Raw genomic sequence first — 57,671 nt, 5'->3', positions numbered from 1 at the left:
GATCGTGGAAAGTCACTGCAATCCGGACTGTGCGTGGAGCGACGCTTCTCAACAGGTAACGCCCGATGTACTCGACTACATCCTCAACTTATTGGTGATCCGTACCGAAACCCAGACGACAGAAAGCCTGAGCCAACTGCGTAAGCAAATCGACGAATGCGACGATAACATCATCCAGGAACTGGCTAAGAGAATGCGCGTAGCACGTGAGATCGGTACTTACAAAAAAGAACACGGAATCACCGTTCTTCAAGCAGGGCGCTACAATGAAATCCTGGAAAAGCGCGGTGCGCAAGGAGAACAATGCGGTATGAGCGCAGACTTTATGAAGCTGATCTTCGAAGCAATCCACGAAGAGTCTGTCCGCCAGCAGATAGAGATTATTAATAAATAAAAAGCCCAAAAGAACTCAAAAATCAAATGGAAACTAACAAATAAGTCGGCAGTAACACAACTGAGGCCGACTAGAAAGTCGGTAGTATCTTAACTCTCCTCCTTCTGGAAGGAGGAGAATAAAGATAGAATCGACTTGTTAGTCACCCCAATGTGAGATACTATTAACTTTTAGAGATACTATTGACTTTTGAAGAGACTATTGACTTTTGAGAAACTCCCCAATAATAATAGATATGAGAATATTAATCCTCGGAGCCGGTAAAATGGGTTCCTTCTTTACGGATATACTGAGTTTTCAGCACGAGACGGCCGTGTTTGACGTCAACCCGCACCAGTTGCGTTTCGTGTATAACACGTATCGTTTCACCACACTGGAGGAAATCAAAGAATTCGAACCCGAACTGGTCATCAATGCCGTCACCGTAAAATACACGCTGGATGCTTTCCGCAAGGTATTGCCTGTGCTGCCCAAAGACTGTATCATCAGTGACATCGCTTCCGTAAAGACAGGACTGAAGAAGTTCTACGAAGAAAGCGGATTCCGCTACGTTTCCAGTCACCCTATGTTCGGACCGACGTTTGCCAGTCTCAGCAATCTGAGCAGCGAGAATGCGATTATCATCAGCGAAGGAGATCATTTGGGAAAGATTTTCTTCAAAGACCTTTACCAGACGCTGCGCCTGAACATCTTCGAATATACGTTCGACGAACATGATGAAACGGTGGCATACTCGCTCTCCATCCCATTCGTTTCGACTTTCGTATTTGCTGCCGTGATGAAGCATCAGGAAGCTCCGGGAACAACTTTCAAGAAGCACATGGCTATCGCAAAGGGGCTGCTGAGCGAAGATGACTACCTGCTGCAGGAAATCCTGTTCAACCCACGCACCCCGGGACAAGTGGCCAATATCCGTACAGAGCTGAAGAATCTTCTCGAAATCATCGAAAAGAAAGATGCGGAAGGTATGAAAGCCTACCTCACCAAGATTCGGGAAAAGATCAAGTAAATCATCCTCTCCTTCGATAAGATTTAACCATCCCCTGCAAGAAAGTTCTTTGCAGGGGATTTTTTTATATGTACCTTTGTATCCGCAAAAACGGAATCACAGGAGAAAAGAAGAATGATAGATCAAGTTACCATAGACCGAATTTTAGATGCCGCACAGATTGTAGATGTAGTGTCTGAGTTTGTCACCCTGCGCAAACGCGGAGTGAACTATGTAGGTCTGTGCCCGTTCCACAACGAAAAGACTCCGTCATTCAGCGTCTCCCCTGCCAAAGGACTTTGCAAGTGTTTCAGCTGCGGTAAGGGCGGAAACTCGGTCCACTTCATCATGGAGCACGAACAGATGTCGTATTACGAGGCACTGAAATATCTCGCCAAGAAATACAACATCGAAATCAAAGAACGGGAGCTGACCAATGAAGAGAAACAGGCGCAGACAACGCGCGAAAGTATGTTCATTGTCAACAACTTCGCCCGCGATTACTTTCAGAATATCTTAAAGAATCATGTGGACGGGCGCAGCATCGGTCTGGCTTATTTCCGTCAGCGTGGATTTCGTGATGACATCATTGAGAAATTCCAGTTGGGTTACTGTACGGAAAGCCATGATGCCATGTCACAAGAAGCATTGCGCAAAGGCTACAAGAAAGAATTCCTGGTGAAAACGGGAATCTGCTACGAAACGGATGACCACCGTCTTCGTGACCGCTTCTGGGGACGTGTGATTTTCCCCGTCCATACCCTTTCCGGAAAGGTGGTCGCCTTCGGCGGACGTGTGCTCAGCACCGCCACCAAAGGGGTAAAGGTGAAATATGTCAACTCTCCCGAGTCGGAAATTTACCACAAGAGTAACGAGCTATACGGAATCTATTTTGCCAAACAGGCGATTGTCAGGCAGGACAGATGTTTCCTTGTGGAAGGATACACGGACGTTATCTCCATGCATCAGTCGGGCATAGAAAACGTAGTCGCTTCATCGGGCACCGCATTGACGCCTGGACAGATTCGTCTGATCCACCGTTTCACCAATAACATTACCGTACTCTATGACGGTGACGTAGCCGGTATCAAAGCCTCTATCCGCGGAATCGATATGCTGCTGGAAGAAGGCATGAACATCAAAGTATGCCTGCTTCCGGACGGAGACGACCCGGACTCCTTCGCCCGCAAACATAATTCGGAAGAATTCCAGGCATTCATCCATGAGCACGAGAAAGATTTCATCCGCTTCAAGACCGACCTTCTGATGGAAGACGCGGGAAGAGATCCGATCAAACGCGCGGAACTGATTTCGAATATCGTACGAAGCATTTCCGTCATACCGGAAGCCATTATACGGGATGTCTACATCAAAGAATGCAGCCAACATCTGCGCATCGAAGAAAAACTGCTGGTAGCGGAAGTCGCCAAATTAAGAGAGGCGCAGGCTGAAAAAGCCAATCGTCCCAGCTATAATCATTCATCTTCAACAACCGGAGATACTTCCGGTACAGCTGCCGCTTCCGGCACACCGGCTTATTCCGGTGCTCCGACTTATTCTAGTCCATCGAGCCCCTACGGCAATGCAGGAATGCCACCGGAACCCGAATATGATGACGATGGCAATATCGTATCTTTCGCAGATCCGATGTCCGCTGCTACAGGAGGTACGGCAGGATTTCCTCCCGGCAATGCACCTGCCTCCACTACGGATACCACTGTTCCCGGAGATTCTTATACCTCCTTTATTCCACAGGAAGGGAAAGAAGGTCAGGAGTTCTATAAGTTTGAGCGATTGATCCTGCAGGCAGTAGTCCGTTATGGTGAAAAAGTGATGTGCAACCTTACCGACGAAGAAGGAAATGAAATTCCGGTAACCGTTATCGAATATGTGGTGAATGATCTGAAGGAAGACGACCTGGCTTTCCATAATCCGTTGCACCGACAGATTCTGACAGAAGCCGCCACGCATATACACGATGCCGGTTTTATCGCGGAACGCTATTTCCTGGCACATCCCGACCAGACCATCAGCCGGTTGAGCGTGGACTTGATCAATGTACGTTATCAGCTAAGTAAGTATCACTCGAAATCACAGAAGATCGTGACAGATGAAGAACGGCTGTACGAACTCGTCCCGATGTTGATGATCAACTTCAAGTATGCGATTGTCACGGAAGAACTGAAACATATGCTTTATGCCCTGCAAGATCCGGCACTCGCTCATGACAATGAGAAATGTAATTCGCTGATGCAGCGTTACAATGAGATGCGGGAAGTGCAAAGTCTGATGGCGAAGCGCCTGGGCGACCGCGTTGTATTACGCTAAATTTCTCATCGGTGCCGAGACACCCCTTCATCGGTACCGGAGGCAATCCTCATTGACGGGGAACTACATCGTCCACATTTTGTAAAGCGTATTACACCCTGCCGTGCTGAATCAGATTCATAAACTCTTCGCGAGTCTTGGCTTGATTGAAAGCTCCTGTAAAGTCTGAAGTAGTAGTAATAGAATTTTGTTTTTCTACGCCGCGCATCTGCATACACATATGCTTTGCCTCCACTACCACCATCACTCCCAATGGGTTCAGTGTCTCCTGGATACAATCTTTGATTTGCAGCGTCATGCGTTCCTGCACTTGCAGGCGATGGGAAAAGATATCGACTACCCGGGCAATCTTGCTCAATCCCGTGATATAGCCGTTAGGGATATATGCCACATGTGCTTTTCCGTAGAACGGCAACATATGGTGTTCGCAGAGAGAGAAGAAATCAATGTCTTTCACTATCACCATCTGACTGTATTCTTCCTGAAACTTAGCCGAACGCAACACTTCATGAGGGTCCATGTGATAACCTTTTGTCAGACTCAGCATAGCCTTCGCAACACGTTCGGGGGTCTTCAGCAAACCTTCCCTTCCGGCATCTTCACCCAACAAAGTAATAATACTGTGATAATGACTTTTCAACTCCTCCAGATTCGGAGAGACAATTTCTTCTTTTTCTAACATGATACAATTATAAAGGAATATTGATCTGGTCTTTGACGATAGAGACCTCTTTGAATACACCGGTTGCCTTGAGTTTACGCATCATCGCGTCCGCCTCTTCAATGCTCCGGAAATCACCCACACGACAAAGCCAGCGGGGAGGATTGAACGAAGTGTAAATCGTCAGTTCGGGGAAATACTCTTTGATGCGGGAAGCTACACGATAAGCATCATTCTTTGCCTCACGGGTATTATTACCGGCATACGCCTGTATTCTGAATCCGGCTGCCTTCAACACTTTCTGTTCGCCCATAGAAGGACGTTCCACGCCTATCAATGCCTCTATCTTAGGGTCTTGATGAATCGTCACCTTTCCCTGTCCCGGCACTGTACGTTCCAGACTCTTGATGATGTTCTGCGCCTGTGCACCAACAGCGGTAAAAGCCAGCATCCATAAAAGTAAACCTAGTTTTCTCATTCGATAAAAGTTTAATTCGGGCACGGACAAACACATCCATGCCCGAAAGATATTCTAATTATGCATTGAACGCATCGATGATACCCTTGAAGTCAGAAACTTTCAGAGCAGCACCACCAATCAGTCCACCGTCTACGTCGGGGTTAGAGAACAGTTCTTTAGCGTTAGAAGGCTTGCAGCTACCACCGTAAAGGATAGAAGTGTTGTCAGCGATTTCCTTGCCATACTTGTCAGCTACGATTGAACGGATGAAAGCGTGGATTTCCTGAGCTTGCTCGGGAGAAGCTGTTTTACCTGTACCGATAGCCCAAACCGGTTCGTAAGCAAGGATGATCTTAGAGAAGTCTTCAGCAGACAGAGAGAATACAGATTCCATCTGAGCAGCTACTACTTCGTTCTGCTTGTTAGCTTCGCGTTCTTCCAGCACTTCACCGATACAGAAGATCGGAGTCAGACCGTTAGCCAGAGCCAATTTTACTTTTTCTTCGAGGATAGCAACAGTTTCACCGTAGTAAGCACGACGTTCTGAGTGACCCAGGATTACATATTTTGCACCTGTAGAAGCTACCATTTCAGCAGAAACTTCACCTGTATATGCACCGGATGCCTTGTCTGCACAGTTTTCAGCACCTACACCGATCTTAGCAGCGTCTACCAACGGAGTTACAGATGCCAGGTGAATAAACGGAGTACAGATGATTACATCACAGTTAGGCTTTTCGTTAGCCAATGCTTCGTTCAGTTCTTTTGCCAAAGCGATACCCTCTTGAAGGGTTTTGTTCATTTTCCAGTTTCCTGCAACAATGTTCTTTCTCATTTTGTTCTTTATTTAAAGGGTTAATAAATTTATTATTCTTTTACTTCCTGTTGCTGCTTCCGCTTTTCGTTCTTCCGTTCACGTCGGCGGACAATCAGAATGTCCACTCCCAACACCAGCAACAGCGGAATGACAAACCACAAGAAAACATATCCAATCGTATGTACGTCACTCCGGACCTTCTGCTGACCGAGTTCCAGATTCTCCAGTTTGTCAGTCAGCACATATTCATCCGGAATGTCTTCATCACTCCATTTGTTCAGAATCGTACCGTTTTTTATCAGCATCAGTCCCGGATTAGAGCGAATCATCGTCTTCAGCGTAATGTCATCCATCTGGCAGAAAGGATATTCCGCACCGGTCTTGTCCTTCCACAATTCTATCTGCTCTTCCGGTGAGGAAGTGAGGCAGTAGAATCTGTAACCATGCTCTACCGAGTAGTCATATATCTCATTAATCAAATCAATGTTACTGTCGTCCGCCTCTTCGATACGATGTGCCACCAGCAGGAAGGTATATCCCATATCCGTCAGCACGTCTTCCGTGATATCATCACCCGTGCTCATATCCATCATGGAGAAGTCGTGGATCGAAGGCTCGTATCCTTTTTCTTTCAGAATGGTACGCGTATCGACAAAGGTCCATGTGCTGTCCGGATAATTGTCCAGTGTAAACTCTTTCTTTTCCCCGTTCTTTTCCAGGATAAAGACACTCTCATATACACTCGGTTTCGCTCCTTCGGGAATACTCATGCCTTTCATGATATTCTGTCCGATCTTGTAAGGACGGAAGTCCAGCACAGGCAGACGGTCCAGACAGTAAAACGACAGTGTAAATACAAAGAATATCGTGTACAGAGAAATCAGCCATTCCATCTTTCGGGTAACGAATCTGATCAGCATTTTCCTCCACTGGAATGTAGCAATCGCGGCAAGCAGCAGTACGATGTTCTTTGCAAATGTCTCCCAGTTAGTCAACACCCAGGCATCGCCAAAACAGCCGCAGTCCGACACCGGATCGAAAATCGCCAGATACAGCGTCAGCGGTGTCATGAAAATCATCAGCACCAACGCCAATGTGGTAGAGATTGTTTTCTTGATACCGAAGAACAGGAAGATACCGATTGAAAATTCGATGGCGGATAATATAATGCCTCCCAACAACGGGAAGAAAGAAGGAAACCATGAAATCACCCCGAAGGCGGTCAGATAGTCCTGTATCTTATACTGGAAGCCCAGCGGGTCGACAGCCTTCACAAAACCGGAAAAGATGAACGATGCCGCTAAAAGGAAACGGCAGACATTCGCTCCTGTCTTCTGGATGATATGTAAGTTCTTATCCTTCAAATTCTATCTTGATCAATCCGAATACTGAATAATTAATCATATCCATATAGTTAGCATCGATACCTTCCGACACCAACGTGTTCCCTGCCAGACTTTCAATCTGCTTGGTACGGTATATCTTCATCAGAATCAAGTCTGTGTAGGAACTCACACGCATACTGCGCCAAGCCTCATCATAGTCATGATTTTTGGCAAGCATCAGCTCCAGCGCTTCCTTTGCATGCTTGTCATATAAAGCCAAAGCCTCCTCATTGCTGATGTCGGCAGATTCGGCATAGCCCAGTTCCAGCTGAATCAGACCGATAATGCCATAATTGACTATCGCAATAAATTCCGAACGGATTCCTTCGTCAACCAGAGTCACCCCTTTGGTTTCGATACTACGAATCCTGTTAGCTTTGATAAAAATCTGGTCAGTAACCGAAGCCGGACGCAGGATACGCCATGCAGGCCCGTAATCGTGCAGCTTCTTGGAGAATAAGTCACGGCACAAGGCGATGACATGTTCAAATTGTTGCTTGGTATCTTTCATCTTCTTCCAAATAGTGCGCAAAGGTAACAATAATTAAGTAAAAACAGAAAGAGGGCACTCTAAATTATATTAAAGTGCCCTCTTCCAAAGCTATTATTGTATTACATCTTTACGAACAACGTAAAACTTGTCCGATACGCAAGGTGGTCGTCGGCTTGATACGGTTCAGCTTACAAAGCGTACTGACCGATACTCCACGCACTTTAGCGATACGTGACAATGTATCTCCGCTTTTCACTTTATGATAACGGATCGTTCCGTCGGCTACCTGAGTGTCGTGAGAACCGGCACTACGCACACCTTTCGTCTTGCGGAAAGTATAAGTATCGGCTACGATATCCTGTTTCGGGAAGTCGAACATATAAATCGGGTTGATGGCGATTCCCAGAAAGCGGGTTTCAAAGTGGAGATGAGAACCGGTAGAACGTCCGGTGTTACCACCCAGACCGATCACTTCACCGGCTTTTACCAATTGATTTTCTTCAACGAGTTGTTTGGACAAGTGTCCGTATATGGTTTCCAATCCATTGTCATGACGAATCACTACATATTTACCATATCCTCTGCGTTCATACTTCACGATACGTACTTTACCGTCAAAGGCAGCTACAATCGTGTCACCGATGTTCACCTTCAGGTCCAGACCATTGTGCATTCTTCTCCAGCGGGGACCGAAAGGCGAAGTAATCTTCGTACTCGGAGTCGGCATACAGAAGCCTGTGAGGTCGATGGTATAAGTGTCGGGAATGATAGCATTGCCGTAAGCATGTGCATACTGGTTGTTCCAGTTTGGATAAAGACTTAAGGCGGGATATTCCGACTGTTCGGCACGGATCTGTTTCTGAAGTGCCAAAGAGTCTACGGTTTTTAATTTCTTGTCTATCGGAGCTTGGCGGGCAATCAGGTCTTGAGAGAAAGAACTCAGGCTGACCATAGCTGCTACAGCTACCAATCCTGTTTTAATAATGCAATTGAAATTCATTCGTTCTTGTCAATTCAATTAATATTCGTCGTTCGCATACAGGTAGTCAAAAGTCGCCTGTTTGTAGTCGAATATCTCTTCAGGTTTAAAAAATCTCGTTAATTCGATAGCCGCAGTTTCCGGAGAATCGGAAGTATGAACGATGTTTTCTTGAAAACTCATACTATAATCCCCACGAATGGTTCCCGGCGCAGCCAGACGTCCATTAGTTGGTCCCGCCAACGTACGGACTGCTTGAATAGCATCCACACCTTCGTAACAACAAACAATGACAGGAGTTGCCATCATCGAATCTTTCACGCGCTGAAAGAAAGGCTTGCTGCTCAGGTGAGCATAATGCTCGCTTAATAATTCATCCGTCAGTTGCATCATTTTCATGCCGGCCAACCGTAGTCCTTTACGTTCAAAGAGATGAGTGATCTCACCAACCAATCCCCGTTGAAGGGTACACGGCTTCAAAATAACCAGCGTTTTTTCGATCATGATGTGTGACTTTCAAAAGATTAAACTATACATTTACTATAAAAAATTCCCCCAAAGATAGTATTTTCCGATGAAAGGGCAAGTAAGTCATTAACTATTTTTCAGAAGTACGGAGATGAAAAGAACAGAAAAAGCAGTGTTAAAGCCCTATAAATAGGAGGAATAGAAACGAAACATGTTTTGCAACACATTCCCGCAAATAAACTGCATGTTTAACCGTTTTTCAACTTATAGCCGCCCAGTTAACATTCGTTTTCCGGAGAGATTTCAGTTGCCGCCACAGAATCTCGTTCTCCGGACTTTGAGCCGACGGGTCGTTATCTACGATATCTTCGGCTATCGAACGGACGTACTGTAACAGCTGACCGTCACGGGCAAGGTTCGCAATCTTCAGATCGAAGGCAATGCCGCTTTGCTGCGTCCCCTCCAAATCACCGGGACCGCGCAGTTTCAAGTCCGCTTCCGCTATTTCAAAGCCGTCGTTGGTGCGCACCATTATTTCCAGCCGTTTCCGCGTGTCTTCGGTCAGTTTGTAGTTCGTCACAAGGATACAATAAGACTGTTCGGCGCCACGTCCCACCCGACCGCGCAACTGATGGAGTTGCGAAAGTCCGAAGCGTTCGGCATTCTCAATGATCATCACAGAAGCATTGGGCACATTCACCCCGACTTCGATCACGGTAGTGGCAACCATAATCTGAGCTTGTCCGGAAATAAAGAGCTGCATCTGCTCATCTTTCTCCGCAGACTTCATCTTGCCGTGAACTTTGGCAACGGTACAGCCGGGAAACTCTTCCAGGATATGCTGGTAACCTTCTTCCAGGTTCTTGAGGTCGATCTTCTCGCTTTCCTTTATTAAAGGATAGACGATGTACACCTGCCGTCCTTCTTCTATCTGCTTGCGTACGGCGCGGTACATACTTTCCCGACGGTTGTCAAACTGATGAATGGTGGTTATCGGTTTCCGTCCCGGCGGCAGCTCGTCAATGACAGAAACATCCAGATCGCCATACAACGTCATCGCCAGTGTACGCGGAATAGGCGTGGCGGTCATCACCAGCACATGGGGCGGCTGTATATTTTTCGTCCAGAGGCGGGCACGCTGCGCCACTCCGAAGCGGTGTTGTTCGTCAATAACGACCAGTCCCAAAGAAGAGAAGTTCACCGTGTCTTCAATGACCGCGTGCGTACCTATCAGGATCTTCACGTCTCCCGTCAGCAGTCCGGTCAGGATCGCTTCCCTCTTCTTTCCTTTGATAGATCCGGTCAGCAGTTCGACACGGATATCCATACCGAAAAGCAGCTCCTTGATTGTCTCGTAATGCTGGTTCGCCAAAATCTCGGTAGGAGCCATCATGCACGCTTGAAAACCGTTGTCCAATGCAAGCAGCATGCTCATCAACGCTACCAGGGTTTTACCGCTACCCACGTCTCCTTGAAGCAGACGGTTCATCTGCCGGCCGCTTCCCACATCATTCCTTATTTCTTTCAGTACCCGTTTCTGTGCACCCGTCAACTGAAAAGGAAGGTTCTGCGAATAGAAAGTATTGAAAACATCCCCTACCCGTTCAAAGATATATCCACGATATCGTCTTTGGCGGTCTTTCGCATAACGGAGGATATTCAGCTGCACGTAGAACAGTTCTTCGAATTTAAGACGATACTGAGCCCTGCGCAGCGAATCGGGATTCGTCGGGAAATGGATATTCCGGAGTGCCTCTGTCAGAGGCATCAGATGATGGTCCGACAGGATTTTAGGAGAAAGCGTTTCCGGCAGCGGTTCCTGTATCTGCTGGATCACCGTAGCCATCATCTTCTCAATCGCGTGCGAATTGAGAAAGCTCCGTTTCATTTTCTCCGTCGTATTATAATAAGGTTGCAGTCCGACGGAAGAAAGTTTCAGATCATCCGGCTTGTCGATGTCGGGATGTGCCACATTGATACGCCCGTTAAACACGGTAGGCTTACCAAAGATGATGTATTCTTCGTGAAGTTTATACTTACCTAATATATATTTGATGCCTTGAAACCACACCAGGTCGACGATTCCCGTTCCGTCGGAGAAATGGGCCGTCAGCCGCCGTTGCCGCCCTTCGCCTATTGTCTCGAAGCCGAGAATCTCTCCTTTCAGCTGGATATACGGCATATTGCCATCTATTTCGTGAATGTAATAGATGCGGCTCCGGTCAACATATTTATAAGGGAAATAATAAATCAGATCGTACAACGAGTAGATTTCCAGCTCCTTGTTCAATACTGCGGCCTTCTGAGGCCCTACACCGGAGATAAATTTGATGTCGCGTGTGGTTAAATCGAACATTTACAAGAGAGCACTCCCGACCTTCAGGTCAAAGGGAGTTGTTATTTTTATATTTTCGCGATTACCTTCTGCCAGATGTACGGGTACGCCCATTGCTTCGACCACCGAAGCATCGTCCGTAAAAAACGGAGTAAACTCCTGTCCATAAGCCTGTTTCAGCAGCTCCACTTCAAAAACCTGAGGAGTCTGCACTAACTTATATTCAGTACGGCTCACCGTTTCGCTTCCGGAATCCGTCAGATGACGCAGCGTTTCGACTACATCCACCACCGGAATCACAGCTTTATGCTGTTCCGCCAGCTCGTAACACCGGCGAATCACTTCAAGGGATACAAACGGACGAACTCCGTCGTGCACTCCTACCAGACCGGGAGCCTCCACAAGCGCCAGCCCGTTCTTCACCGAATGAAAACGGGTCTCGCCGCCATCTGCCACAAGATGTTCCACCGAAAAATGATGTTCTTCGCAAAGCTGTTTCCAGAAGCCCTGCTGTTCACGGGGAAGTACCAGAATAATCTGAAGCATCGCATCGTACTTGCGGAATGCTTCCAGCGTATGCATCAGCACAGGTTTGCCACCGACAGGAAGAAATTGTTTGGGAAGATCGCTTCCCATTCGCAAGCCCTTTCCACCGGCGACAATAATCACAGATTGTTTCATAGACAGCTTAGCGTTTTACGCACATCGCTTCTACCAGTTCGTCTACTTTATCTTTGCCGACCAACAGATCTACAATGGCCAAAGCAAATTCCATAGCAGCGCCCGGTCCCATACCTGTGATGATATTTCCGTCCCGAACTACAGGTTCACTGACACATTCCGCACCTTCCAGGTATTGTTCAAAGCTGGGGTAGCAAGTTGCTTTCCGACCTTTCAGCAAACCTAATTTGCCCAATACCATCGGAGCCGCGCAGATCGCTGCAATGGGTTTTCCTTTGGCAGCAAAGTCAAGAAGCAGTTTTCGCAACCCTTCATGTTTGTCGAGCGTAGCTGCTCCCGGCATTCCTCCCGGCAACAACAGCAGATCGGCATCAAAAAAATCGCAGTTATCAAAGTTTATATCACAAAGTAATGACACATCGTGAGCGCCCATTACAATTTCATCCGGAGTGACAGATACGATTTCTACATTCAGTCCGGCACGTCTCAAAGTGTCGACAGCAGTAAAGGCTTCTATTTCTTCAAAGCCATCTGCAAAAAAAGCATATACAGTTCCCATAATCCTATATTTTTGATTAGTGATACTATCTCAGGTTAAAATAATAAGTGATGGTTCCAGTCTGGTTATTCGGTCCCTCCACGGTGTTGAAGCGAGCCTTCTTCGCCGCGTCTTCCGCTGCCTTCCGCAGGGTGGAATTCACGGTGTTCGTTTGAGGATTGATACTGGTTCCAATGACTACTCCCGCCGGATTCACGGTGATATTGACTACCACACGTCCTTCTTCGGGCACATTATAGGCAGGCTTTGGCAGACTGCCCGTACCTAAAGAACGTCCGCCAAGGTCAAATGTTCCGTAACCTCCGGTTCCGGTCTTCGCTCCGGTGGATGAATTACCGTCCTTGCTGCCTTCTGTTCCCGTGCCGCTGGCGGAAGTACCTTTGCTGCCTCCCATCTGCGCTCCCTTTCCGAAAGCGTTGGCAACCTTTTTCTTCGCAGCTTCTTCGGCGGCTTTCCGTTCACGTTCCGCTTTTTCTTCGGCAAGACGTTTCGCTTCGGCAGCTTTCTCCGCCTCTGTCTTTTCGGGTTTCTTCACCGGTTCTTTGGGCTTCACTACCTCTTTGGGTTTCACGGTCTCCTTTTTAGGTTCCGTTTTCGGTTTCAGCACTACCGTTTCTTCTTCGGTCTGTGTCAGCAGATCCTGTTCCGAGGGCAGTTCCGGCTGCGTTTCCGCAGGTGCAGGTGCTTCCGGTTCTTCGGGCAGTATATCCACGTCCACCAGCGAAGGGTCGTCAAAGCCTCGGGCAGACTCCACATTTCCCAGCATCACAGGTACGCCGCCTGCGTCTTCATCCGGCTGGGGAACCGTAAAGCTCACCAGAATCAAAAGAGCTATCACTGCCACGTGTACCAACAGTGCACCCAGCGCGCCGACGAATTCACCCTTTTTTCTTCTGTCGTCCATAATTGTTTCTTTTTTTTAGTAGTTAAGTAGCAACTACTTACTTTATTTGTTTTCCGGCGGGCGTGTAGCCAGCACCATTTTAAAATGATTCTCATTCGCAATGTTCAGCACCCGCACGATTTCACGGTAAGGCACCGACTCATCTGCATACAATGCCACATACATCTCCGGTTCTTTCTCCGCGCAACCTTGCAGGAACGGAGTCAGTTCGTCCAACGACAGCGGCTTTTCCTTCTCATTGCCGAAAGCAGCGTAGAAGTTCAGGTCTTTATCGATCACGACTCTTGTCAGCGGTTTGGCCGAAGTCTGTTGTTTGCCTTGCGGCAACAACACCTTTATGGCATTGGGCGACACCACCGTAGAGGTAATCATAAAGAATATCAGCAGCAGGAAGATGACGTCCGTCATGGATGCCATACTGAAATTGGGCGATACTCTATTTCTTCTTTTTAATCCCACTTTATTATTGATTAGTGGTTAATGATAGTGATTAACGTCTCAGGGTTACTTTTGGGCAGGCTCGTTCAAGAGATCCATAAATTCCATCGTACGAGCTTCCATTTTGTTCACTACACGGTCTACCAGCATCACCAGGTAGTTGTAAGCAAACATGGCAATGATACCCACGATCAGACCGCCTACGGTGGTGATCATGGCTTCGTAGATACCGCCGGAAAGCAAGGTTATATCGATGTTTCCGCTTCCCGCATTCGCCATTTCGTAGAATGCGCGTACCATACCGGTCACCGTACCGAGGAATCCGAGCATCGGAGCACCACCGGAGATTGTTGCCATGACGGTCAGGCCTTTTTCCAGTTTGGCAACTTCCAGATTACCGACATTCTCGATGGCTACCTGCACATCGTTGATGGGACGTCCCAGACGGCTGATTCCTTTTTCAATCATGCGTGCCGAAGGAGTGTTCATCGTGCGGCAATATTGGATAGCCGCTTTGATTTCACCGCTATGGATATAATCCTTGATCCGTTCCATGAACATCGGGTCTTCTTTTCCCGCTTTACGGATCATATAGTTACGTTCAAATAAGATGTAGAAACAGACTACAGACAGTACACCCAGTACAATCATAATCCAACCACCCTTGATAGCCATATCAAGCATATTCATCTCGGGAGCGCTGACCGGAGTCAGCACCGGGTTGGCAGTTGCCAGCGAGTCGGCCATATTCATGGCACCCTGGGCCAATAACATCAATACATTCATTAGCGTAGACAGTTTTTATATTCCTGAATAGTACGTTCCAGTCCCAGATACAATGCGTCGCTGATCAAGGCATGACCTATGGATACTTCGTCCACCCAAGGAATGTTTTTATAGAAATAGTTTAAATTCACAAGACTCAAGTCGTGTCCGGCGTTCAAGCCGATGCCCAGCTTGCGGGCTGTTTTGGCTGCTTCCACAAATGGGGCAACAGCCGCTTCCGGATTCTTCGGATATGCCGTAGCATAGGGTTCCGTATAAAGTTCCACACGGTCGGCACCTGCTTTTGCCGCATATTCCACCATCTCCGGATCGGCGGCAACAAAGACGGAAGTACGGATGCCTGCGCTGTTGAACTGATCGAGAACTTCCGACAGAAATTCCAGATTTGCTTTTGTATCCCAACCGGAGTTGGAAGTAATCTGCGAAGGATCGTCAGGAACCAGCGTCACCTGATGAGGTTTCACTTTCAATACCAGGTCTATAAACTCCGGCGACGGGTAGCCCTCGATATTGAATTCGGTCCGCAACAACGGACGCAGATCATATACATCTGCCCGGCGGATGTGGCGTTCGTCGGGACGGGGATGAACAGTAATACCGTCAGCCCCGAAAGCTTCACAATCAAGTGCTACCTTCACCACATTGGGGGTATCCCCTCCGCGTGCATTTCTCAATGTAGCAACCTTGTTTATGTTTACACTTAATTTAGTCATAGTTTTACGCAATATTTGCCGCAAAAATACAAATATTATTATTAGTTGCCTAATAATACGAAACGCATTCTCAGTTCTTTTTTGGTTATTTAAAGTAGAAATCCAAGAAAAAATGCCAATTTTGCAACCGAAACTAATGAAACAGCTTATGAAATTTGCCATTTTCGGAAATACGTATCAGCCTAAAAAGTCTTTGCATGCACTCAGACTGTTCGAGCTTCTCAAGAAGCAGGGAGCGGAAATCTGTATGTGCCGGGAGTTTTACCAGTTCCTGACGGCAGATTTAAAAATGGAAGTGCCTGTCGATGCCCTGCTCGAAGGCAACGACTTCACAGCCGATATGGTTATCAGCATCGGAGGTGACGGCACATTTCTGAAAGCTGCCCGCCGGGTGGGTAGAAAACAAATCCCCATTCTCGGCATCAACACAGGGCGACTGGGATTTCTTGCCGATGTTTCACCCGAAGAGATGGAGGTGACTTTCGAAGAGATTCAGGCAGGCAGATACAGTGTGGAGGAACGAAGTGTATTGCAGCTTATCTGCAATGACAGAAATCTCCAGGAATCGCCTTATGCCCTCAACGAAATTGCGGTGCTCAAGCGGGACAGTTCTTCCATGATCAGCATCCGCACTGCGATCAACGGTGCTTATCTGAATACTTATCAGGCAGACGGACTGGTGATTGCCACTCCTACCGGCTCTACTGCGTATTCATTAAGCGTAGGCGGCCCGATCATCGTTCCTCATTCCAATACGATCGCCATTACCCCGGTAGCTCCGCACAGCCTCAACGTCCGTCCTATCGTCATTCGTGACGACTGGGAAATCACGCTGGACGTGGAAAGCCGCAGCCATAACTTCCTCGTTGCCATCGACGGCAGCAGCGAAACGTGCAAGGAGACAACTCAGCTGACCATTCGCCGGGCAGACTACAGTATAAAAGTAGTGAAACGGTTCAATCATATTTTCTTCGATACCCTCCGCAGCAAGATGATGTGGGGAGCGGACGGAAGGCGCTGATCTTCCGACCGAACCTTCGTAACTATCTGATTCCGGACTTTCGGGCATAAAAAAGTACATCCTTCCTCACCAGGACAGAATGTACTTAAACAAAAACAAACAATTATATAAAACGGACATCCAAGAGACTCCGTTTATATAAGCAATAAGCATGTTGTGGGAAACATACACATGCTATAAAGGGTTTATCCCCGTTCGGGTACTTCACAGTAACCTTTTTAGAAAAACATCTCACCCCATATTTTATAATAGTTCATATTTCTTTCGGACACATAATTAAATATGTTCAAGTATTTTTCAGTCAATTATCACCAAGGGTAAATATGCGAAATAACTCCCTGCCGCTGTAACGCTTCCAATATCTGCATGTCTTTGAGCGACCTGCACCTGCCTCCATGTCCTAAATAATACACCCGCCACGGAGTGGAACCATATCGACGGGCTATCCGAACATACACTTTTCTCCTTCTGGAGAACCAGACTTTCCATAAACTTTCCATTTCTTCTTTTACTTTTAAATAAGTAAACTAAAAACCCTTTTTAAGACATTGCCCACATCGAAGCAATGTTCATTCTCTTTATTTTGTCACTGTGTGTGTACCTTTACAAGCATATATCCCAATGGATAAATTCAGAACCAAAGTAAATAGAAGGCATGCAAAATGAGCTTGTTGTTTGAATTGCGTGTCACAATTTACTACTTACATTTATCTATTACTTCTTAGGTAACGGAAGTCCATTACCGGACTTTACACATAGGGGAAAAGAAGCGAAAAAGGCAGCGGCCTTTGCGAGAAGCACTGTATAAAAGGGTTATGAAGGAGATTTTGTCGGATGACAAACAATAAGGGTTCGGAACATGAAGTCAGTGGTATTCGTGTTCTCATAGTGTTATTTTATTTTCTTAAGTCAGAGAAATAAAATAATGTATAATAAGTTTGGGATATGAGATTCTTTTTATATATCTTTGCGTCGTATTTATTTCCGTTACCTAAGAAGTAATAGACATGATAACACACTAATAGCCAGCACTCTGATTATATTCTATTCTAATTATTGCAGTTTTCAACGTAAAAACAATTCAACCGATTTGCTTCTGTTCTCTTTTCCAGTTCAAAACCTTTCAGGTAGATTTGAGTCGTCTTAATAGATTTGTGTCCCAATGATTCACTGATCATTTCAATAGGTATACCCTGGTATTTGGCATTCGTTGCCCAAGAATGGCGGATGGTATATGAGGTGACAGCCGACTTTAAGTGAAGTTCCCTTGAAAGACTTTTCAGCTGATTATTGAACCGACGAAGCGCCGACTGGTATTCTTTATACATGCTTTCACCTTTTGGGCTTTTATTCCCTCTCAGAATACTGAATAAATAATTCGTTCCATCTTCCCGAACAGGGTCATTATTGCGAAGTTTACTGATCGTGGGCAGAGATGACTCCAGCACCTCAAGACTAACAGAAGTGCCTGTCTTGATACGGTTATATCTCAATACCCCTTGTGCCAATGCCGACTTTTCCAAATGCGCAAAATCCGCAAAAGGCATTCCGCAGAACTGGAACATCAGTCGGGCAATCTCCTGAGTACGCCGCAAGTGCTTAGACTGGGGTGTTTTATAAAGAAGTGTATGCAGTTCCTTTACAGGTATTGCCTTTTTCTGCCGGACATCCACACCGGTATATACATCACGAAACAATCGGGGGATAAAACGGGCGATACCAGCTTCCACACCACGATTGTAAATACAGCGCAGCATTCGCATATAGGTAGAGATCGTATTGAGTTTCAGTTTGCAATCGTACAGATATTGTCCGTAACGTCGCAAAGACTCGCGAGTGATCTGCTCGAATGCAATATACGTACTGCCATGAAATCTCGTAAATGAAAGAACCGCATTCTTATACACATGTGCCGTAGAATAGCGCCCTTCTTCCTGCAAACTCCGGATATACGCTTTGGCACATCCGGTAAATCCAATTTTAGCTCTTTTCTGTTTCATAATCTTGTTATTTTTATTTGGTTACTTAGGGAATATAACACAATCAGCCACTTGTTTTGTCGTTAAGGCACCTAAAAAGCTCTTAAACGATTATCAATCTGACAAATCTCATTATAATAGATGTATCAACCGGCTCCTCTCTCTACGTATTGTTTTTCCAATTATTGCTGTCACCCATCACAAAAACAGAAATAACACACTCATAGTCAAGGCTTAACGCTGTGACGGCAACAGGTGACGGCACGGTGATGACAACTATTGCCGTCACACGCCCATCGACTACACTGAACTCGCTACTATTGACTTTTGACATCATACACTCTAGTATAACTAGTTTCCATACGCTGGAACCAATGTTTTCAAGCGTCCGAAACTTTGGTTTCAAGGCTTTGAAACTTTAGTTTCAAGCCGATGAAACTTTAGTTCCAAGCTGAAGAAACAAAAGTTTCAAACGGGAGAAACTAAAAAGCTCTATATAGAACTACAAGCAGATCATAAGGAACCATTGAAAACAAGGCAGTGTGACAGCAAAATTTGCCGTCACACTGCCGTCACCTACTGCCGTCACCTCATTAATCACTCATATTCAAGATATTATACCCAACAAAGTGACAGATGACAGCAATTTATAGTTTTTATTTTTATAGAGAGACTAGCTGACACGTAAGTATATCATAAGAATGTTAATCCAATTGTTGTGAATGGCAGAGTTTTTTCTTTTTCAAACTTTGTATAAAGGCTAAATTCTATTCGCTCATCATTGCAAAGAAATGATTAAATGGCTACTTATTTCCTGGAAACAACCCGTATGTTTTCCGTTTCTGTTCCATCAGCTGCCTGGTTCTTTCTCTATGCGGTGATTTTCTATTAGTCTTTCTTCCCAGATAAAAAGGGAATCCGAATCCGACACTTACATTCAGATCACGGGCGAATGTAGAACTTTTATAGACTCCTCTCTCCACCTTTTCTCCCGTATAAAGGTCTGTTACATATTTACGATAAGCAAATCTCCCCAATGGCTGTATATAATTGACATTCAACAGTAAAAAACAATTTCGACTGAGCTTATAGTTGGCGGTAATACCTGCCGAAAGAATAAAAGCATCGATACACTCACTACCATAGTTACTTTCATCATCCCCTCTATACTCTATCTTATATAATTCATTTCCTCCTTTTTTCTTTAGTTCCGCACAAACACGCTGATAGGAAATGCTATTCACACCAATCCCCAAACGAGGATAAAAAGCCCAATGGGAATTTTCAAAGCGATAAGCAACACCAAAATCCAGACAGGGATTAACGTCCGGTTTTTGCGTTCCCGGTATGAGATTATTCACATAGTAATCCGCTTCGACTGCATGGACTAATTCAGTATAACAATCCCGCCTATATTTCACGGGAATCCCCAAACGGATATTCGTATACCATCCCCATTTACGCGAAAAGAAATGTTGCAAACGAAGGTTGATAGCAGGAAACACAGATTTCCGGTCCGACATTGCAGTGTACATATTTCCCTTCCCCCGATAAGCCAGGTCAAAACAGGTTCCCACATCCAAGTCTAACTGTAGCAACTTATTCTTGGTAGATGGATCTTTAAGAAACAGGCTTTCCTGCGCCTGCGATACAGGCACAACACATGCAGTAAACAATAGCATGGCTAATAAATGTACTTTCTTCATAGACAGCAGATTTAATAGAAAGTAACCGGATCGCTCAGCCGTTCAACCGTTTCACCGCTTTCCATTGTCAGCACTACACGAAAACGGAACTCTCCGCCTGATTGGGGAATGGTCAATAACGCCTTATATATCTTGTTTACTTCATCTATCATGGATATAACCCCTCCATTAACAGTATAATCTGTCTGCTGATCTTTAACAAACGTCTTTGGATAGTCATAAAAGCAGGAAGTGACTTCTGCTCCTGCGGGAAATTCTTCATTAAAAGCTGTTTCCGTAAATATCTGAATCTTTTTGATGCCATCCGATAATACATGGCGAAGATAATGATCGGCGTCATAAGATTCCGGATCTTTTTCCCCCGCATCTGTCAGCAAACGGATCTCCATCATATAAGCCTCTTTGAGAACTTTGTTATCAAGAGCCTCCTTAGGTTTCTCACCTGCATTATCCCAATGATATAACTCCACTTCTTTCAAAGTACAGGAGATGTCTATCGGTTCAGCCAAATCCTGTTCATCGCAAGTCATGGCTGTCACCACCAGAAACAGTAATGATAGCAGTAGCTGAGTCAAGTGCTTTTTCATACGTATTATTCTATTAGTTTTCACAAAGTTAACCTTTTTCTAATAGAAAAATGCGCCAAAAAGCCTTTTACTGCTTATTGGCGCATTTTTTTCTTGAATTTATATCGGTTAGTCCAGCGTAAACTTCTGAGAGCCGATCAGATTTCCGCCCTCGAAGATATCCAAACGATAGTTTCCGGCATACAAAAACTCTTCCACATCCCAGAATACATTCACGTTCTGTTCCTCACCGTTGTATTCGATATACTTTTTGATGGAGTAAGTCAGTGTACGGTTTTCGTAAGAGAAAGTGTTGGATGCACTCTTGGTCAGTGCGTCATTATCCGGTTTGGTGATACGTATATAGATGGTACGTTCGCCATTCTCTGCCGTAATATTCTTCACGACTGTAAAGCTGATAGCCAGCTTCACGATGTCTTTCACTTTCTTTGCAACCTTCCCCCGTTTATTGCGCGGTTCGATACGGATATTGGTCACATCGAGCTGGGCAGCCAGTGTCACCTTCTTATCCAGATTCTCCTTTTCTTTGGAAAGTGTACTGATTTGCTGTGAAGCAGTGTTGTATTTCTGAGTAACGTCTGCAATCACCTGTTGCTGGCGTTTATTGATTCTGTCCAGTGAGTCTATCTGACTGACGTAACTCACCAATATTTTACGGAGAGACGCCAATTCCTTCTTCAGACGACGGATCTCTGTTGCATTCGAACTTTTCACCGTACGAAGTTCTTCAAGCAGTCTCTGAGTTTTCAATTGTTCTTGATCCAACAATTGCGCCAACGAATCATTAGATACTTTAAACTTTAATTCGTCGTATCTTTGCACAAAGCTGCTATACTCATTCTCCAAATCTTCCTTATCCAACTGAAATTCCTGTACCAGCTCGCGATTGGCTTTCTTTTCAGTAAACAACAAATAAGTGATGCCGATAATCGCTATCACCAAAACAGCTACAGCTGCAATAAGAAGGCTTTTTTTGTTCATAGTTCCAATTGTTAATCAATAACGGGCACAAAAGTAATCATTTCGTAACAGAGTAACATAGTCTTGGGCATTTTCTTTAACGAAAATTATTACGGAAAAATTTCTTTAATTAGGATTATCGTTGTAATTTTGTCGCGCTAAAAAGCATGAAATAAATTATCAACTTTTTAAATATATAGTATTATGTCAAAAGTAACCGTAGTAGGCGCAGGTAACGTAGGTGCTACATGTGCAAATGTACTTGCTTTCAATGAAGTAGCAGACGAAGTAGTAATGCTGGACGTTAAAGAAGGCGTTTCAGAAGGTAAAGCAATGGATATGATGCAGACAGCTCAACTGTTGGGTTTCGACACAACTGTAGTAGGCTGCACTAACGACTATGCTCAGACTGCTAACTCTGACGTTGTTGTAATTACTTCAGGTATTCCTCGTAAACCGGGTATGACTCGCGAAGAACTGATCGGTGTAAACGCTGGTATCGTTAAATCAGTGGCAGAAAACATCTTGAAATATTCTCCCAATGCAATCCTTGTTGTTATCTCTAACCCGATGGATACAATGACTTACCTGTCATTGAAAGCTCTGGGCTTGCCGAAGAACCGCATCATCGGTATGGGTGGCGCACTGGACAGCTCTCGTTTCAAATATTTCTTGTCTCAGGCTTTGGGCTGCAACGCCAACGAAGTAGAAGGTATGGTTATCGGTGGTCACGGTGATACTACTATGATTCCTTTGACTCGCTTCGCTACTTACAAAGGTATGCCTGTAACTAACTTCATCTCTGAAGAAAAACTGAACGAAGTGGCTGCTGCTACTATGGTAGGTGGTGCTACTCTGACTAAGTTGCTGGGTACTTCTGCATGGTATGCACCGGGTGCAGCAGGAGCATTCGTAGTTGAATCTATCCTTCACGACCAAAAGAAGATGATCCCTTGTTCAGTATATCTGGAGGGAGAATACGGTGAATCAGACATTTGCATCGGTGTTCCTGTAATCCTTGGCAAGAACGGTATCGAAAAGATCGTTGAACTGGATCTGAACGCTGACGAAAAAGCTAAGTTCGCTGCCAGCGCAAAAGCTGTTCACGGAACAAACGCCGCTTTGAAAGAAGTAGGCGCTCTGTAATTAGCAATCCCCTTACATTTATATAAGCTAAGAAAGGCTGTCCTTCGCTATGAGGGACAGCCTTCTTTCTTTTCTATCCAATAGTTGTCATTCACTCTTTACATTCTGAGAAACCCACATTCCAATGTCCTGTTTACTCAAAGCAGCCGCCATAAGGTCCGGAAACTTATCGGGAGTACAGGCAAATGTCGGCACCCCTATGGAAGCGAGAAACTCAGCATGCCCCTTGTCGTAGGACGGAGCACCGTCATCGTTCAACGCCGGAAGGACAATCAACTGCACACCGCTATTGACCAACGAGACAAATTCTTTCTCATTTCTCTGGAGTCTCCTCCTTCGTAAAGGTCAGTCACCAACACCATCACCGTGTCCTGCGGACGGGTAATGACTCCCTGACAATAAGTCAGCGCACGGGCTATATCGGTTCCTCCCCCGAGCTGTACCCCGAAAAGCAGATCCACGGGATCTTGCAAATCATCCGTCAGATCAACGACTGCCGTATCAAAAACCACCATACGGGTAGATACCGCCGGAATGGATGCCAACACAGAACCGAATATGCCGGAATAAATGACCGACGTCCCCATAGAACCGCTTTGATCCAGACACAGGATAATGTCTTTCATCGCTTTCCGTTTACGCCCGTAGCCAATACGGATTTCGGGAATAATCGTCTTATAGTCCGGTTGGTAGTTTTTCAGGTTCTTGGTAATGGTCGTTTTCCAATCTATCTCATTGTAACGCGGGTTCCTGCGACGGCTGGAACGGTTCAAAGCACCGGTTACCGCCTGTTGCGTAGGAGCCGACAGTTTGCGAAGCAACTCCTCAACCACCTTGCGGACTACCTGGCGTGCCATTTCCTTATTCTTTTCAGGAATCACCCGGCTTAACGACATCAGGGTGGCAACCAGATGAACATCGGGGACGACCGTTTCCAGCATTTCTTTTTCGGTAAGCAGACTGGTCAGATTCAGACGTTTTATAGCATCCCGCTGAATCACTTGTACCACTGTCTGCGGAAAGAACTCACGGATATCTCCAAGCCATCGGCTTACTTTGGGAGCCGAGGAACCCAGCCCCCCCTCTTCTGTCACTATCATATACAGCTTCCAGAGAATGGTCTATCCGCTGTTCTTCCAGATTCAATGTCACGCCTGTACCGTCAGCCTCATCGCCGCCCAGTATCAGACGCCACCTTTTCAGTAATTCTTCTTCCATCTTCTTTCCTTTACTTTGTTTCCAGTCCCAATAATTGACGAATCACGGGGATTACCTTCTTTGCTTCTTCCCGATTCAGACACTCATTCTCCGTTACCGAAGCTCCTACGGCAGATGATGTGCCCGTAGAATCCGTACGACGGGCTTTCTCACCCAGCTTACGGCGTTCGGCAGAGGTAAATTCGCTGAAAGTACGCCTCAATACAGGCAACAATTCCATAAATGTTTCTTTGTCCTGCGAACATACCCAGTTATTCACCAAATTCCAGAGACGGTCGTCCAGCAACAGGATCGAACCGGATGAACGTAAAAAGCCTTCGAACCAGTATACCATATCTGCCGGAGCATTGCCAACAGAAGAATAAAAACTAAGTGTCGTCTCCATCTCCTCTGCGGAGATTTCCCCTTTGTCATTCAGCAGACGGGTAGCATAACCGGACAACAACGGATGCACATTGGCAGAAGAACGTACCTGACCGATGAAATTGCGCCACATCAGGTTCAGTTCTTCCCGATTCAGAATGGAGAGCGCATAGTCCGTGGCAACCAATTTATTCAGAAGATCACCGGCAGCCTCTTCATCGATATTGATACACACCAATACACCACCCGCAAGAATACGGGCAATCATGGCTTCGAGCATATCACCAACCTTCGAGAAATCAAGATCACGCACGTTTCCGTAACGGACGATATTCACCAGATCGGGGACCGCCTCCATCATTTCCAGAATATCGGTAGAAGCAGCCGAAAGACGGTCCAACTGTACGGTCATCGCTTCTACCAGCGCCGGAAGATCGGCGGGGAGGACCGTACTCAACAAAGCTGTCAGTTCCGGGATATGCTGAATCTCCGCCATCTGTTTCAACAGATATTTCTGCGTAGCTTCCATCACCGTGTTTCCCCAGATAGCCCGTTCAATGATTTGGATGATTTGTTCCGGTTTGTGATACAAGGTCCATTTTTCCTTGAAAGTACCTTTCCCGTCTATCCGTCCGAGGATAGTCCAGTCGATGCCCAGCAGTTGCAGGCGATGGAAGAAGATACTTCGCTCCAGATCATTCGGCTTGCGGAGGTCTAATATCAGTTCTTTGATCTCGGCGGTGAACGGAACACGCAGACGTTTCTGTATTTTCTCCACGTCTACCAGCAGAGGTACTTTGGGAACGTCATCAGGTACACTTCCCAAGCGGTTGCTGATGATCAGTTCTTCTTTGATAATCTGCAACAAAATATCATCTCCGAAGCCCATCACCGTAGTGACAGCTTCGTTATATTCATTCAGAGAAGGATAAGGCAGATCTCTCAAAGCAGCCGTCACCTGTGCCAGACGGACGGTTTCAATAACATGGGCTACCGAGATATCCATATTCTTCTGCCGCAACAGAGAGGCGATCCGGCTCACCCAAAGCGTGCCATCATCCTCCGGATGATGCCAGAGATAATGATACCAGCCCGGAGATTCGATTCCCGCACCGTACCCGCTGCGGAAAGCAAGCCGGTCATACGTCCACGGAATCCATGTACATTCTACCTTTACTTTGGGAAGTCCCTTCAGTAGTTCATTATCGTCCTTTACTTTGGGCATATCGTCCAGTGCGGGTACATGCCATGCACCACAGACGACGACAATGCGTTCGAAATTCTCCTTCTGTGCCGCACGTATCATTTTACGCATCCACGCTTCACGTATCAGGTCACGCGGAGAGGTGTGCCCCGGAAGTTCTTCCCGGAGAGCAGTCACAGCTTCTTGTACCGCCTGAAAAATATCGGCAGGTTCTTGCCGGTGTTCAATCATAGTTTCCCACCAGGATTCACCATCAGTAAATCCTGCGGCATGAGCCAGCCAGTCGAACGGGTCGCCGGCTTCTGCGACTTCAGCGGTCGTTTCCGTCTCCTGTTCAGAGGTCTTTTGTGCCCGAAGAGCCAGCGAATAGATCAGAGGCAAGTCGAAAAAGCGGAAAGGTATCCGGTTCTGTACGGCATAACGCATCGCCTGCCACTCGGGCGAGAACTCCGCAAAAGGGTAGAACACTGCATTCTGAGGCTCGTCCGGCTGGTATGCCAGCAAAGCTACCGGAGGCGTCATCTGCGGATTTTCCACACAGGCCAGCAGCGCTTCGGCTTCTGCCGGACCTTCTACCAGAATCAGATCCGGTTGCAGTTCCTGCAAGTAGTTCAGCACATTGCGGCACGAGCCGGGACCGTGATGCCTGATGCCTAGTAAATGAATAGCCATTTCTTCCTTTCTTTTTAAATCATATCCCTTGAAGCACGGTAAATATCTTTCCAGCCGTCCCGATTCTTCACGACCGTTTCCATATATTCCTGCCAAACGACTTTATCCTGTACAGGGTCTTTGACCACTGCACCCAAAATACCGGATACGAGATCTTCGGCATGAATTTCTCCGTCACCGAAATAACCTGCCATCGCCAGTCCATTGTTTACCACCGAAATAGCCTCTGCCGTGCTAAGCGTTCCGCTCGGAGTCTTCAGTTTCGTCTTACCGTCGGCAGTGGCGCCCTGACGAAGTTCACGGAAGATAGTAACGACACGGCGAATCTCCTCCAAAGCAGGCTTTTCAGCCGGGAGCTGCATTACTTTCTCAAAGCTCTCTACCCGTCGGCGCACAATATCTATTTCTTCATCAATAGAATCCGGCAAGGGAAGAATGACCGTATTGAAACGGCGCTTCAAGGCGCTTGACAGATCATTGACTCCCTTATCCCGATTATTAGCAGTAGCGATGATATTGAAACCGCGGATTGCCTGTACTTCTGTATTCAGCTCCGGGATGGGCAATGTCTTTTCAGAAAGAATGGTGATCAGTGTATCCTGCACATCGGAACCGATGCGTGTCAGCTCCTCAATACGGCCTATCTTACCTTCCTGCATAGCTTTCATTACCGGAGTTTGCACCAATGCCCCCACACTCGGACCTTCCGCCAGCAAACGGGCATAGTTCCATCCATAACGGATCGCTTCTTCACCGGTGCCGGCCGTACCCTGCACTATCAAAGTGGAATCACCGGAAATAGCAGCGGCAATATGCTCGCTCACCCAGCTTTTCGCAGTTCCGGGCAGTCCGTAAAGCAGCAGCGCACGGTCGGTGACAAGGGTTGCCACAGCTATTTCCATCAGACGACGGTTACCTATATATTTAGGAGAAACTTCAAACCCGTTTTTCAATTTACCGCCCATCAGGTAGGTAACCACTGACTGCGGAGACATCTCCCAATTCTCCGGAACGGGATTTGTTTCATTCTGTTTCAACTCGTGAAGTTCTTCTGCAAATTGCTGTTCAGCATGTTGTCTTAATAAAGTGCTCATATCTTCTTTCTGTTTTTATTAGTCATTATTTAATAAGGTATCTATTCTCTGCTTCAAATCCATGTATTCCATCATCAACCGGGAAAAACGGGTGGAGGTATTATTCTCTTGTGCGGCCATTGAAAGCGCTGTCTGTTCGATGGGTTTTCTCATCTCGGACGGGAAGTATAATGCCAGTCGTTCGGCTGTCTCCTTAGGGAGATAGTAATTATTCCGAAGCATCCGCTGGAATACACGGGTGGAGAATTTCATTCCCCATCCAGTGCCGTCTTCGTTGAACCAGCTATCCGGAATATAGCCGCCTCTCTCTGACTGAAAAGCTATTTCCTCCCGTTGGGAGGAAGGCAATAACCCCATCAACGCGTCCGCCATTTTTTCATCCGCATTCTCCTTCAAGGTATGATATGCCCAACCGGAGTCGCTGAAATTCAGGATCGGTTTCGACAGGTCGAACAGTCTCTGAAAAGGAGGGTTCTTCGCCAGTTTGCTGGCAGCCTTCTCCGGCGGACAGTCATAAAACTCACTCCAGAAACTTAATGGAACACGTTCCGCCAACTGGCGTAACAAGAAACGATCATCCTTCTCGTTTTTATTGGAACTCACCTCTTCAAGTCCCAGTTTCTTCATTTCAGGGGTAAATTCAATCTTATCATACGACCATCCCAAAAGGAAATTGAAATGTAATTTCCCCCGCAATAATTCTTCGTATATTTTCACCAGTTCGGAGTCCGGCAGGCTACACAATAATCGCCGGGCCGTTTCTTTGACATTACTGCTCCGGTCGGTCGCCACGATCTCTTGCAGGAATGCTTCGTCTGATTTACTCAACCCCCACCGCAAACACTGAATCAGTTCATCCCGATGGGCAGCCGACTCATTCTTCAGTTCGGTCTGCAATAAGGCAAGCCCCTGCTCCGGACTATTTTTCCGCAGATTGGACAACATTCGTTTCCGTTCTTCGTGAGAGGCGGTTTCCCAAGTTTCATTACCGGATTCTCCCCATACGGGAAATCCCATTTGCGGAAGAAGCCAACGTCCTCTTTGCCCTGTCAGCAGAGACAGCCAGTGCTGTTCCTCATACCTGTAGGGATTATTCCGGTCAAAAGCTCTTCGCAATAAAGTTTGCAGATAGGCAGGAGGGATCAATTTTCCTTTGTCGGCAGCTCTCCGGTAAGCATACAGCAAAAGATACTGATTTTTATTGAGATACAGGGAAGTAAACAACTCTCCCACTTCACGGAGGAAGTAAGGTTTGTCTTCTTCCGGAGCTTCTGTCACATTTGTAACTCCTGCAATGGATTGCGCTTCCACTCCGGCACGTGCAAAGGCAAAGCCCAAAGCGGACTGCTGATAGAAGAGAGCTTCCGCATCCTCTGCTTTCGCCTGAATGTCGCGGAGAGTTTCTTGCAACTCTTCCGGAAAATCAGTCGTTATCAGTTCACGGGTGGCAGTGCCAAGCAATGCCACATTGATGATATGATCAGTTAAGTTCATCTTTCCAAAAATAAAATTCAGATTGATACCAGATTGTTTTCAATTCACAGGAAACGGCGTCTGCCAGCAAAAAAGCCGAGAAGGGTTTTCCGCCTGTTATAGCCAGTATGTCAACACGTGCAGTCTCTTCGATATGCACCGGAACGGCCACACCTCCGGCATCCTGCAGATAGTGCGTATTTCCGCTTGTTACCAGTCTGACATTGTCCACCAAGAGAGGAACTTCCTCCGCAAACGGATGAGTCTGTATAACTGCTCTGTAAGATTGCATGGCAACCGGTATATCGGCACACAATGAAGGCAGGAAGGTACTATCCAGCCATTTCATATTTTGGGGTAGGGCACGCAAGGCAGCAACGCCCTGATAAAAATACAACTCTCCTTCATAGACGCCACCGGGAACCAGATTAAATTCCGGCAACGCTCCGGGAGCCAGAAAGTTTAAATAGAGGGCCATACGGTGACTAGACTTCCCGTACAACCAGAAAGTTTCTGTCCGCAGCTCATTTATTTTCCGGCTTCTGGTATGCAAAACGATCCATTGGTCTGTCACCGGTACGCCGGACATCACTTCTTCCTTCGCCTGCGGATATCCAACCTGAGTACGGATTTCCGTTTGCCACTCAGCAGAAAGAGAATCCAGATTCTTATAACTTTCTGTCAGAAGATACAGTTTACTCAATTTGTCGGTAAGCTCATATTTCCAACTGTCTGTATAGTAATTGATTTCCTGTAGCGATCGTAACCTGCCCGCCAATCCGCCGGCCTGTGCATCAATCATCCTGCGGGATATGGGTTCAAATAGTGTATGTGCTCTTTCCGGGATATTCAGCAGCCCGCTGCGGAGCAAGTCTTTCATCCAGATCTGAAGATCATCAATTCCAGCCAATACCTTCTGATGGCGCACGGCCTGCCTCTTGGCCTGTGCCGCTTCATCCACCGGAGTTTCCGATTTCTCTTTCTGCTCTTTCTTCTCCGCCTTCTCTTCACGTTTGGAGAGCCATGCCGTTACCCAGTCCGGTTCCTCCGCTTCCTTGAAAAGATCAGCATGGGAAGCATACATAAATAAAAGCCCCAACCCATGTTTACACGGAAACTTACGACTGGGACAAGAACATTTGAATGCAATATTCTTTGTATCAACTACTGTTTGATAAGGCGTTTTTCCACTTCCTTGGCAGTGTCCCCAGATGGCGCGGTCACTATGCTCCAGAAGTACCCACTTAGTCCGGTTCGCCAGCCCTTTTCCTGCTTTGACAGACGCAGCGTCCGGAGCGAGTTGAGTGATTTGTTCTTCTGTCAGATTTAATAACATTATAGTATGTTTATCATGTTTCAAAATGCAAGTATAGCATATTTTCCAAAGAGAAGCATTTAAAAAAAGCTAATTCATTTTGCGTTTTCACAGAAAGCACATACATTTGCATCGTTGTTTATGCAATTATTGTTTAAGTCAACAAGTACAAAAAAATGAACTATTTCAATAAACAATTTATATGATAACGGGGTTATTTAAAAAAGAAGTATCACCTTATTAATATGTAAGATGCGATGAAAAAACTATTTCTTCTGACAATTCTGTTGAGCCTGACTTTTATAGTAAAAGCGCAAAGCTTCCTAAGCCTAGATAGTTGCCGCGCATTAGCTCTTGCCAACAACAAAGATCTGTTGATAAGCAATGAAAAAAATAAATGCCGCTCATTATCAGCACAAAGCTGCATTTACCAACTACCTGCCCAGTTTCTCGGCTACGGGAACTTACATGAGAAATCAAAAAGAATTTTCATTATTGAACAATGACCAGAAAGCGGCGCTTTCGGGATTGGGGACCAATTTGGCCGGTCCGATACAACAGACGGCTACAGAGATTGCTACCGCACACCCGGAGTTGAGACCGCTTATCGCTTCTTTAAGTGAAAAGTTAGGAGCTGCCTTGCCCGCCCTCGACCAGGCAGGAAACTCACTGGTGGATGCGCTCCGCACAGATACAAGAAATGTATATGCAGGTGCCATCACGCTGACACAGCCATTATACATGGGCGGCAAAATCCGTGCATATAATAAAATCACAAAGTATGCCGAAGAATTAGCGCAACAGCAACATCAAGGAGGCATGCAGGAGGTTATCATGAGCACTGACCAGGCTTACTGGCAAGTCATATCCTTAGTGAACAAGAAGAAACTGGCCGAAGGCTATCTCAAACTTTTGCAGCAGCTGGACAGCGATGTGGAAAAGATGATTGCCGAAGGAGTTGCCACAAAAGCCGACGGTTTGTCCGTACGTGTGAAAGTCAACGAAGCGGAAATGACACTGACTAAAGTGGAAGACGGATTAAGCCTGGCCCGAATGTTGTTGTGTCAACTATGTGGCATTGATCTCAGCTCTCCTATCACGTTGGCAGACGAAAATATGGAGGACATTCCACTGCTCACACCGGAGACCCACTTCGACATGTCCACCGCTTACGCCAACCGTCCGGAGATACGCAGTCTTGAACTGGCTACTCAGATTTATAAACAGAAAATAAATGTTACCCGCGCCGAACATCTTCCGTCCATTGCGTTGATGGGAAATTATATGGTGACCAATCCTTCCGTATTCAACAGCTTTGAGAATAAATTCAAAGGAATGTGGAATGTGGGCGTTATGGTACAGATACCTATCTGGCATTGGGGGGAAGGCATTTACAAGACCAAAGCCGCCAAGGCAGAAGCACGAATCGCACAATATCAGCTTCAGGATGCGAGAGAAAAGATCGAATTGCAAGTTAACCAATCCGCTTTTAAAGTAAAGGAAGCCAGCAAAAAACTGGTAATGGCAACCAAGAATATGGAAAAGGCTGACGAAAATCTCCGTTATGCCACCTTAGGCTTCAAAGAAGGGGTCATTGCCACCAGCAATGTCCTGGAAGCACAAACGGCATGGCTGTCCGCCCAATCGGAAAAGATTGACGCACAAATCGACGTGAAGCTGACGGAGATTTATCTGAAGAAGTCTTTGGGAACGCTGAAATAATGGACAGTTGACTATTGACAATTAAAGACTGAGGTATTCAATCAATTTATTATTCGTAATTTATAATTCATCAATAATATGGCACCTATAAAATCACAAAACAGCAATATGCTGCTTGCATTTCTTACTTTACTGGGAGTTATTGCAATCGTTGCAGTCGTTGGCTTTTTCATGCTCCGCAAAGGTCCTGAAATTATTCAGGGGCAGGCTGAAGTTACCGAATACCGCGTTTCAAGCAAAGTTCCGGGACGTATACTGGAATTTCGTGTGAAAGAAGGACAAAGCGTAAATGCCGGAGATACACTGGCTATTCTGGAAGCCCCCGATGTAGTGGCTAAAATGGAGCAGGCACGTGCCGCCGAAGCTGCCGCTCAGGCACAAAACGAAAAAGCAATCAAAGGTGCACGTGAGGAACAGATTCAGGCAGCCTATGAAATGTGGCAGAAAGCTCAGGCCGGTGTTACGATTGCCGAAAAATCATATAAGAGAGTCAAGAACCTGTATGAACAAGGAGTAATGCCCGCACAAAAGCTGGACGAGGTTACCGCACAACGTGACGCTGCCATCGCTACCGAGAAAGCTGCCAAAGCACAATATACTATGGCAAAGAACGGTGCGGAACGTGAAGACAAGATGGCTGCCGAAGCGTTGGTGAACCGTGCCAAAGGAGCTGTTGCCGAAGTAGAATCTTACATTAAGGAAACCTATCTGATTGCTCCGGCTGCCGGAGAAGTTTCCGAGATTTTCCCGAAAGTAGGCGAATTGGTAGGCACAGGTGCTCCTATCATGAACATAGCCGAACTCAATGATATGTGGGTGACTTTCAACGTACGCGAAGACTTGCTCAAAAACCTGCCTATGGGAGCAGAATTTGAAGCTGTTGTTCCCGCGCTGGATAATAAAACAGTCAGACTCAAAGTATACTATCTGAAAGACTTAGGTACTTACGCCGCCTGGAAAGCAACCAAAACTACCGGTCAGTTCGACCTGAAGACATTTGAAGTCAAAGCTTCTCCGATGGAAAAAGTGGAAAATCTTCGTCCGGGTATGTCCGTTATCATTAACAAATAATCATGAAAGAGAGAAAGAAGAAATATGTAGCCTTATGGCAAGTCATGCAGAGGGAGTGCAGGCGGTTAGTATCACGCCCGCTCTATCTCTTTTGCATGGTCATCGCTCCATTGTTCTGCTACCTATTTTTCACGACCCTGATGGATTCGGGACTTCCGCAGAATCTTCCGGCGGGCGTGGTAGACATGGATGATTCGTCTACTTCACGCAACATTGTCCGCAATCTGGATGCTTTCTCGCAAACAGGTGTCGTAGCTCATTACAGCAATGTGACGGATGCGCGTATCGCTGTGCAGGAAGGCAAGATCTACGGTTTCTTCTATATCCCGAAAGGCTTGTCGGCAGAGGCACAAAGCCAACGGCAGCCCAAAATCTCTTTCTACACCAATTACTCCTATCTGATTGCGGGTTCTTTACTATTCAGAGACATGAAAATGATGGGAGAACTCACCGCCGGCTCTGCGGCAAGGAGCGTACTATATGCCAAAGGAGCTACGGAAGATCAGGCAATGGGCTTCCTGCAACCGATCGTGATTGACACGCATCCACTGAACAACCCGTGGCTGAACTATTCGGTATACCTCTGCAATACACTGATACCGGGAGTACTCATGCTGCTCATCTTCATGGTCACCGTTTATTCTATCGGTGTAGAAATCAAAGACCGCACTGCCCGTGAGTGGTTGCGAATGAGTAACAATTCCATTTACATTGCTTTGGCAGGCAAACTGCTTCCGCATACGGTGGTCTTTTTCATAATGGGGATATTCTATAATGTATACCTGTATGGTTTTCTGCATTTCCCCTGCAACAGTGGCATCTTCCCGATGATATTCGCCACGCTCTGCCTTGTATTGGCATCCCAGTGTTGCGGCATCGTCATGATAGGTACACTGCCTACACTCCGCCTCGGATTAAGTTTTGCCTCCTTGTGGGGAGTGATTTCATTCTCCATCTCCGGTTTTTCTTTTCCGGTGATGGCAATGAATCCTGTTTTGCAGGCCTTGAGCAACCTGTTTCCGTTACGTCATTATTTCCTGATTTATGTAGATCAGGCGCTCAACGGATACAGCATGGCTTACTCATGGTCCAACTATATGGCATTATTAATATTCATGATGCTTCCCTTCTTTGTGGTTCACCGCTTGAAAGAAGCATTGGTTTACTATAAATACATACCCTGATGAAAGATATAAAATTTAAAGACAAGATAGCCCAAGGCATCAACGACCTGTTTTATATCTGGAAGCGCGAGTTTCAGACAACTTTCCGCGACCAGGGGGTACTGATTTTCTTTATCCTCGTCCCACTGGGCTATCCGTTACTGTACAGCTTTATCTATGACAATGAAGTGGTACGAGAAGTTCCGGCCGTTGTAGTCGATGACTCTCATTCATCCCTGAGCCGCGAATATCTCCGGAAGGTGGATGCCACACCGGACATTCAGATTGTTGCCTACTGTGCCGATATGGAAGAAGCCAAACAAATGCTGAAGAACCGGCTTGCATACGGCATCATCTATATCCCATCTGATTTCAGCGACAACATCGCCAAAGGGAAACAGACGCAAGTCAGTATCTATTGCGACATGAGCGGATTGCTGTACTATAAATCCATGCTGATCGCCAATACGGCCGTATCACTGGATATGAATAAAGATATAAAGATCGCGCGTAGCGGGAACACGACCGAGCGACAGGACGAAATCACCAGTTATCCGATAGAATATGAAGAGATTTCCATCTTTAATCCTACAGCGGGTTTTGCCGCTTTCCTGATTCCTGCCGTATTGGTGCTGATCATACAGCAGACGCTATTGCTCGGAATCGGACTGGCAGCAGGAACTGCCCGGGAAAACAACCGGTTTAAAGACCTTGTACCCATCAACCGGCATTATAACGGAACGTTGCGAATTGTACTTGGCAAGGGACTAAGTTACTTCCTTGTGTACGTACTGGTATCATTTTATGTGCTGCATATCGTGCCAAGACTATTCAGCCTCAACCAGATCGGGCAACCCGGTTCACTAGTATTATTCGTCGCCCCCTATCTGGCAGCCTGCATTTTCTTTGCAATGACCACCTCCATCGCCATTCGCAACCGGGAAACCTGTATGCTGATTTTTGTATTCACCTCCGTACCGTTGCTGTTTATTTCCGGTATTTCGTGGCCGGGAGCTGCCATTCCTCCGTTCTGGAAATATGTTTCTTACATTTTCCCGTCCACATTCGGCATCAATGGCTTTGTGAAGATCAATAATATGGGAGCTACCTTAAGCGAAGTCGCCTTTGAATACAAGGCATTGTGGATACAAGCAGGCGTTTATTTCCTCACCACTTGCTGGGTATACCGCTGGCAAATACTGATGAGCCGGAAACACGCCATAGAGAGATATAAAGAACTGAAAGAAAAAGAGAATCTGGCCAAACAGATGACCGATTGAGACAATTAAGAGAGAGAGTTTAGTACGATGTGTGCTTCTTCGGAAGTATACATCGTTTTTCTTTATAAGAAGAGAAATTTCTTTATGGGAGGAAATGAAAAAGTCCTCCGCTCCATCTATTGGGCAGAGGACTTTATGAATGGTATTATAAAGAGAATATAATTCAATTAGAATTTGTAACCTACTCCGATAGAGAAGTTGATGTTCTTAGGAGAGCCGTCACCATCGTACATCTTAACTAATCCGAATTCACCGGATAAGTCAACAAAGAACCGATTGATTTCATAAGCAACACCCATACCTAGACCAAAATCAAATCTTTTCGCTGCATCATCACCAAAGAAATCACTTTTAACGCCAGCTATCTTGTATTTACCGGCAATACCACATGCCAGATACGGACCGGCTTTTACAACTACATTTTGTCCGTCTACCACAGCAAATCTTGCAGCAGCCATTACCGGCAGTTCCAGATACATCGGATTAGCCTTGATATCACCCAGTTTAGCACCTTTCTGAGTAAACATCAATGAAGGCTGAATAGACCACATATCAGTAAACTGATACTCCATTCCCACTCCAACATTAAAACCTACTCTCATGTCCGTATCAGCGTCTCCTGTGAAATTACTCATGTTCATACCTACCTTAGCATTCCAGGAAATCTGAGAATAAGAAACGATAGAAACAAGTGCAAACAGCACAAAAATCAAACCTTTTTTCATATCAGTCATTTTTTAGTTTGCCTCCCTCTTCCCTCCGGGCTGCATAGTTAATAGCTTCATTATCGAGTACGGGGAATCTTTCAAGCTTTGCCTTGTGCTGAAACGCACTCTCCTTTTATTAACATACGTTTTATACTCTACAAAAGTATTTCATTTATTTTATATAAAAAAGCCACGAAAGGCATTTTGTTCACCTAAATGTCCTAAAGATTGCTTATTTGGATGAATATAACGTTTATCCACATTATTTTCATGCTTACGAAAAGGGGCTTTTACCCGCCAATCACCCTATTTCAAACGGGCATTTACAATATTTAACTGACTAGCTATTGCTTAATTACGAAATATTCGTAGCTTTGCGAAAGAATCGTAATTAAACATCATCTCCATGGAAAAGTTAACTATACAAGAAGAAGAAGTAATGATCTACATTTGGGAGTTACAAGACTGTTTCGTAAAGGACATCGTATCTAAGTTTCCGCAACCGGCACCACCTTATACTACCGTTGCGTCCATCGTGAAAAATCTCGAACGGAAAGGATACGTTAAATCGAAACATATAGGAAACACCTATCAGTATACTCCCGCTATTCGTGAAAATGAATACAAACGCCACTTCATGAGTGGAGTTGTCCGCAACTATTTCGAGAACTCTTATAAGGAAATGGTTTCTTTCTTTGCAAAGGACCAGAAGATATCTACGGATGACCTTAAGGACATTATCGACCTGATAGAGAAAGGAAAAGAAAAATAAACTGAAACTTTATCGATATGACTCCGGAACTTGCCTATTTCTTAAAGATAAACGTAGCCATCGCATTGTTCTACGCTTTCTATCGGTTGTTTTTTCATAAAGACACCTTCTTCCACTGGCGACGGACCGCTCTGTTATGCTTCTTTGGCATCTCTCTGCTCTATCCCTTACTGAATATTCAAGAGTGGATAAAGGAGCAGGAGCCGATGGTGGCAATGGCAGATCTTTATGCTACGATCATACTTCCGGAGCAAATCATCGAGGCACCACAGGAAACAACGGCCAACTGGCAGGAGCTAATCCCACAAATTCTGGGATTTATCTACTGGACCGGTGTATTACTTCTTGCCCTACGCTTCCTGATCCAGCTGGGCAGTATCATACGATTGCATTTCCTATGCCCGAAAAGCACGATACAAGGATCACGTGTACACATATTGAAGAAAGGTACAGGACCCTTTTCCTTCTTCCACTGGATATTCATACATCCGGAATCGCATACAGAATCCGAGATCAGCGAAATAATCACGCATGAAGAGACTCATGCCCGCCAATATCACTCAGCAGATGTACTCGTCAGCGAGATCATGTGTACTTTCTGCTGGTTCAATCCCTTCGTCTGGCTGATGAAACGGGAAGTCAGAGGTAATCTGGAATACATGGCAGATCACCGGGTATTAGAGACGGGACATGATAGTAAATCATACCAGTACCACTTGCTGGGACTGGCACATCACAAGGCTGCAGCAAATTTATCTAATAGTTTCAATGTTTTACCACTTAAAAATCGTATCAAAATGATGAATAAACGAAGAACCAAAGAAATAGGAAGGACTAAATATCTGATGTTCCTTCCCTTGGCTGCCCTGTTGATGATTATCAGCAACATCGAAGTAGTAGCTCGTACAACGAAAGAATTTGCCAAAGAAATGATGGCAGCACCGGAAGAACAAGGTGTTTCGCAAACCGAACTCGCCAATGGTCCGGAACTTCCCGATGGAATGACGGGAGTAGCAACATTACGGGATAAAAAAGGAACGCAGAAAACAAAAGAGGTAGCTCCTCCTCCCCCTCCGGCAGCCGTTAAAAGTGCTACTGTAAACGATTCTGTCGTATTTGAAGTTGTAGAAGAAATGCCCGACTTCCCCGGTGGACAATCAGCACTGATGGAATATCTCGCCAAGAATATCAAATATCCGGCAACAGCTCATGAAAATGGAAAGCAAGGACGTGTGATTGTCAGTTTTGTCGTTAAAAAAGACGGAAGTATCAGCGATACTAAAGTAGTTCGAGGCGTAGACCCCTATCTTGACAAGGAAGCTGAACGTGTGATTACCGCCATGCCTAATTGGAAACCCGGCAAGCAAAGAGGACAAGCTGTGAACGTAAGATTTACGGTTCCCGTAACTTTCCGTCTGTCCGGTCCGGAACCTGCAAAACCAGCGGAAACTCCCGAAGCAATAGCGATAGAAAAGTTTGAAGAAGTCATAGTAACCGGCTATGGTCCTAAAGAAGATACGCCCAATAATGAACCAACTTTCAAAGTCGTAGACGAGATGCCTAAATTCCCAGGAGGACAGGAAGGATTAATGCGCTATTTAGCCAAAAATATAAAGTATCCGGTTATGGCCCAGCAGAATAAGGAACAAGGAAAAGTGCTGGTACAAATTATTATAGGAAAAGACGGTAACGTGTCGAATATAAAAATATTAGAAGGTGCGTCGGCATGGTTGGACGCTGAAGCGATTCGTGTAGTGCGGGGTATGCCTAAGTGGGAACCGGGAAAACAGAACGGACAAGCCGTTGCCGTAGAATATACATTCCCTATTACATTCCGACTTCAATAAGCAAAACCGGAAATATCATTATTCCCCTAACAAATAAATAACAGAAAAAAGGAGCAATCGTAAGCGATTCCACTCCTTTTTCTGTTTTTGCATAGATTATTACAATAATATGATTACATTTGTTGGAGATAAAAGCCTAATCGTATGAAAAGATTCGCATTAATGATAAGTTTGCTGGTAAGCATACTTTGTATGGCACAAGCTAAAGACAGAATCGTAGAACGTCCTCCCTTTTTAGCTCAGAGTTCCTCAAGTATAGAGGTAGACAAAATTGTCATGAGTGACACAGTCACCACTGTGTATATCAAAGCTTTCTATCGGCCCAAATACTGGATAAAGATCGCAACCGGCAGTGTACTGAAAGACAATAATGGCAACCTATACCCTGTCCGAAAGGGAATCGGCATTACACTGGACAAAGAGTTCTGGATGCCCGAATCCGGTGAAGCCGAATTCCAATTAACTTTCCCACCCATCCCTCAAAACGTGACTTGCCTGGATTTCTCTGAAGGAGACTTTGAGGGAGCATATAAGATATGGGGCATACAGCTGGACAAGAAAACATTCAGCAAGTTCAGACTGCCTAAAGACGTAACAGTCACCAAAGCAGACCATAAAACGACGCTGCCCGAACCTGTTGTTAAATACGCCAAAGCGGTCCTCAAAGGAAGAATCCTTGACTACCAAAAAGGGATGCCCAACAAAGGCAGTCTTTATTTTCAAGATGTAATAAGAGACGAAGCTCAGGAAGGAAAAATCCGCATTCAGGATGACGGAACGTTTTATCATGAGATGAATGTCTTCATGGTCACCCCATGCATGATCAGGTTTCCTTTTGGAGCTGTCAGCTACTTATTGGCACCGGGGGAAACCACTTCAATCGTTATCAATCTTCGCGAAAATGCCCGCAAGCAGTCACATCTTCGCCAAACAGAAAAACCATACGGAAAAGAAATCTATTACGGAGGATATTTGGCCGGAGTACAGCAAGAACTGGCTGATCATCCTATGAGTTTCAGTTTCATTGAAGGCAATAGCTATGAAGAATACCAACAACAGATTAAAAAGCTGAATGGTAAAACAGCAGAAGAATACAAAGCTCAAATACTTGCCCGACTCCCCGAGTTCAGAAAGCAAATCACACAGTCGAAAGGAAGCCCAGCATATAAGGAGATTATTAATACTGACCTCGAATTGTCTGCCGCACTAAAGATTATCGAAACTGAAAGGAACTTGAAATTAGCCCATATCATGACGAATGGACTGGAAGGAGAAAAAGCAAATAAATACTATGCCGAGACTAAGATTGATATCCCGCAAGGATATTATGAAAGTCTTCAGGACTTCACCTATATCCTTTCACCCAAAGCCTGTTACAACAGCAGATACCCGATACTGTTTGACATCATACGCCGTATAGGCATAGATGATAAGATTCTTAAAAGCCTGAGCAATCATACAGCTACCGGTTATTTAATACAAAATCTGAAGGCACAGATAATTGGAGTCTCCATGAGAGACCTCAATCCACTTAACGATGAGCAGAAGTCAGAACTGGCAACTATGCCCGCAGCATACAATGAGATGGCTCTGGCTATGAACAATGATCTGCTGAAACAAATAGAAATCAACAAGAAGAAAACAGGATTCACCGTTAATGAGACAGGAGAAGTTTCGAATGAAGATTTATTCCCTTCCATTATCTCCAAATTCCGGGGACATACGCTATTAGTTGATTTTTGGGCAACATGGTGTGGTCCATGCCGGTCTGCCAACAAACAGATTCTCCCGATGAAAAAAGAACTGAAAGACAAAGACATCATCTACCTTTACATCACAGGTGAAACGTCTCCGCTGGGAACCTGGAGAAACATGATTCCTGACATTCACGGAGAACATTTCCGTGTGACGGATGAACAATGGAGCTATCTGCGCGAGAAGTTCAGTATCCGGGGCGTTCCTACTTACTTTGTCATTGACAAAGAAGGAAACATCACTTATAAACAAACCGGATTCCCAGGAGTGGACACCATGAAAGAACAATTGATGAAAGCATTGGAAAAGTAGAATCACCAATCGCAAAGTAACAACAAGCTATACCAATATACGATAAGATAAAACAACCTCCCAATGACAGACAAAAGTACATCATCGGGAGGTTTTATATTTAAAGTAAATAAGAGCACTTATTTGTGCATCTCTACAATCTTAGTCGGTGCCATCTCCACATTCCGGCGATCTACCTGACGAACTACGCTGGCAGCCAATGACAAGAAAGCGCGACCAGTTACCGTATCTTCATCCAGCGCCACCGGAGTACCATTGTCCCCACCTTCGCAGATACTTTGCACAATAGGAATCTGACCGAGCAGAGGTACATTCATTTCTTCTGCCAATTTCTTGGCTCCTTCCTTACCAAAGATATAGTACTTATTCTCCGGCAGTTCGGCAGGTGTAAACCAAGCCATATTCTCAACCAGTCCTAAAATAGGTACATTCACTTTATCATTCGTAAACATATTGATTCCCTTGCGGGCATCCGCCAGCGCTACCGCCTGCGGAGTACTAACAACAATTGCCCCCGTCATTGCCAACGTCTGGACAACGGTCAGATGAATGTCACTTGTGCCGGGAGGAAGGTCAATCAGGAAATAATCAAGATCACCCCAATCGGCATCGCCAATCAACTGCTTCAATGCGTTGCTCGCCATACCGCCACGCCAGAGTGTAGCCTGATCCGGATCAACGAAGAAACCGATAGAAAGCAGTTTCACACCGTATTTCTCTACCGGAATTATCAAGTCACGTCCATCGATCTTTTCCGCATACGGACGGGCATCTTCCACTTGAAACATCTTCGGCATGGAAGGACCGAAAATGTCAGCATCAAGCAAACCGACCTTATAGCCCAACTTAGCCAAAGCCACCGCCAAATTTGCAGATACGGTAGATTTGCCTACCCCTCCCTTACCGGAAGAGATACCAATTATATTCTTTACTTGCGGAAGCAGTTTGCCCACTTCCGGACGGGCTGCCTGCCTGCTTTCCGTTGTTATAGTTACCTGTACATCCGGTGACACATATGTATGGATAGCTGTTTCAGCAGCCTTCAACATTGATTTCATGAACGGATCGGTCGGCTTTTCAAATATCAACGAAAAGCTGACTGCCATGCCATCAATGCGGAGATTGTCGGCGACCATCTCCGCTTCCACCAGATTCTTTCCCGTACCGGGATAACGCACCGTTGCCAGCGCATCCAATATTAATTTCGGATAAAGAGCCATAATTAGTTCAGAATTGAGAGTGGAAAGTTAAGAACTCCACTCAATTACTATTTATTACTTATTACTTGTCACTTATTACTTATCATTTGCTCGTTTGCAGTCCGCTCCGCTTGCTACGGTTGTAGCTACGATACGGATCAAGTTCTATTTCCACATCCGGTTCCTGCAAAACTCCCTCTTGCGGAAGGCGGAACTTGATATATTTGATATTTAAACCACGATCAAGCCATTGTTGTTCATAGTAAGTCTTAATACTCAGGATATCGTCTACCAAATCCGAATGATACAAATCTTCGGTGATAAACTCGACAGGAAACTGATTGGCTTCTATCATGTACTTTGTATAGGTGAACATAAAGTTACTGTCGGTTTTCAGATGGATGATTCCATCCGGTTTCAGGAATTTACGATAGCGCTCCATGAAGTAAGTGGAGGTCAGACGCTTGGTAGCCTTTTTCATCTGCGGATCGGAGAAGGTCAGCCAGATTTCACTGACTTCACCTGCTGCAAAAAAGCGTTCGATAATCTCGATATTTGTACGCAGGAAAGCGACATTCTTCATTCCTGCCTGCAAGGACTCCGTGGCGCCTGTCCACATTCTAGAACCCTTGATATCAACTGCTATAAAGTTCTTATCGGGAAACATCCGGCCCAGTCCGACGGTATATTCACCCCGTCCGCAACCCAGTTCGAGCACAATCGGATGATCATTTCCGAAAAACTCCTGATGCCATTTTCCCTTCATGTCAAAAGGCACATTATCCACCGCCGAATAAGGATATTCGAACACGTGCGGGTAACTCGCCATATCGGCAAACTTCTCTAATTTATTCTTTCCCATCTCATTACTGATTAGGACGCAAAGGTACTTACTTTTGGCGTAAACTACAAAAATAAATGGAGTACAGATTGCTCCGTACTCCATTCTATAGAATGATATTTATTCGCTTATTAGCTTTCTACAGTTACTTCTACATTGATATTAATACCGCCTTGCTGAGCTTTCAAATCTTCATAGAAAGCAGCGTGAGATACTTGCACGTAGGGTTGCAAAACGAAGAATCCGATACCGAAAGTAAAGAGGCAAAGGATAGCCCAACCGATGAAGCTCAAATCAAGCAGGAACAATTTCATCTTGTTGCCTTCCATCATTGCCATACTTCTTTCAATGGCAGCATTGTTACACAATTCAGGTTCGTCTTTCAGAATATAGTCCGTCATCGCATAAGAATAATGCTTAATGATACCCGGAATCAGCAACAGCAATGACCACAGGAAAGTATAAACAGCCTGCAGCAGTTTAGTAGTCAAGATACGACTATATTCCTGAAATCCTGCGAACAACACTCCCAAATCAACCTCTTCCGCTCCTCTGAATACAGCCAGCATCAAAATAGCAAAGCCGTATGCAACAGGCAGTCCGACCAACAAAGACCCGATCCATCCAATAAAAGGAATGGAAGACAAACCACCGGCGATAGCCGAATAAATAAGAGCAGCAACGGCTGCCATAGGCCACTTTCCACGAAGGGCTTCACGTGCTTGAGCACGCAACTCTGAATTTTGTTTCAACATAGTAATTACGCAATTAAAAGAGATTATACTTAAAGATCAATTATTCCACAATCGTCACCCAACCATGTGTATCCGGTTCGTCACCGTACTGAATGCCACGCAACTTATTATACAGTTTCGTGCAGACCGGTCCCGGCTTGCCGTCTTTAGAGATAACATATGACTTTCCGTTCTCCAAGTCATCAATACGCTGAATCGGGCTGATTACCGCAGCCGTACCGCAAGCGCCCGCTTCTTCAAACGTTTCCAGTTCTTCTTCCGGTATCGGACGGCGTTCTACCTTGATGCCCATATCTTCTGCCAACTGCATCAAGCTCTTATTGGTGATCGAAGGCAGGATAGAAGATGATTTCGGAGTAATGTACGTATTATCTTTAATTCCGAAGAAGTTGGCTGCGCCACACTCGTCGATATATTTCTTTTCTTTTGCATCCAGATAAAACTCGCAGGAATAGCCCAGATCGTGCGCTTTCTTGTTGGCACGCAGACTGGCCGCATAGTTACCGCCTACCTTGTAGATACCCGTTCCATGAGGAGCGGCACGGTCGAACTCGCGGATAATCACATACGGATTGGTAGAGAAACCACCTTTGAAGTAAGGGCCTACCGGAGTTACAAATACCACGAACATATATTCTTCGGCAGGATGTACGCCTACCTGGGCACTTGTTCCGATCAGTAACGGACGAATGTATAGAGAAGCACCGGTTTCATAAGGCGGAATGAAACGTTCGTTCAGCTTTACAACTTTCAGAATCGCTTCCTTGAAACGTTCGGTCGGCAGTTCGGCCATCAGAATGCCCTGACAAGTAGATTGCAGACGTGCCGCATTTTCTTCCAGACGGAAGATACGTACTTTACCGTCTTTGCCGCGGAAAGCCTTCAAACCTTCAAAAGCTTCCTGACCATAGTGCAGACAAGTAGCTGCCATGTGCAGATTGAGATGTTCATCACTGCTGACTTCCAGTTCGCCCCATGCGCCGTTACGGAAATTGATTCTCACATTGTAATCTGTCTTCATGTATCCGAACGACAGATTCGCCCAGTCTATTTCTTTCATATCGTTATGTATTAGTTTATTTTACGCTTTGATTCGCAAAAATAACTTTTATTATTCAGACTGCCGCCTTTCTTGCAACAATTTTTCGACTTCCCGATCCGCTTTTGTCAGTTTCTCGGTGCAAAAGGCAATAATTTCATTGGCTTCTTTTATTTTTTCGCTCAAAGTGTCGATATCCAGTTCGTTGTTGTCTATCTGACGGACTATCTTCTCAAGACGCTCCATTGCCTGAGAGTATGTTTCTTTTTTAGCTGCCATATTTATTGTATTTAAGATGAATAATAATGCTCATCGAGCCGGACTTCGGAAGTGAAACTTCCCTTAGCCAGACGGGTCACTAACTGGTCTCCGGGGTTCAGCGAAGCGGCATCCGTGACCGCTTTTCCGTCTTTCAGCGTGATGCTATATCCACGACTCAGCAGTTTGTCGGGAGAAGCATCCGCCACACGTTGCCGCAAAAGTTCCAGCCGGTGACGATGACGGGACAACAGGGTCTGAGTGGCTTGCGCCAAGTCTTTTCCGGCTGCCAGCAAGGCAAAGCGGGCATCTGTAAGTTTTCGGTGAACAAGGTTCGGGATGCGGGTCTGAATCATTCCCAGCCTCCGTCCTTCCTGTTCGAGCAGGGCATACGCCCCTTGTTGCAGACGGGCGGATAACTCTTCCAGATGATCTGCCGATTCGGTGATCCGGTGAATCAGAAGTTCGGCAGCAGCCGTCGGAGTCTTCACCCGGGTATGTGCCACAGAGTCGAGCACCGTATCGTCCCGCTCGTGACCGATACCGGTGATGACGGGCAACGGGAACTGGGCACAAGCGGCCGCCAAGAGGTACGTATCAAAACCGGATAAATCCGAAGTCGCCCCTCCGCCTCGTATGATAACCACTACATCAAACTCGTTCACCCGGTCATTGATGCGATCCAATGCAGCCAATACGGACTCTTCCACCTGATTGCCCTGCATCAACGCCGGAAACAGTTCGGTATAGAAAAAGAATCCGCCAGAATTGTGCTGCAACTGATGACAGAAATCTCCATATCCGGCTGCGGTGGCAGAGGAAATGACCGCTATACGTTGAGGAAGAACCGGCATTTCCAATTCTTTATTCAAAGTCAGTACTCCTTCTTCTTCGAGTTGCATGAGTATCTCACGACGACGGCGGGCCATATCGCCCAGCGTATAGGCAGGGTCGATATCGAGAACAGTCAGACTGTAACCGTAGAGTTCGTGAAACTGGACTGTTACCTTCACCAGGACTTTGATGCCGGAAGTAAATAACTGTCCGGTAGTTTCCTCAAAGTAAGGTTTCAGCAAGCGGTAGATATTACTCCAGATCATACCCCGTGCCTTGGCTACGAGATTGTTGCTGCGCGGGTCTTTCTGCACAAACTCCAGATAGCAGTGTCCGGTAGTATTGGAACGGACATCGCTCAGTTCTGCCTGTATCCAATATTCATCGGGCAGACATTGCTCCAGACTTCGCCGAACAAGCGCATTTAGCTCTAGTAGGGAAAGAGAATCCATAGGCATAATTAACGATAAATGAATGACACATTTCTATAATGAGATGCGAAGTTGATATAGCCTAACAACGAAGAATAGCGGACCGTTCGTTATTCTTTGCTCATTTGGTATGCTTTCCAGAGATCCGGAATGCCATAACCGTAGATGTTGTCCGGAAAATCGGATCTGTCGCCTACGCTGCGCACCAGTTCGATCACTTCTTTGGCGGTCAACTTCGGGCAGGCCTGCCACAGGCAAGCTACCATTCCGCACATGATAGGAGAAGAGAAAGAGGTTCCGTTGGCCAGACGAAGATTACCGTCTGTGCCCACTATATCCGCCTTGAGGCCGACTGCTACGACATCCGGTTTCACACGTCCGTCGGCAGTATTGCCGACAGAAGAGAACGGGGCCAGTAACTTCTTCTTATCAATAGCACCTACAGTCAGTACATTCTCGGCATCGCCCGGAGGAGTGATTTTCTTCCATGAGCCGCTGCCAGAGTTACCGGCACTGCAAACGAGGACCATACCCTTATCTGCCGCCTTCGAAGCCTCCCTTGACATCAGTGCATAGTGTCCGTTCAGGTCACGGTAACGATAGTTCTTGGTCGGGTCGTCAAAGGTATAATAACCCAGTGAGGTATTCACAACATCCACGCCCACACTATCGGCAAATTCGATGGCTGCCGCCCAATAATCCTGCTCTACCAAATGCTCGGAAGCCTCATCCTCACTGCGAAGCAACCAGTAGGAGGCTTCCGGTGCGGTGCCGACCATGACATTCGGCTGATTCATTGCCATACAAGACAGCACTGACATACCGTGGTTGCTTTCGGCATAGATGTCCGCTTCGGGGTTCACAAAGTCGCGTGTTCCGAGTATGCGGATATTCTTCATCGCTTCGATTCTGTCCGCATTATGAAATCCGGCGTCGATAACGGCAATCGTCATGCCCTGCCCCTTGAATCCGGCATCGTGGAGAAGGTTGGCTCGGCTCATTTCAATCTGAGTGATAGCGGGCCCATACAGGCTGTCCGAACGCTGCGGATCATTGATCAGCGAATCTCTTTTGGTAACTGCCGACACTTTTCCCTGCCACACTTTCTCGGTGGAACGGACAAAAGGCAGTTTGGCTATTTCATCGATCAGCATACTGTCATTGCAGGAGACTGTAACGAAATTATCCCATTTTCCAGTGACAAGCACATGGACGCCTTTCTTTCGTATGGCATCTACATACTTCTTGCATACCGGCAAGTCGGTAGAGTCGATAGCCAGCTTCTGTCTCAACCTGCGGTCGATGGATTTTCTGGAAAGGAACTCCTCCGGTTGCTGGATGGAATAAGTGGTTGCAGCCTTATCTGTGAGGCTGATCCGATATTTCAAGGTATCGGTAGAGGTAAATTGAGCAGATGCTCCCACCGCTGTAGTCAGGATCAATGCCGCTAATACTAATCTTTTCATCTAAATCTCTCTATTTATTTTATTCTACAATTTGTCTTTATTCTCTATGATCACCAGTCCGATCCCCCGCTGCGAAGCGATAAACGCACCGCCAAGTACCCGCCGTCCATCGTAGAACACGGCAGACTGACCGGGGGCAACAGCCGAAGCCGTCTCAAGGAAACGCACCAACAAGCGTCCGTCTTCGAGGCGTTTCACCCGACAAGGTATCGGTCGGCTGCGGTAACGGATTCTCACCGCAAGATTCTCACAAGAGAACAATTCTTGCTCATCTACTATCCGGTCTTGTTCCGCCAGCATATATTCCGTCTGCAGTTGTTCGGCATCTCCCAGCATCACTGTATTCTTCTGCGGATTGATTTTCAGCACATAAGCGGGCTTGCCCAAGGCAATCTCCAGCCCTTTCCGCTGACCGATGGTATAATAAGGTGCTCCCTTATGCTGTCCCAGCTTCACTCCTTCGGAGTTGACAAACCATCCCGGACCGATCTCCGTATCCAGTTCCGGACATTGCTCGCGCAGAAAATCACGGTAATCTCCCCGAATGAAACAGACTTCCATGCTTTCGCCTTCCTTAGACTTCGCTTCATATCCTTTCTCCGCCAGGTACTCACGCACCTTTATTTTCGTATAGTCGCCCAACGGGAAGATACACCGCTTCAGTATATCCTGCCCCAGCCGCCATAGGAAGTAGGACTGATCTTTTTTATCATCATCTCCCGCTACAATATAGATGTGCCCGTTCCGCTCTTCCAGCCGGGAGTAATGTCCGGTCGCAATGTAGGCGCAGTCCAGCTTGTCGGCCCATTCCGCCAGTACACGGAATTTAAACAAGGGGTTGCACATCACGCACGGATTCGGGGTACGTCCTTGCTTGTACTCATCAATAAAGTTCTTCACGATGGTCTCTTTAAAAGGTATACGCTCGTCAGCCACATAATGTTCAATTCCCATTCGTGCGGCCAGTTCGCGGGCATCCTGGGGCTCGTCTCCCCAAACACGCATCGTGACTCCTACTATCTCATATCCCTGCTCTTGTAGCATAAGACAGGTAGCGGTACTGTCTATACCACCACTCATGCCGACCAATACTCTTTTATTTCGCTCTTTCATCCGAATTTCCAATCATTAGAAGAATACAAAAGTACAAGATTATAGTCAGACAGCCATAAAAAGGAAATGAAAAGTTTGCGTCCCCGAATGAATGAACAGGCAACAGCCCCATTGCCATCATCAGACAATCATTTCCTACTGTCTCTTTAATTATTCAAAACGGTTTAAAAATGATTCAAGATACTACTGACTATCATTCGGCGCAAATCCGTATGATTTGTAATCAGATGTATGAAAGAAGCATGGAGGACTTGACAAACCGCTTTTAATGTTGTATCTTTGTAAGTGTAAACCGGAAGCAAATTCAATAACATTGATAATATAGACGAAAAATGAGCAATAATAAGTATTATATAATAACAGATTGCAGGCATTCCCACTCCGGGTAATGCTTGTTGGATAGTCTGATACAAGCTAAGGGCTGCGATTCCTTATGGGAATTGCAGCCCTTTTTGTTGCTTAAAATGGATGTTTATTGCAGGAATAACGAAATTAGAGTTTATAATAAACTTGGAGGACGTTTATAATAAACGATGAAAGAATTTATTAATAAATGATTGGCGGTTACCGCATAATTAGTCAAAGTCTTTCGTATAGATGTGGGTGCTGATTTTGAAAGATTCTTTATTTTCTAGGTAAATCGATGAATTATTGCTACAATACTACCTTTCTCTTTTTGTGTCATTGATCTGAACACCTTATGATGTTATGAGAAGAATAATCTTCGGACTTAATTTTTATTTTCGCTTTATTAGCTATTAATGCGAATCAGCGGTTGATTCAAATCTGAATCGGAAACGAGTTAACTTCACCAACAGGCTTTATTCGAAGAAACTCCCGCCAAGGCTTGCTTTTCTGAAAGAAAATCAGTATATTTGAATTATACCAAAAGCGAGAACAATTATGGCTAATCCAAAATTACCGGGAATTTCCGAAAGCGAGCAAGCCTTATTGTATGCCAAACTGAATGAATACAACCGAGGCAGAGCCTCCTTTAAAGAGGCAGGGGTTTATCTGGTGGTGTTGCCCCGACCGGGAAAGCCCAACTATTCCCTTTGGCTCTACTCTCCCCTGCCCGAAAAGCAATCGATTCTCTATATACACGATTTATCTCCGGATATCAACGAGTCCCTGCGGATAGCAAGCACCATGTTTTATTATTCGCGACGGTGCCTCATCCTGATGGATTACAACGAGAAGAGAATGCAGAGCAACGGTGACGACCTCATCTTTTTCGGCAAATACAGGGGACACTTCCTGCACGAAATCCTCAAAGTCGATCCTGCCTATCTAAGCTGGATCGCCTATAAGTTTACTCCGAAGATTCCCAAACAGGAGCGTTTCGTCAAAATAGCGCAGGCATATCATTCGGTACATCTGGACGTGATGCTGCGGAAGAGCAAAGAGGTACGCCGAAAAAGCCGCTATCTGGGAGAAGTGAACGAGAAGCTGACGGACTTAAAGTTGAAAGTCATGCGGGTACGCCTGGAAGACGATCCGTATAAAACAAGAGTATACGGAACGACTCCGCAATTTTCGTCAAGCAGATACTGACTCTGAACGACGCCAGCGGCAACCTGGTGACGATGAGCATCCCATCAAAAACTCCCAGTGCGGTATCATGCACTCTATCCGGAATAGAGCATGAATATCGCCCGGGAGAAATTATATATGTAGCATCGGCGCGGGTGTCACGCCTGTTCGAAAGCTACGGTTCCAAATATACCCGCCTCAGCAATGTGAAGCTGGCAATAGTTAACGCTTGGTCCAGTCGTCTTTGACGAAACTTGCCGGATAGGTCACTTTGTCGACAATACCGTCTTTCTGACGAATCCAGGAAGTGAACGTGCGGGCGCCTTCATCAAGCACGATGATACGGGCACCGTTCGGCAGGTGATTGTATTCTGTATTTCCGCCTGTGAAACGACCGTAAGCCAACAGGATTCCTTTCCACATCACTGCATAATCATTGTCATGATCATGCCCCACGAATATTCCCATCACATCTCCGGACTCTTTCATGGCAGCAAACATGCCCGTATTCAGTTTCGGAGCACAGGCTTCTTCCATGCGGGTTCCGCGCAGGATGGCATTTTCGTCGGAAGCAGCTTCATTGTATTCCGGCACAGGAATGTGGAAGAAAGCAAGTGCCGACAATGGCTTCCCGCCGTTCTGTGCTGTATAGGCTGCGCTCTGCTGACGATACCAGTTGACCTGATCGAACGTGAGCCATGCGTAACCTTTCACATCCTTCAGCGGGGAGTAAGAATGAGAGTCCATGCAATACAGGATGGCTGCATCCTTCTTCGCATCAGAAGAGGCTTTCACGGTCAAGACATAATCCGGAGAAAGGACCGAGCCACGATCCGGCATCAGATTGCCGGGTACCTGACAGATGATGTCATATAGCTGTTCCCGCGTCATTCCCTGTTCATTATCATGATTGCCGAAAGTGACAACAAACGGCAGCTTACGCTTCGATACCTGTTCCAGCACCTGCAACATACCTTTATCTGCCGGAGCGGAATAAACGACGTCTCCGGTGAAGATTACAAAATCAGGTTGTTCTTCGTCGAGTACCTGATTAATACGTTCCAGTGCTATGTCGGAAGCGGGATTCTTATACTTGAAATGGACGTCGGTAAACTGTACGATTTTAAATTTACCATCTTTATTGAAGCGTAATTCGCTCTTTTGGGCGAAGCAAAAGACGGTCATACACAAAGAGACCAGTGCTAAGAATAATTTTAAAGTTCGATTCATACTATTTATTGTTTAAGGGGGTTAGTAATCTGCTTTGTCAATCCTTCTCTATCAACACGGTAGCATAAGCGGAAATACCTTCTTCCCGTCCAGTAAAACCGAGTTTCTCCGTCGTAGTCGCCTTGATCGAGATATCTTCCGCATCGATTCCCATGACGGTTGCCATCGTTTCCTGCATCAAAGGAATATGAGCTTTCAGTTTGGGACGTTCCGCGCAAATAGTCGCATCGATATTCCCTACACGGTATCCTTTGGTCGCAATTAGCTCTACCGTCTTTTTCAAAAGAATCTTGCTGTCGATATTCTTGTACTCTCCGGCAGTATCCGGAAAATGATAACCGATATCGCGCATATTGGCCGCTCCCAACAAGGCATCGCAAACCGTATGCAGCAATACGTCAGCATCCGAATGTCCCAACAACCCTTTGGAATGTTCCAGACGGATACCGCCCAGCCACAACTCACGACCTTCGACCAACTGATGTACGTCGAAGCCAAAACCTACTCTTATTTTCATAAACTATTTAATAAATGAGTCAAATAAAGAATATACGGGTCAACGTATGTAGAAGTCAAGCAGCTTTTCTCCTTCAAGATATCCCTGCAAGTGCTGACCGATACTGACCGGCCCTACTCCGGCAGGCGTGCCCGTAAATAGTAAATCGCCAATCTTCAAAGTCACAAACTGACTGACGTAAGCAATGATATCATCGACTTTGAAAAGCATATCGGCTGTACAGCCGCGCTGCACTTCCTTGCCGTCAATCATCAGATTGAAATTCAGAGACTGGATATCTTTGTAGCGGTCTACCGGAACAAAGGTGCCGATAGCGGCAGAAGAGTCAAAGCCTTTGCAAAGTTCCCACGGATTGCCCGCTTCGCGGAATTTTCGTTGCAGGTCACGGGCGGTAAAGTCAATACCTACCGTCAATGCGTCATAATAACGACTGGCAAAACGGGGAGAAATATTCTTTCCCAGACGGTTGATGCGTACTACAAGTTCCGTCTCATAATGTACTTCATTCGAAAAATCGGGGATAAAGAACGGTTTGCCATCTTTCAGAATAGCCGAATCGGGCTTCATGAAAATAACCGGTTCTTTATTTACGGATGTATGTCCCAGCTCCTGATTGTGCAGGGCATAGTTCATTCCTACGGCAATAATCTTCATTATTTGATTTCGTTAAAATTAAGGCGGTTGAACATCACCGCCAGATGAGCGTAAAGGGAGGTATTCTGTACCACTATGTCCTCAGGTACACGGATACGAAACGGGGTAAAGTTCCAGACTGCCTTGATTCCCCCGTCCACCATCATATCTGTGATGCACTGGGCAATCTCGATAGGAACGGTCAGCACGCCAATCTGCACGTCATATTCTTCCATCTTCTTCAGAAAGTCGTCCGAATGGTAGATAGGAATCCCGTTGAGGTTAGTGCCGACCAAAGTCGGGTCTACATCAAAAGCAGCCACAATCTCAAGCCCGAAATGCTTCAGACCGGAGTCCTGCAAAAGTGCGCCTCCCAAACTGCCGACTCCAAAAAGAAAAGCCTTATGTATCTCCGTAAACCCCAGGAAGTGCTCTAAAACCTCAATGAGCGCATCGACCTCGTACCCGACACGTGTACGCCCGGAGATATTCACATACGACAAGTCTTTTGCTATCTGTGAAGCGTCAATATTTATTTCCTTAGATATCTGCGTAGAAGAGACAAAACGTTCGCCTCTTTGCTTCAGCAACTTGACATTCGACAAGTACCAAGGCAGTCTGCGCAAAGTAGGCTCCGGCACTTTCGTACAATCTATCTGCTGTATCTTTTGGTTCTCGGCCATTTCTTTTATTTATTCAGGTTATAAGATTGACAAAAATACGTTTTTTTTCGGAATTGCAAGAATGATTCATACTATTTCTACACAGGTGCTATTCTCCCGCAAACGTTGACAACGGAATGCTGACGGAAACTCCCGCCGAGCGGTATTTCAAACTGTCGAAGCCAAGGAAGACGCCTAACCGTGCCAGTTTCATGAATCCGATGGAGTAACCGATTTCCGAATAGGGACGGCGGTCGTATTCCACAAGTGTACGGAGATGCAGCGCTTCATCGAGGTTCTTCTTTTTCAGAAAAGGAAGAAATTTCAGCAACAGACAGGGTGTGTACCAGGAAATATTAGCTTGTACCCAACGGGTATTGGTAGAGTATGCATAATTATCCAGCAAAGAGAATCCTGTATCAAACGAGCGTTCCGTCACCGGCAAACCTGTGGTCGCAAAATGCTTGAAATCGGGGAATTGCATACCGCTCTTATTCCAGAATGTTCCGGCATTAACAGCCCAGTCTAGTGTATTAAACATTCCGAACTCTATGCTCTGCCTGGCCGAAAACTCCGCCAAGTGATAGGACGGAGAAGGCAAAGCCCCTTTCAACGGGAAAGCACGGTCATAACGCAATGTAAAGGTAGGGCATTTGGATTCTTCATATACTTTCTTTCCTCTGTACATCCGGTAATAATGAGCCGGTGTATATTCCAAGGCAAAGGAAGCTTTCAATAATTCATTTTCCGGCATCGGATAGAATGCCCGGCTGTCCGGAATATTCGACTCCGCTTCTTTCTTGAACCAGCTCCGGTGTATATGATTCTCCAGCATCTGTCGTCGCTGCCAGGAAAGCGAGGTAGAAAGCAACAAACTATTCGCCAGTTCGATCTTATTTTGGAAAGACAGGAAACGCTTCTCATAGAGTTTCACATCATTCCGCCCGAAGAAAGAAGAGGCAACGGTATTTATCAGACGGGATTCTCCACTTTCTCCATTATAATCGGCAGAAAGAACTCCGCCGGACAGTTCCAAATATCCCCGTCGCCTCGGAGCATAACTCAAGGAGAGTTCACTTTGCCCTGCTACCGCTTTACGGGCAGTGGTATAATAAGCAGAAGGAGTGAATTGCAAAGTAAAGGCCTCCGATAATTTCAACCCTGTTTCAAACTTAGCTCCCAGCCAGAAGCCATCTACAAAATTATACTCAGGCACATAGGAAGGCAAGCCTTTCCAGCCAATCCATGCTTTCTTGTCTGAAGTACGATAGGTTTCACCCATCAGGAATGTTTGAATGATCTTTTTCCCAACTGTTGTTTTAGCCGAATCATTCTCCTGAAGGGAGTCTTTGGAGAGGGATAACTCTTCTTTATGGATATAACTCTGTATTTCTTCCGGACGCAAAGGAACACTTCTGACAGCTGCCCAATAAAGCGAATCCTTTTTGTCCGCCAGCGAATCGGTCTTTATATTCACTTCTCTCTTTCTCACTTTACGTTCATATTTATGCGGAGAACGTGCAGTATCGGATTCGGCAATGTTCTTTTCCATCAGCTTAGATAGCTTATAGGCTTCACTCAAAGTCAAGTCCTCCTTCGTCGACAGTTCTTCTATCTGCTTTACAAGCTTCTGCTGCTTCCTGTTTTGTTTCGGTGAGGCATCAGAAGCCCCATTCATCACTTGCTGACGGTCTGCTATTTCCACATTCGTATAATGTACTGCTGCCAGATAGGAAGCCTCTGCAGAAAATCCCATCATTTTGATTTCACAGGACATACTTGTGGAGGTAGCCAGGAAAACAGAAGGCTGAACTTCTTTACAAGTTGCCTTGACCGTAGCTTTCAGGCCACTCATACGGATAGAAAATTCAGCCGCAGAGACGCACCAAAGATCTTCCACAATATACAAATCTCCGGACACCAGACGCGGACTGTCTTGCTTGGGGAGGACTTTTATTTTATTGATCAGATGGTTGCCTTCACTATAGCAGCCTTCCAGTTTAAAACGGTAATAAGAGAATGCTCCGGCACTTAGCGGTGATACTTTATCGAAGATAGTAGGCTCGTAAAAGTTAATAGTGGTCAGACCGATTCTGACCTCCATCTCCTCGGGAAATGAATTGGAATAGGCCTTTACCTGATTCTCCCAAGTAGAGGGTGCCTTAAAAGTCACCACTCTCTGTTCCTCCATCACAAACAACTTGCCCAGAAACTCTTTCGACTCTTTCCTGACTTCCTTCGACAACTTTAGAATTGCGGGAATAGTCTTCATTTTTCCTGTGCCTTTCAGATAGGTTCCGGCCCTAAATCCCTTCACCTGTGTCCGGTAATAAGGAGCATTCGCAATCGCCTTACGCATTACGGAATAGGCCGGATCTTCCGCACCTTTCACCACATTCACTTCCCGCAGACTATATATTTGTTCGGAGAGCACAATATTCTTTTCCACATCTCCGGCAGATATGGAAAAGGAGAATGTTTGTCCGGCGAAACCTAAAGAAGAAACCTCACAGGTATATTGTCCCGCCGGGAGCGAGGTCTGAAAACAGCCGTTATCATCGGTAGTGAAGCCTGTTTTAAGTTCTTTCAGATAGAGTGCCGCATAGGGGATCGGATTTCCTGCAAGATCAACGACTCTGCCTTTAAATGTTTGTGCCCAAAGAGAAATAGTAAAAGAACATATGAGAGCAAACGCTATGGATCGTTTCATCATTTTCTGTTTATTAGTCTTATTTCGTTTTATTATTAGACGCCAAAGTAAACAAAAGATTGCAAAGTTCCCCACAAAATATTACTTTTGACACAATAAAAGCTGAAGTATATGAAAAATAATGATTGGAAAGATAGATTGAACGTGGTCTACTCTACAAATCCTGATTTCAACTATGACATGGATGACGATCAGGAACAAGTGACGCTGGACAAGAATAAACAGAACCTTCGGGTTTCTCTCGACCGAAAAAACCGTGGCGGCAAAGTAGTTACACTCATCACCGGATTCGTTGGAACAGAGAATGACCAAAAAGAACTCGGGAAAATGCTAAAAAGTAAATGCGGAGTCGGAGGTTCGGCCAAAGACGGGGAAATCATCGTACAGGGAGATTTCAAACAGAAAGTGATAGACCTGTTGATAAAAGAAGGATATACAAAGACCAAAGGAGTCGGAGGATAATGAAAAAGGGCGGAAACCATCAAAGTTCCGCCCTTCTCTATTATCTTTTTGAGATAGATTATTCAGCTTTCAGAGTGAAGCGCTTAAAGTCAAGAACCTTCAGTTCAGGATCAGCAGCTGCCAATACTTCTCTTACAGTCTTCTTAGCGTCCATAATATCTTCCTGGTTCAGCAGACAAACTTCCTTCAAGAACTTACCCAGACGCCCCTTAGCGATGTTCTGAATCATTTGTTCCGGCAGATGTGCAGCCTTTTCAGCAGAAACGGTAGCAATAATTTCCTTTGCCTTAGCTATATCTTCAGCTGTAATCCAGCCCTTAGCCATATTACTTTCCATGTGCTCTTCGCTATCTACATGAGCAGGGTTGATATTAGCTTTCTTCAAAGCAGCTTCTACAGCTTTCTGTACCTGTTCAGCTTTTGTTTTCTCGATAGCAACAGCAATTTCCTTTTCCTTTACTTCTTCAGAAACACCGTCTTCATCAATAGCAATCGGATTCATGGCAGCAATCTGCATAGCTACTTGCTTAGCCAACTGTTCGTCAACGTTCTTGTTAAAAGCAACAATGGTACAAAGACCGTTTCTGTTCATGTGGTTGTAAACAGCAGTGCTTGCACCCTCTACAGTCATGTAACCATCAAGCTCCATTTTCTCACCTGTGATACCGCTACGGTCAACCACTGCATCCTGTACAGTACCGTTACCCATCGGCAAAGCTTTTACTTCGTCCAATGTCTTGCATTTGTTAGCCACAGCAAGATCAAGAATATCCTGAGTCAGTTTCACAAATCAGCATTCTGAGCCACAAAGTCAGTTTCACACTTCAGAGCAATGACAACGGCATAGTCACCGGTAGTCTTAGCCAAAACGCAACCTTCAGAAGCATCACGTTCTGAACGCTTAGCAGCAACAGCTTGTCCTTTCTTACGGATAATTTCCATTGCCTTGTCGTAATCGCCTTCAGCTTCTGTTAATGCGTTCTTGCAATCCATCATACCAGCTCCGGTCATTTTGCGCAGCTTGGTAATATCAGCCATAGTTACAGCCATAATAATTTCCTTTATTTAAATGAATAATAATTTTCAAAACAAAAATGTGCCAATCTGCCAATACAATGCAGGATGAGGTAACTACCACACGCCTGCACGCTAGCAAATTGGCACATTTATATATTTAAGCCTCTTCGTCTTCCTTGATGAAGGCAGCAGCTTTCGCTGCGTTGATAGCTTCT

Annotated in this window: 49 protein-coding genes and 4 pseudogenes (2 of these 53 running past the window's edge); 14 read left to right on the top strand and 39 right to left on the bottom strand. The window is 45.7% G+C overall.

Going from position 1 to position 57,671, the window contains the following annotated elements; translation table 11 throughout:
• From HMPREF9007_RS17165 to dnaG, 3 genes are all read left to right on the top strand, one after another.
• Window positions 1-394: the end of a bifunctional 3-deoxy-7-phosphoheptulonate synthase/chorismate mutase type II gene (locus HMPREF9007_RS17165; protein WP_008760854.1), read on the top strand. 668 nt of this gene lie to the left of the window's left edge; only the last 394 of its 1,062 coding nucleotides appear in the window; its start codon lies off the left edge, out of view; its stop codon occupies window positions 392-394.
• Window positions 395-629: 235 nt separating this feature from the next.
• On the top strand, window positions 630-1,403 hold the full coding sequence (locus HMPREF9007_RS17170; protein WP_008760853.1) for a prephenate dehydrogenase/arogenate dehydrogenase family protein: 774 nt from the start codon (window positions 630-632) through the stop codon (window positions 1,401-1,403).
• Window positions 1,404-1,517: 114 nt separating this feature from the next.
• Complete coding sequence (dnaG, locus tag HMPREF9007_RS17175; RefSeq protein WP_008760852.1) at window positions 1,518-3,710, top strand: DNA primase; 2,193 nt, start codon at window positions 1,518-1,520, stop codon at window positions 3,708-3,710.
• A gap of 91 nt (window positions 3,711-3,801) precedes the next feature.
• Here the strand turns inward: dnaG and folE are convergent, their stop codons facing one another.
• From folE to HMPREF9007_RS17245, 14 genes are all read right to left on the bottom strand, one after another.
• Window positions 3,802-4,392: a GTP cyclohydrolase I FolE gene (gene folE / locus HMPREF9007_RS17180; protein ID WP_008760851.1), complete on the bottom strand. Its 591-nt coding sequence runs from the start codon at window positions 4,390-4,392 to the stop codon at window positions 3,802-3,804.
• A gap of 7 nt (window positions 4,393-4,399) precedes the next feature.
• Window positions 4,400-4,849 (bottom strand): SPOR domain-containing protein, encoded by a 450-nt coding sequence (locus HMPREF9007_RS17185; RefSeq protein ID WP_008760850.1) that lies wholly within the window; start codon window positions 4,847-4,849, stop codon window positions 4,400-4,402.
• A 58-nt stretch (window positions 4,850-4,907) separates the two neighbouring features.
• Window positions 4,908-5,666 (bottom strand): triose-phosphate isomerase, encoded by a 759-nt coding sequence (gene tpiA / locus HMPREF9007_RS17190; RefSeq protein WP_008760849.1) that lies wholly within the window; start codon window positions 5,664-5,666, stop codon window positions 4,908-4,910.
• Window positions 5,667-5,698: 32 nt separating this feature from the next.
• Entirely contained in the window at window positions 5,699-7,012 is a 1,314-nt protein-coding gene (locus tag HMPREF9007_RS17195; protein ID WP_008760848.1) for a BT_3928 family protein, read from the bottom strand.
• Entirely contained in the window at window positions 7,002-7,544 is a 543-nt protein-coding gene (locus tag HMPREF9007_RS17200) for a DUF1599 domain-containing protein (protein WP_008760847.1), read from the bottom strand. The genes HMPREF9007_RS17195 and HMPREF9007_RS17200 overlap by 11 nt, the downstream gene beginning before the upstream one ends.
• Before the next feature lie 109 nt (window positions 7,545-7,653).
• Window positions 7,654-8,526 (bottom strand): peptidoglycan DD-metalloendopeptidase family protein, encoded by an 873-nt coding sequence (locus HMPREF9007_RS17205; RefSeq protein WP_008760846.1) that lies wholly within the window; start codon window positions 8,524-8,526, stop codon window positions 7,654-7,656.
• A gap of 18 nt (window positions 8,527-8,544) precedes the next feature.
• On the bottom strand, window positions 8,545-9,009 hold the full coding sequence (gene ndk, locus HMPREF9007_RS17210; RefSeq protein WP_008760845.1) for a nucleoside-diphosphate kinase: 465 nt from the start codon (window positions 9,007-9,009) through the stop codon (window positions 8,545-8,547).
• 223 nt (window positions 9,010-9,232) lie between these two features.
• The gene (gene recG, locus HMPREF9007_RS17215; RefSeq protein ID WP_008760844.1) at window positions 9,233-11,329 is read right to left on the bottom strand and encodes an ATP-dependent DNA helicase RecG; all 2,097 of its coding nucleotides are present in this window, start codon (window positions 11,327-11,329) and stop codon (window positions 9,233-9,235) included.
• Window positions 11,330-11,989: a 2-C-methyl-D-erythritol 4-phosphate cytidylyltransferase gene (locus tag HMPREF9007_RS17220; protein WP_008760843.1), complete on the bottom strand. Its 660-nt coding sequence runs from the start codon at window positions 11,987-11,989 to the stop codon at window positions 11,330-11,332. It lies immediately after the preceding gene.
• A gap of 7 nt (window positions 11,990-11,996) precedes the next feature.
• Window positions 11,997-12,548 carry a DJ-1 family glyoxalase III gene (locus HMPREF9007_RS17225; RefSeq protein WP_008760842.1) on the bottom strand — a complete coding sequence of 184 codons (552 nt, stop codon included), beginning with the start codon at window positions 12,546-12,548 and terminating at the stop codon, window positions 11,997-11,999.
• Between the two features lie 25 nt (window positions 12,549-12,573).
• The gene (locus HMPREF9007_RS17230; protein ID WP_008760841.1) at window positions 12,574-13,452 is read right to left on the bottom strand and encodes a TonB family protein; all 879 of its coding nucleotides are present in this window, start codon (window positions 13,450-13,452) and stop codon (window positions 12,574-12,576) included.
• A 42-nt stretch (window positions 13,453-13,494) separates the two neighbouring features.
• Entirely contained in the window at window positions 13,495-13,911 is a 417-nt protein-coding gene (locus HMPREF9007_RS17235; protein ID WP_008760840.1) for a biopolymer transporter ExbD, read from the bottom strand.
• Between the two features lie 45 nt (window positions 13,912-13,956).
• A complete protein-coding gene (locus tag HMPREF9007_RS17240) occupies window positions 13,957-14,676 on the bottom strand; it encodes a MotA/TolQ/ExbB proton channel family protein (RefSeq protein ID WP_008760839.1) in 720 nt (239 codons plus the stop codon).
• Window positions 14,676-15,389 carry a pyridoxine 5'-phosphate synthase gene (locus HMPREF9007_RS17245; protein WP_008760838.1) on the bottom strand — a complete coding sequence of 238 codons (714 nt, stop codon included), beginning with the start codon at window positions 15,387-15,389 and terminating at the stop codon, window positions 14,676-14,678. The genes HMPREF9007_RS17240 and HMPREF9007_RS17245 overlap by 1 nt, the downstream gene beginning before the upstream one ends.
• A gap of 112 nt (window positions 15,390-15,501) precedes the next feature.
• Here HMPREF9007_RS17245 and HMPREF9007_RS17250 point away from each other — a divergent pair, with 112 nt between their 5' ends.
• Entirely contained in the window at window positions 15,502-16,410 is a 909-nt protein-coding gene (locus HMPREF9007_RS17250) for an NAD kinase (RefSeq protein ID WP_008760837.1), read from the top strand.
• Window positions 16,411-17,459: 1,049 nt separating this feature from the next.
• Here the strand turns inward: HMPREF9007_RS17250 and HMPREF9007_RS17260 are convergent.
• The 4 genes from HMPREF9007_RS17260 to HMPREF9007_RS17275 form a co-directional block, all read right to left on the bottom strand.
• Window positions 17,460-18,410, bottom strand: coding sequence for a tyrosine-type DNA invertase cluster 3b (locus HMPREF9007_RS17260; protein ID WP_008760835.1), 951 nt, complete (start codon window positions 18,408-18,410; stop codon window positions 17,460-17,462).
• Window positions 18,411-19,192: 782 nt separating this feature from the next.
• Window positions 19,193-20,095 carry a hypothetical protein gene (locus tag HMPREF9007_RS17265; RefSeq protein ID WP_008760833.1) on the bottom strand — a complete coding sequence of 301 codons (903 nt, stop codon included), beginning with the start codon at window positions 20,093-20,095 and terminating at the stop codon, window positions 19,193-19,195.
• A gap of 11 nt (window positions 20,096-20,106) precedes the next feature.
• Entirely contained in the window at window positions 20,107-20,682 is a 576-nt protein-coding gene (locus HMPREF9007_RS17270) for a DUF5034 domain-containing protein (protein ID WP_008760832.1), read from the bottom strand.
• Between the two features lie 108 nt (window positions 20,683-20,790).
• On the bottom strand, window positions 20,791-21,663 hold the full coding sequence (locus HMPREF9007_RS17275; protein WP_008760831.1) for a hypothetical protein: 873 nt from the start codon (window positions 21,661-21,663) through the stop codon (window positions 20,791-20,793).
• Between the two features lie 183 nt (window positions 21,664-21,846).
• On the opposite strand from HMPREF9007_RS17275, the gene mdh reads away from it, so the two are divergent.
• Window positions 21,847-22,788 (top strand): malate dehydrogenase, encoded by a 942-nt coding sequence (gene mdh / locus HMPREF9007_RS17280; RefSeq protein ID WP_008760830.1) that lies wholly within the window; start codon window positions 21,847-21,849, stop codon window positions 22,786-22,788.
• A gap of 87 nt (window positions 22,789-22,875) precedes the next feature.
• Here mdh and HMPREF9007_RS17285 read toward each other — a convergent pair.
• From HMPREF9007_RS17285 to HMPREF9007_RS17305, 5 genes and pseudogenes are all read right to left on the bottom strand, one after another.
• Window positions 22,876-24,006: pseudogene (locus HMPREF9007_RS17285) on the bottom strand (VWA domain-containing protein).
• A gap of 10 nt (window positions 24,007-24,016) precedes the next feature.
• The gene (locus tag HMPREF9007_RS17290) at window positions 24,017-26,245 is read right to left on the bottom strand and encodes a DUF5682 family protein (RefSeq protein ID WP_008760829.1); all 2,229 of its coding nucleotides are present in this window, start codon (window positions 26,243-26,245) and stop codon (window positions 24,017-24,019) included.
• A 14-nt stretch (window positions 26,246-26,259) separates the two neighbouring features.
• Entirely contained in the window at window positions 26,260-27,339 is a 1,080-nt protein-coding gene (locus HMPREF9007_RS17295) for an AAA family ATPase (protein WP_008760828.1), read from the bottom strand.
• An 18-nt stretch (window positions 27,340-27,357) separates the two neighbouring features.
• The gene (locus HMPREF9007_RS17300) at window positions 27,358-28,833 is read right to left on the bottom strand and encodes a DUF5691 domain-containing protein (RefSeq protein WP_008760827.1); all 1,476 of its coding nucleotides are present in this window, start codon (window positions 28,831-28,833) and stop codon (window positions 27,358-27,360) included.
• On the bottom strand, window positions 28,820-30,148 hold the full coding sequence (locus HMPREF9007_RS17305) for an SWIM zinc finger family protein (RefSeq protein ID WP_008760826.1): 1,329 nt from the start codon (window positions 30,146-30,148) through the stop codon (window positions 28,820-28,822). The genes HMPREF9007_RS17300 and HMPREF9007_RS17305 overlap by 14 nt, the downstream gene beginning before the upstream one ends.
• Before the next feature lie 236 nt (window positions 30,149-30,384).
• Between HMPREF9007_RS17305 and HMPREF9007_RS17310 the strand changes: the two are divergent.
• The 4 genes and pseudogenes from HMPREF9007_RS17310 (at window position 30,385) to HMPREF9007_RS17325 (ending at window position 35,363) form a co-directional block, all read left to right on the top strand.
• Window positions 30,385-31,849 (top strand): annotated as a pseudogene (locus HMPREF9007_RS17310) (TolC family protein).
• Window positions 31,850-31,927: 78 nt separating this feature from the next.
• The gene (locus tag HMPREF9007_RS17315) at window positions 31,928-32,920 is read left to right on the top strand and encodes an HlyD family secretion protein (RefSeq protein WP_008760824.1); all 993 of its coding nucleotides are present in this window, start codon (window positions 31,928-31,930) and stop codon (window positions 32,918-32,920) included.
• Between the two features lie 2 nt (window positions 32,921-32,922).
• Window positions 32,923-34,104, top strand: a complete 1,182-nt coding sequence (locus HMPREF9007_RS17320; RefSeq protein ID WP_008760823.1) for an ABC transporter permease — start codon at window positions 32,923-32,925, stop codon at window positions 34,102-34,104.
• A complete protein-coding gene (locus tag HMPREF9007_RS17325) occupies window positions 34,104-35,363 on the top strand; it encodes an ABC transporter permease (RefSeq protein ID WP_008760822.1) in 1,260 nt (419 codons plus the stop codon). The genes HMPREF9007_RS17320 and HMPREF9007_RS17325 overlap by 1 nt, the downstream gene beginning before the upstream one ends.
• Before the next feature lie 167 nt (window positions 35,364-35,530).
• Here HMPREF9007_RS17325 and HMPREF9007_RS17330 read toward each other — a convergent pair whose 3' ends face one another.
• Window positions 35,531-36,088, bottom strand: coding sequence for a porin family protein (locus tag HMPREF9007_RS17330; RefSeq protein ID WP_008764158.1), 558 nt, complete (start codon window positions 36,086-36,088; stop codon window positions 35,531-35,533).
• A 388-nt stretch (window positions 36,089-36,476) separates the two neighbouring features.
• Here HMPREF9007_RS17330 and HMPREF9007_RS17335 point away from each other — a divergent pair, with 388 nt between their 5' ends.
• From HMPREF9007_RS17335 to HMPREF9007_RS17345, 3 genes are all read left to right on the top strand, one after another.
• Complete coding sequence (locus HMPREF9007_RS17335; protein ID WP_008760820.1) at window positions 36,477-36,842, top strand: BlaI/MecI/CopY family transcriptional regulator; 366 nt, start codon at window positions 36,477-36,479, stop codon at window positions 36,840-36,842.
• Window positions 36,843-36,859: 17 nt separating this feature from the next.
• Window positions 36,860-38,689, top strand: coding sequence for a M56 family metallopeptidase (locus HMPREF9007_RS17340; protein WP_008760819.1), 1,830 nt, complete (start codon window positions 36,860-36,862; stop codon window positions 38,687-38,689).
• 144 nt (window positions 38,690-38,833) lie between these two features.
• The gene (locus HMPREF9007_RS17345) at window positions 38,834-40,756 is read left to right on the top strand and encodes a TlpA disulfide reductase family protein (protein WP_032850264.1); all 1,923 of its coding nucleotides are present in this window, start codon (window positions 38,834-38,836) and stop codon (window positions 40,754-40,756) included.
• 119 nt (window positions 40,757-40,875) lie between these two features.
• Here HMPREF9007_RS17345 and HMPREF9007_RS17350 read toward each other — a convergent pair whose 3' ends face one another.
• From HMPREF9007_RS17350 to mnmA, 8 genes are all read right to left on the bottom strand, one after another.
• Window positions 40,876-41,976 carry an Mrp/NBP35 family ATP-binding protein gene (locus HMPREF9007_RS17350; RefSeq protein ID WP_008760817.1) on the bottom strand — a complete coding sequence of 367 codons (1,101 nt, stop codon included), beginning with the start codon at window positions 41,974-41,976 and terminating at the stop codon, window positions 40,876-40,878.
• Between the two features lie 82 nt (window positions 41,977-42,058).
• Window positions 42,059-42,817 carry a tRNA (guanosine(46)-N7)-methyltransferase TrmB gene (gene trmB / locus HMPREF9007_RS17355; protein WP_008760816.1) on the bottom strand — a complete coding sequence of 253 codons (759 nt, stop codon included), beginning with the start codon at window positions 42,815-42,817 and terminating at the stop codon, window positions 42,059-42,061.
• A gap of 110 nt (window positions 42,818-42,927) precedes the next feature.
• Window positions 42,928-43,551: a DUF975 family protein gene (locus HMPREF9007_RS17360; RefSeq protein ID WP_008760815.1), complete on the bottom strand. Its 624-nt coding sequence runs from the start codon at window positions 43,549-43,551 to the stop codon at window positions 42,928-42,930.
• 40 nt (window positions 43,552-43,591) lie between these two features.
• Window positions 43,592-44,611, bottom strand: a complete 1,020-nt coding sequence (locus tag HMPREF9007_RS17365; RefSeq protein ID WP_008760814.1) for a branched-chain amino acid aminotransferase — start codon at window positions 44,609-44,611, stop codon at window positions 43,592-43,594.
• 51 nt (window positions 44,612-44,662) lie between these two features.
• Entirely contained in the window at window positions 44,663-44,869 is a 207-nt protein-coding gene (gene xseB, locus HMPREF9007_RS17370; RefSeq protein ID WP_008760813.1) for an exodeoxyribonuclease VII small subunit, read from the bottom strand.
• An 11-nt stretch (window positions 44,870-44,880) separates the two neighbouring features.
• Complete coding sequence (gene xseA / locus HMPREF9007_RS17375; protein WP_016269417.1) at window positions 44,881-46,134, bottom strand: exodeoxyribonuclease VII large subunit; 1,254 nt, start codon at window positions 46,132-46,134, stop codon at window positions 44,881-44,883.
• Window positions 46,135-46,223: 89 nt separating this feature from the next.
• Entirely contained in the window at window positions 46,224-47,579 is a 1,356-nt protein-coding gene (locus tag HMPREF9007_RS17380) for a S8 family serine peptidase (RefSeq protein ID WP_008760811.1), read from the bottom strand.
• Between the two features lie 24 nt (window positions 47,580-47,603).
• Window positions 47,604-48,692: a tRNA 2-thiouridine(34) synthase MnmA gene (gene mnmA, locus HMPREF9007_RS17385; RefSeq protein WP_008760810.1), complete on the bottom strand. Its 1,089-nt coding sequence runs from the start codon at window positions 48,690-48,692 to the stop codon at window positions 47,604-47,606.
• A gap of 903 nt (window positions 48,693-49,595) precedes the next feature.
• Here mnmA and HMPREF9007_RS17395 point away from each other — a divergent pair.
• Window positions 49,596-50,473: pseudogene (locus HMPREF9007_RS17395) on the top strand (hypothetical protein).
• Here the strand turns inward: HMPREF9007_RS17395 and HMPREF9007_RS17400 are convergent.
• The 5 genes from HMPREF9007_RS17400 to HMPREF9007_RS17420 form a co-directional block, all read right to left on the bottom strand.
• On the bottom strand, window positions 50,448-51,455 hold the full coding sequence (locus tag HMPREF9007_RS17400; protein WP_008760808.1) for a metallophosphoesterase family protein: 1,008 nt from the start codon (window positions 51,453-51,455) through the stop codon (window positions 50,448-50,450). The pseudogene HMPREF9007_RS17395 and the gene HMPREF9007_RS17400 overlap by 26 nt on opposite strands.
• Window positions 51,456-51,492: 37 nt before the next feature.
• Window positions 51,493-51,972 (bottom strand): 2-C-methyl-D-erythritol 2,4-cyclodiphosphate synthase, encoded by a 480-nt coding sequence (gene ispF / locus HMPREF9007_RS17405; protein WP_008760807.1) that lies wholly within the window; start codon window positions 51,970-51,972, stop codon window positions 51,493-51,495.
• A gap of 39 nt (window positions 51,973-52,011) precedes the next feature.
• The gene (locus HMPREF9007_RS17410) at window positions 52,012-52,626 is read right to left on the bottom strand and encodes a fumarylacetoacetate hydrolase family protein (RefSeq protein WP_008760806.1); all 615 of its coding nucleotides are present in this window, start codon (window positions 52,624-52,626) and stop codon (window positions 52,012-52,014) included.
• The gene (locus HMPREF9007_RS17415; protein ID WP_008760805.1) at window positions 52,626-53,288 is read right to left on the bottom strand and encodes a redox-sensing transcriptional repressor Rex; all 663 of its coding nucleotides are present in this window, start codon (window positions 53,286-53,288) and stop codon (window positions 52,626-52,628) included. The genes HMPREF9007_RS17410 and HMPREF9007_RS17415 overlap by 1 nt, the downstream gene beginning before the upstream one ends.
• Before the next feature lie 88 nt (window positions 53,289-53,376).
• A complete protein-coding gene (locus tag HMPREF9007_RS17420; protein WP_008760804.1) occupies window positions 53,377-55,977 on the bottom strand; it encodes a DUF5686 and carboxypeptidase regulatory-like domain-containing protein in 2,601 nt (866 codons plus the stop codon).
• A 111-nt stretch (window positions 55,978-56,088) separates the two neighbouring features.
• Between HMPREF9007_RS17420 and HMPREF9007_RS17425 the strand changes: the two genes are divergently transcribed.
• Window positions 56,089-56,439: a translation initiation factor gene (locus tag HMPREF9007_RS17425; protein WP_022470914.1), complete on the top strand. Its 351-nt coding sequence runs from the start codon at window positions 56,089-56,091 to the stop codon at window positions 56,437-56,439.
• 58 nt (window positions 56,440-56,497) lie between these two features.
• On the opposite strand, the pseudogene tsf reads toward HMPREF9007_RS17425, so the two are convergent.
• A pseudogene (tsf, locus tag HMPREF9007_RS17430) lies at window positions 56,498-57,489 on the bottom strand (translation elongation factor Ts).
• Between the two features lie 124 nt (window positions 57,490-57,613).
• Window positions 57,614-57,671: the end of a 30S ribosomal protein S2 gene (rpsB, locus tag HMPREF9007_RS17435; RefSeq protein WP_008760802.1), read on the bottom strand. 779 nt of this gene lie beyond the right edge of the window; 58 of the gene's 837 nt are visible here — the last part of the coding sequence; its start codon lies beyond the right edge, outside the window; its stop codon occupies window positions 57,614-57,616.

The sequence above is a fragment of the Bacteroides sp. 1_1_14 genome (assembly GCF_000162515.1).
Lineage (GTDB): Bacteria > Bacteroidota > Bacteroidia > Bacteroidales > Bacteroidaceae > Bacteroides > Bacteroides thetaiotaomicron.
This window is presented reverse-complemented; position numbering and strand designations above follow the sequence as displayed.

Bases quoted from the DNA above. Each gene is read 5' to 3' on its own strand.
- HMPREF9007_RS17170 (WP_008760853.1), top strand. From the start codon at position 630: ATGAGAATATTAATCCTCGGAGCCGGTAAAATGGGTTCCTTCTTTACG.
- dnaG (WP_008760852.1), top strand. From the start codon at position 1,518: ATGATAGATCAAGTTACCATAGACCGAATTTTAGATGCCGCACAGATT.
- folE (WP_008760851.1), bottom strand. From the start codon at position 4,392: ATGTTAGAAAAAGAAGAAATTGTCTCTCCGAATCTGGAGGAGTTGAAA.
- HMPREF9007_RS17185 (WP_008760850.1), bottom strand. From the start codon at position 4,849: ATGAGAAAACTAGGTTTACTTTTATGGATGCTGGCTTTTACCGCTGTT.
- tpiA (WP_008760849.1), bottom strand. From the start codon at position 5,666: ATGAGAAAGAACATTGTTGCAGGAAACTGGAAAATGAACAAAACCCTT.
- HMPREF9007_RS17200 (WP_008760847.1), bottom strand. From the start codon at position 7,544: ATGAAAGATACCAAGCAACAATTTGAACATGTCATCGCCTTGTGCCGT.
- HMPREF9007_RS17205 (WP_008760846.1), bottom strand. From the start codon at position 8,526: ATGAATTTCAATTGCATTATTAAAACAGGATTGGTAGCTGTAGCAGCT.
- ndk (WP_008760845.1), bottom strand. From the start codon at position 9,009: ATGATCGAAAAAACGCTGGTTATTTTGAAGCCGTGTACCCTTCAACGG.
- recG (WP_008760844.1), bottom strand. From the start codon at position 11,329: ATGTTCGATTTAACCACACGCGACATCAAATTTATCTCCGGTGTAGGG.
- HMPREF9007_RS17220 (WP_008760843.1), bottom strand. From the start codon at position 11,989: ATGAAACAATCTGTGATTATTGTCGCCGGTGGAAAGGGCTTGCGAATG.
- HMPREF9007_RS17225 (WP_008760842.1), bottom strand. From the start codon at position 12,548: ATGGGAACTGTATATGCTTTTTTTGCAGATGGCTTTGAAGAAATAGAA.
- HMPREF9007_RS17230 (WP_008760841.1), bottom strand. From the start codon at position 13,452: ATGGACGACAGAAGAAAAAAGGGTGAATTCGTCGGCGCGCTGGGTGCA.
- HMPREF9007_RS17240 (WP_008760839.1), bottom strand. From the start codon at position 14,676: ATGAATGTATTGATGTTATTGGCCCAGGGTGCCATGAATATGGCCGAC.
- HMPREF9007_RS17245 (WP_008760838.1), bottom strand. From the start codon at position 15,389: ATGACTAAATTAAGTGTAAACATAAACAAGGTTGCTACATTGAGAAAT.
- HMPREF9007_RS17250 (WP_008760837.1), top strand. From the start codon at position 15,502: ATGCCAATTTTGCAACCGAAACTAATGAAACAGCTTATGAAATTTGCC.
- HMPREF9007_RS17260 (WP_008760835.1), bottom strand. From the start codon at position 18,410: ATGAAACAGAAAAGAGCTAAAATTGGATTTACCGGATGTGCCAAAGCG.
- HMPREF9007_RS17265 (WP_008760833.1), bottom strand. From the start codon at position 20,095: ATGAAGAAAGTACATTTATTAGCCATGCTATTGTTTACTGCATGTGTT.
- HMPREF9007_RS17270 (WP_008760832.1), bottom strand. From the start codon at position 20,682: ATGAAAAAGCACTTGACTCAGCTACTGCTATCATTACTGTTTCTGGTG.
- HMPREF9007_RS17275 (WP_008760831.1), bottom strand. From the start codon at position 21,663: ATGAACAAAAAAAGCCTTCTTATTGCAGCTGTAGCTGTTTTGGTGATA.
- mdh (WP_008760830.1), top strand. From the start codon at position 21,847: ATGTCAAAAGTAACCGTAGTAGGCGCAGGTAACGTAGGTGCTACATGT.
- HMPREF9007_RS17290 (WP_008760829.1), bottom strand. From the start codon at position 26,245: ATGGCTATTCATTTACTAGGCATCAGGCATCACGGTCCCGGCTCGTGC.
- HMPREF9007_RS17295 (WP_008760828.1), bottom strand. From the start codon at position 27,339: ATGAGCACTTTATTAAGACAACATGCTGAACAGCAATTTGCAGAAGAA.
- HMPREF9007_RS17300 (WP_008760827.1), bottom strand. From the start codon at position 28,833: ATGAACTTAACTGATCATATCATCAATGTGGCATTGCTTGGCACTGCC.
- HMPREF9007_RS17305 (WP_008760826.1), bottom strand. From the start codon at position 30,148: ATGTTATTAAATCTGACAGAAGAACAAATCACTCAACTCGCTCCGGAC.
- HMPREF9007_RS17315 (WP_008760824.1), top strand. From the start codon at position 31,928: ATGGCACCTATAAAATCACAAAACAGCAATATGCTGCTTGCATTTCTT.
- HMPREF9007_RS17320 (WP_008760823.1), top strand. From the start codon at position 32,923: ATGAAAGAGAGAAAGAAGAAATATGTAGCCTTATGGCAAGTCATGCAG.
- HMPREF9007_RS17325 (WP_008760822.1), top strand. From the start codon at position 34,104: ATGAAAGATATAAAATTTAAAGACAAGATAGCCCAAGGCATCAACGAC.
- HMPREF9007_RS17330 (WP_008764158.1), bottom strand. From the start codon at position 36,088: ATGAAAAAAGGTTTGATTTTTGTGCTGTTTGCACTTGTTTCTATCGTT.
- HMPREF9007_RS17335 (WP_008760820.1), top strand. From the start codon at position 36,477: ATGGAAAAGTTAACTATACAAGAAGAAGAAGTAATGATCTACATTTGG.
- HMPREF9007_RS17340 (WP_008760819.1), top strand. From the start codon at position 36,860: ATGACTCCGGAACTTGCCTATTTCTTAAAGATAAACGTAGCCATCGCA.
- HMPREF9007_RS17345 (WP_032850264.1), top strand. From the start codon at position 38,834: ATGAAAAGATTCGCATTAATGATAAGTTTGCTGGTAAGCATACTTTGT.
- HMPREF9007_RS17350 (WP_008760817.1), bottom strand. From the start codon at position 41,976: ATGGCTCTTTATCCGAAATTAATATTGGATGCGCTGGCAACGGTGCGT.
- trmB (WP_008760816.1), bottom strand. From the start codon at position 42,817: ATGGGAAAGAATAAATTAGAGAAGTTTGCCGATATGGCGAGTTACCCG.
- HMPREF9007_RS17360 (WP_008760815.1), bottom strand. From the start codon at position 43,551: ATGTTGAAACAAAATTCAGAGTTGCGTGCTCAAGCACGTGAAGCCCTT.
- HMPREF9007_RS17365 (WP_008760814.1), bottom strand. From the start codon at position 44,611: ATGAAAGAAATAGACTGGGCGAATCTGTCGTTCGGATACATGAAGACA.
- xseB (WP_008760813.1), bottom strand. From the start codon at position 44,869: ATGGCAGCTAAAAAAGAAACATACTCTCAGGCAATGGAGCGTCTTGAG.
- xseA (WP_016269417.1), bottom strand. From the start codon at position 46,134: ATGGATTCTCTTTCCCTACTAGAGCTAAATGCGCTTGTTCGGCGAAGT.
- HMPREF9007_RS17380 (WP_008760811.1), bottom strand. From the start codon at position 47,579: ATGAAAAGATTAGTATTAGCGGCATTGATCCTGACTACAGCGGTGGGA.
- mnmA (WP_008760810.1), bottom strand. From the start codon at position 48,692: ATGAAAGAGCGAAATAAAAGAGTATTGGTCGGCATGAGTGGTGGTATA.
- HMPREF9007_RS17400 (WP_008760808.1), bottom strand. From the start codon at position 51,455: ATGAATCGAACTTTAAAATTATTCTTAGCACTGGTCTCTTTGTGTATG.
- ispF (WP_008760807.1), bottom strand. From the start codon at position 51,972: ATGAAAATAAGAGTAGGTTTTGGCTTCGACGTACATCAGTTGGTCGAA.
- HMPREF9007_RS17410 (WP_008760806.1), bottom strand. From the start codon at position 52,626: ATGAAGATTATTGCCGTAGGAATGAACTATGCCCTGCACAATCAGGAG.
- HMPREF9007_RS17415 (WP_008760805.1), bottom strand. From the start codon at position 53,288: ATGGCCGAGAACCAAAAGATACAGCAGATAGATTGTACGAAAGTGCCG.
- HMPREF9007_RS17420 (WP_008760804.1), bottom strand. From the start codon at position 55,977: ATGAAACGATCCATAGCGTTTGCTCTCATATGTTCTTTTACTATTTCT.
- HMPREF9007_RS17425 (WP_022470914.1), top strand. From the start codon at position 56,089: ATGAAAAATAATGATTGGAAAGATAGATTGAACGTGGTCTACTCTACA.